Source organism: Paenibacillus terrisolis (assembly GCF_056171975.1).
Genome location: NZ_JBKFGG010000012.1, coordinates 230,687 through 276,084, shown reverse-complemented (window position 1 = coordinate 276,084; position 45,398 = coordinate 230,687). Strand labels below are relative to the sequence as shown.

General features: G+C 51.8%; 41 protein-coding genes (1 of these 41 cut by a window edge). 11 read left to right on the top strand and 30 right to left on the bottom strand.

The window, feature by feature from the left end; all coding sequences use genetic code 11:
* Positions 1-693: 693 nt before the first annotated feature.
* From glnA to ACI48K_RS13355, 19 genes are all read right to left on the bottom strand, one after another.
* Complete coding sequence (glnA, locus tag ACI48K_RS13445; protein ID WP_475028098.1) at positions 694-2,022, bottom strand: type I glutamate--ammonia ligase; 1,329 nt, start codon at positions 2,020-2,022, stop codon at positions 694-696.
* Between the two features lie 19 nt (positions 2,023-2,041).
* The gene (locus ACI48K_RS13440) at positions 2,042-2,455 is read right to left on the bottom strand and encodes a MerR family transcriptional regulator (protein WP_475028097.1); all 414 of its coding nucleotides are present in this window, start codon (positions 2,453-2,455) and stop codon (positions 2,042-2,044) included.
* Positions 2,456-2,537: 82 nt separating this feature from the next.
* Positions 2,538-3,791 (bottom strand): methionine gamma-lyase family protein, encoded by a 1,254-nt coding sequence (locus ACI48K_RS13435; protein WP_475028096.1) that lies wholly within the window; start codon positions 3,789-3,791, stop codon positions 2,538-2,540.
* A gap of 314 nt (positions 3,792-4,105) precedes the next feature.
* The gene (locus tag ACI48K_RS13430) at positions 4,106-5,089 is read right to left on the bottom strand and encodes an AAA family ATPase (RefSeq protein WP_475028095.1); all 984 of its coding nucleotides are present in this window, start codon (positions 5,087-5,089) and stop codon (positions 4,106-4,108) included.
* 173 nt (positions 5,090-5,262) lie between these two features.
* On the bottom strand, positions 5,263-5,931 hold the full coding sequence (locus ACI48K_RS13425; RefSeq protein ID WP_475028094.1) for a YdcF family protein: 669 nt from the start codon (positions 5,929-5,931) through the stop codon (positions 5,263-5,265).
* Positions 5,932-5,956: 25 nt separating this feature from the next.
* Positions 5,957-6,496 carry a ribonuclease FAU-1 family protein gene (locus ACI48K_RS13420; RefSeq protein ID WP_475028093.1) on the bottom strand — a complete coding sequence of 180 codons (540 nt, stop codon included), beginning with the start codon at positions 6,494-6,496 and terminating at the stop codon, positions 5,957-5,959.
* A gap of 155 nt (positions 6,497-6,651) precedes the next feature.
* Complete coding sequence (locus tag ACI48K_RS13415) at positions 6,652-9,276, bottom strand: transglycosylase domain-containing protein (RefSeq protein WP_475028092.1); 2,625 nt, start codon at positions 9,274-9,276, stop codon at positions 6,652-6,654.
* A gap of 225 nt (positions 9,277-9,501) precedes the next feature.
* Positions 9,502-9,741 carry an RNA chaperone Hfq gene (gene hfq / locus ACI48K_RS13410; protein WP_475028091.1) on the bottom strand — a complete coding sequence of 80 codons (240 nt, stop codon included), beginning with the start codon at positions 9,739-9,741 and terminating at the stop codon, positions 9,502-9,504.
* A 25-nt stretch (positions 9,742-9,766) separates the two neighbouring features.
* Entirely contained in the window at positions 9,767-10,741 is a 975-nt protein-coding gene (gene miaA, locus ACI48K_RS13405) for a tRNA (adenosine(37)-N6)-dimethylallyltransferase MiaA (protein WP_475028090.1), read from the bottom strand.
* Positions 10,728-11,510, bottom strand: a complete 783-nt coding sequence (locus ACI48K_RS13400; RefSeq protein WP_475028089.1) for a class I SAM-dependent methyltransferase — start codon at positions 11,508-11,510, stop codon at positions 10,728-10,730. Before ACI48K_RS13400 ends, miaA begins: the two co-directional genes overlap by 14 nt.
* Positions 11,511-11,528: 18 nt before the next feature.
* Entirely contained in the window at positions 11,529-13,589 is a 2,061-nt protein-coding gene (gene mutL / locus ACI48K_RS13395) for a DNA mismatch repair endonuclease MutL (protein WP_475028088.1), read from the bottom strand.
* Between the two features lie 54 nt (positions 13,590-13,643).
* A complete protein-coding gene (gene mutS / locus ACI48K_RS13390) occupies positions 13,644-16,412 on the bottom strand; it encodes a DNA mismatch repair protein MutS (RefSeq protein WP_475028087.1) in 2,769 nt (922 codons plus the stop codon).
* 71 nt (positions 16,413-16,483) lie between these two features.
* On the bottom strand, positions 16,484-17,953 hold the full coding sequence (locus tag ACI48K_RS13385) for a putative amidoligase domain-containing protein (RefSeq protein WP_475028086.1): 1,470 nt from the start codon (positions 17,951-17,953) through the stop codon (positions 16,484-16,486).
* A gap of 271 nt (positions 17,954-18,224) precedes the next feature.
* Positions 18,225-18,770, bottom strand: a complete 546-nt coding sequence (gene cotE, locus ACI48K_RS13380; protein WP_475028085.1) for an outer spore coat protein CotE — start codon at positions 18,768-18,770, stop codon at positions 18,225-18,227.
* A 69-nt stretch (positions 18,771-18,839) separates the two neighbouring features.
* Positions 18,840-19,832, bottom strand: a complete 993-nt coding sequence (locus ACI48K_RS13375; protein ID WP_475028084.1) for an aromatic acid exporter family protein — start codon at positions 19,830-19,832, stop codon at positions 18,840-18,842.
* Between the two features lie 90 nt (positions 19,833-19,922).
* The gene (locus tag ACI48K_RS13370; RefSeq protein ID WP_475028113.1) at positions 19,923-20,669 is read right to left on the bottom strand and encodes an ABC transporter permease; all 747 of its coding nucleotides are present in this window, start codon (positions 20,667-20,669) and stop codon (positions 19,923-19,925) included.
* An 86-nt stretch (positions 20,670-20,755) separates the two neighbouring features.
* Positions 20,756-21,544: an ABC transporter ATP-binding protein gene (locus tag ACI48K_RS13365; protein ID WP_475028083.1), complete on the bottom strand. Its 789-nt coding sequence runs from the start codon at positions 21,542-21,544 to the stop codon at positions 20,756-20,758.
* Between the two features lie 61 nt (positions 21,545-21,605).
* The gene (locus ACI48K_RS13360) at positions 21,606-22,613 is read right to left on the bottom strand and encodes an ABC transporter substrate-binding protein (protein ID WP_475028082.1); all 1,008 of its coding nucleotides are present in this window, start codon (positions 22,611-22,613) and stop codon (positions 21,606-21,608) included.
* Positions 22,614-23,330: 717 nt separating this feature from the next.
* Positions 23,331-24,848 carry a carboxypeptidase M32 gene (locus ACI48K_RS13355; protein WP_475028081.1) on the bottom strand — a complete coding sequence of 506 codons (1,518 nt, stop codon included), beginning with the start codon at positions 24,846-24,848 and terminating at the stop codon, positions 23,331-23,333.
* Between the two features lie 149 nt (positions 24,849-24,997).
* Here ACI48K_RS13355 and ACI48K_RS13350 point away from each other — a divergent pair, with 149 nt between their 5' ends.
* Genes ACI48K_RS13350 through ACI48K_RS13340 form a run of 3 tightly spaced genes read left to right on the top strand, consistent with a single transcriptional unit; the run spans position 24,998 to position 27,162 of the window.
* Positions 24,998-25,564, top strand: a complete 567-nt coding sequence (locus tag ACI48K_RS13350) for a beta-class carbonic anhydrase (protein ID WP_475028080.1) — start codon at positions 24,998-25,000, stop codon at positions 25,562-25,564.
* A 25-nt stretch (positions 25,565-25,589) separates the two neighbouring features.
* On the top strand, positions 25,590-26,765 hold the full coding sequence (locus tag ACI48K_RS13345) for a MalY/PatB family protein (RefSeq protein ID WP_475028079.1): 1,176 nt from the start codon (positions 25,590-25,592) through the stop codon (positions 26,763-26,765).
* Positions 26,766-26,802: 37 nt separating this feature from the next.
* A complete protein-coding gene (locus tag ACI48K_RS13340; RefSeq protein ID WP_475028078.1) occupies positions 26,803-27,162 on the top strand; it encodes a cupin domain-containing protein in 360 nt (119 codons plus the stop codon).
* Positions 27,163-27,194: 32 nt separating this feature from the next.
* Here ACI48K_RS13340 and ACI48K_RS13335 read toward each other — a convergent pair whose 3' ends face one another.
* The 4 genes from ACI48K_RS13335 to ACI48K_RS13320 form a co-directional block, all read right to left on the bottom strand.
* Positions 27,195-27,857 carry a TetR/AcrR family transcriptional regulator gene (locus ACI48K_RS13335; protein ID WP_475028077.1) on the bottom strand — a complete coding sequence of 221 codons (663 nt, stop codon included), beginning with the start codon at positions 27,855-27,857 and terminating at the stop codon, positions 27,195-27,197.
* A 98-nt stretch (positions 27,858-27,955) separates the two neighbouring features.
* Positions 27,956-28,777 carry an oxidoreductase gene (locus ACI48K_RS13330; protein ID WP_475028076.1) on the bottom strand — a complete coding sequence of 274 codons (822 nt, stop codon included), beginning with the start codon at positions 28,775-28,777 and terminating at the stop codon, positions 27,956-27,958.
* A gap of 177 nt (positions 28,778-28,954) precedes the next feature.
* Complete coding sequence (locus tag ACI48K_RS13325; protein WP_475028075.1) at positions 28,955-29,797, bottom strand: SDR family oxidoreductase; 843 nt, start codon at positions 29,795-29,797, stop codon at positions 28,955-28,957.
* 182 nt (positions 29,798-29,979) lie between these two features.
* Positions 29,980-31,128 (bottom strand): PTS transporter subunit EIIC, encoded by a 1,149-nt coding sequence (locus tag ACI48K_RS13320; protein ID WP_475028074.1) that lies wholly within the window; start codon positions 31,126-31,128, stop codon positions 29,980-29,982.
* A 322-nt stretch (positions 31,129-31,450) separates the two neighbouring features.
* Here ACI48K_RS13320 and ACI48K_RS13315 point away from each other — a divergent pair, with 322 nt between their 5' ends.
* Entirely contained in the window at positions 31,451-31,627 is a 177-nt protein-coding gene (locus tag ACI48K_RS13315; RefSeq protein WP_475028073.1) for a hypothetical protein, read from the top strand.
* A gap of 87 nt (positions 31,628-31,714) precedes the next feature.
* Here the strand turns inward: ACI48K_RS13315 and ACI48K_RS13310 are convergent, their stop codons facing one another.
* Together ACI48K_RS13310 and ACI48K_RS13305 are read right to left on the bottom strand one after the other, a co-directional pair.
* Positions 31,715-33,565 (bottom strand): hypothetical protein, encoded by a 1,851-nt coding sequence (locus tag ACI48K_RS13310; protein ID WP_475028072.1) that lies wholly within the window; start codon positions 33,563-33,565, stop codon positions 31,715-31,717.
* A gap of 12 nt (positions 33,566-33,577) precedes the next feature.
* Positions 33,578-35,155, bottom strand: a complete 1,578-nt coding sequence (locus tag ACI48K_RS13305) for a DUF342 domain-containing protein (protein ID WP_475028071.1) — start codon at positions 35,153-35,155, stop codon at positions 33,578-33,580.
* 372 nt (positions 35,156-35,527) lie between these two features.
* Here ACI48K_RS13305 and ACI48K_RS13300 point away from each other — a divergent pair, with 372 nt between their 5' ends.
* Positions 35,528-36,154, top strand: coding sequence for a TetR/AcrR family transcriptional regulator (locus ACI48K_RS13300; protein ID WP_475028070.1), 627 nt, complete (start codon positions 35,528-35,530; stop codon positions 36,152-36,154).
* 103 nt (positions 36,155-36,257) lie between these two features.
* Complete coding sequence (locus tag ACI48K_RS13295; RefSeq protein ID WP_475028069.1) at positions 36,258-37,154, top strand: NAD-dependent epimerase/dehydratase family protein; 897 nt, start codon at positions 36,258-36,260, stop codon at positions 37,152-37,154.
* Between the two features lie 87 nt (positions 37,155-37,241).
* Here ACI48K_RS13295 and ACI48K_RS13290 read toward each other — a convergent pair whose 3' ends face one another.
* Positions 37,242-38,633, bottom strand: coding sequence for an L-cystine transporter (locus tag ACI48K_RS13290; RefSeq protein WP_475028068.1), 1,392 nt, complete (start codon positions 38,631-38,633; stop codon positions 37,242-37,244).
* 264 nt (positions 38,634-38,897) lie between these two features.
* Between ACI48K_RS13290 and ACI48K_RS13285 the strand changes: the two genes are divergently transcribed.
* Complete coding sequence (locus tag ACI48K_RS13285) at positions 38,898-39,665, top strand: class I SAM-dependent methyltransferase (RefSeq protein WP_475028067.1); 768 nt, start codon at positions 38,898-38,900, stop codon at positions 39,663-39,665.
* Positions 39,666-39,742: 77 nt separating this feature from the next.
* Here ACI48K_RS13285 and ACI48K_RS13280 read toward each other — a convergent pair whose 3' ends face one another.
* On the bottom strand, positions 39,743-40,126 hold the full coding sequence (locus ACI48K_RS13280) for a MerR family transcriptional regulator (RefSeq protein WP_475028066.1): 384 nt from the start codon (positions 40,124-40,126) through the stop codon (positions 39,743-39,745).
* A 73-nt stretch (positions 40,127-40,199) separates the two neighbouring features.
* Here ACI48K_RS13280 and ACI48K_RS13275 point away from each other — a divergent pair, with 73 nt between their 5' ends.
* Positions 40,200-40,499, top strand: coding sequence for a hypothetical protein (locus tag ACI48K_RS13275; protein ID WP_475028065.1), 300 nt, complete (start codon positions 40,200-40,202; stop codon positions 40,497-40,499).
* A gap of 64 nt (positions 40,500-40,563) precedes the next feature.
* On the opposite strand, the gene ACI48K_RS13270 is transcribed toward ACI48K_RS13275, so the two are convergent.
* Entirely contained in the window at positions 40,564-40,740 is a 177-nt protein-coding gene (locus ACI48K_RS13270) for a hypothetical protein (RefSeq protein WP_475028064.1), read from the bottom strand.
* Positions 40,741-41,031: 291 nt separating this feature from the next.
* Here ACI48K_RS13270 and ACI48K_RS13265 point away from each other — a divergent pair, with 291 nt between their 5' ends.
* Positions 41,032-42,702 carry a hypothetical protein gene (locus ACI48K_RS13265; RefSeq protein WP_475028063.1) on the top strand — a complete coding sequence of 557 codons (1,671 nt, stop codon included), beginning with the start codon at positions 41,032-41,034 and terminating at the stop codon, positions 42,700-42,702.
* A gap of 62 nt (positions 42,703-42,764) precedes the next feature.
* Entirely contained in the window at positions 42,765-43,592 is an 828-nt protein-coding gene (locus tag ACI48K_RS13260; RefSeq protein WP_475028062.1) for a lipase family protein, read from the top strand.
* 126 nt (positions 43,593-43,718) lie between these two features.
* Here the strand turns inward: ACI48K_RS13260 and ACI48K_RS13255 are convergent, their stop codons facing one another.
* Positions 43,719-44,180 (bottom strand): nuclear transport factor 2 family protein, encoded by a 462-nt coding sequence (locus ACI48K_RS13255; RefSeq protein ID WP_475028061.1) that lies wholly within the window; start codon positions 44,178-44,180, stop codon positions 43,719-43,721.
* A 62-nt stretch (positions 44,181-44,242) separates the two neighbouring features.
* Here ACI48K_RS13255 and ACI48K_RS13250 point away from each other — a divergent pair, with 62 nt between their 5' ends.
* Positions 44,243-44,767, top strand: a complete 525-nt coding sequence (locus ACI48K_RS13250; RefSeq protein ID WP_475028060.1) for a hypothetical protein — start codon at positions 44,243-44,245, stop codon at positions 44,765-44,767.
* Positions 44,768-45,236: 469 nt separating this feature from the next.
* Here ACI48K_RS13250 and ACI48K_RS13245 read toward each other — a convergent pair whose 3' ends face one another.
* On the bottom strand, positions 45,237-45,398 hold the end of the coding sequence (locus tag ACI48K_RS13245) for an ABC transporter permease (protein WP_475028059.1). It continues 654 nt past the right edge of the window; 162 of the gene's 816 nt are visible here — the last part of the coding sequence; the start codon falls outside the window, past its right edge; its stop codon occupies positions 45,237-45,239.

Below are 45,398 nucleotides of genomic sequence, written 5' to 3'. Positions count from 1 at the left end.
CAGACGTCCAGCGTCACTCCCGGGCCTTTTAGCTTCCGAATCAGTCGACCTACGGCATCCGCCGTGTGGGCAATGGCTCCATAGTATCGCGCCGGCTCCCGGCCCTCGTCTGCGATCGTCACTGCAATTTTTTCTTTGGATACATCCAATCCTACATATTTTATGGTATTCTTCATAGTAACAGCTCCTTTCGCATGTAGCTCTGAAATGGTGGTCTATCACTTCCATTTTTAACCTACGGTGTGCGAACAGGGGCTGCCTTTCGTTCATCTTAACTAATTTCGGCAAATGAGGAAGTTTACGTCCTAAATCGATGATTTAGCTGGAGGATTTCCAGTTCGTGTTCGTCCAGATTCAATAAGGGGCTAAATAACAGGAGAATTTCCAGTTAGTGTGGTTCCGTTCGTTGAAAAGTAGCATGAAGAGTCTATTGGAGTTGACAAGGTACTCGCCTCCCCGCGGTGTTTCGCTGCATGACGGCGGTCGGTCGACCACGCCCCTTTTCTTCCTTTCATTATACGCATTTGCTTGAATACTCCCATATAGAACGTCTGCATCAGTTTTTTTGCAATAAGCCTCGATTGCTCCCCGCATAGCGGGCGGTTTCCTGTTTCCCGCGCTTCGCGTGATCAACTGGCTGAAGCCATTAAATAAATAAACCCTTGAAGCCTCACGGCCTCAAGGGTCTGTCTATTAATACAACGACATGTACTGATCGCGTTCCCATTGATGCACTTGGGTGCGGAAGATGTCCCATTCGATTTCCTTCAGTTCGAAGAAATGAGTCAAGGCATGTTCGCCGAGCGCATCAATGATGATATCGCTGCGCAGCAGTTCGCCAAGCGCTTCTTTCAGATCGGAAGGCAAGCTAGGAATTCCCTCTTCAACGCGCTCTTCTTCGGACATCACGTAAATGTTGCGGTCAACCGGCTCAACGAGCGGCAGCTCTTTCTTAATGCCGTCGAGGCCGGCTTTCAGCATGACGGCCAGCGCCAGATACGGATTCGCCGCAGGATCTGGATTGCGCACTTCGATACGAGTGCTCAGGCCGCGGGAAGCCGGGATACGAATCATCGGGCTGCGGTTGCTGGAGGACCAGGCTACATAGCAAGGCGCTTCATAACCGGGAACCAAACGTTTGTAAGAGTTGACCGTAGGGTTCGTAATGGCGGCAAACGCGCGGGCATGCTTCAGGATCCCGGCCATATAATAGCGGGCTTCTTGACTGAGGCCCAGCAAGTCGTTTTCATCATAAAACGCGTTCGTTTCGCCTTTAAACAGCGATTGATGGCAGTGCATGCCGGAGCCGTTTACGCCGAACAGCGGTTTCGGCATGAACGTCGCATGCAGGCCGTGTTGACGGGCAACCGTTTTTACAACCAGTTTAAAGGTTTGAATTTGATCGGCGGCTTTGATCGCATTGGCGTATTTAAAATCGATCTCATGCTGTCCCGGCGCCACTTCGTGGTGGGATGCTTCGATTTCAAAGCCCATTTCTTCCAGCGTCAATACGATTTCGCGGCGGCAATTCTCGCCAAGATCCGTCGGTGCCAGGTCAAAATATCCGCCCTGGTCGTTAAGCTCGGTGGTTGGGTTGCCTTTGTCATCGGTTTTGAACAGGAAAAATTCCGGTTCCGGGCCCACATTCATCGAAGTGTAGCCCAGCTCTTCGGCTTCTTTCAGAACACGTTTCAGAATACCGCGAGGGTCTCCGGCAAACGGAGTTCCGTCCGGCATATATACGTCGCAGATCAAACGGGCAACGCGGTCCTCGGCTACCCAAGGGAAGATGACCCAAGTATCCAAGTCCGGGAACAAATACATATCGGATTCCTCAATGCGTACATATCCTTCAATGGAAGAGCCATCGAACATCATTTTGTTGTCGAGCGCTTTTTCCAGTTGGCTTACCGGAATCTCCACATTTTTGATCGTACCGAGCAGATCGGTAAACTGCAAACGGATAAAGCGAACGTTTTCTTCTTTTGCGATGCGTAGAATATCTTCTTTGGTATTAGGCACAATGGATCCTCCCAATCAATTATTTTATTTTGAAAAAGCGGGATAATTCACCCTGTATTAGAGACACTTGGCCCGGTTTGGATCCGGAAACGAGCTGCTGCTTCAAAATCCGATAGAGCTGGGAATCCGACATTTCCTTCCGTTTCTCTTCCGTATCCTTCGTAATCACCGTAGCATCCTGAGACTCTCTGGACATCGGATTCATGACCTGCTTGATGCCCGCAATGTTGACACCTTTATCGATCAGACCTTTGATTTCGAGCAAACGTTCTACGTCGTTAAACGAAAACAGGCGCTGATTGCCCGATGTACGGGCAGGCACGATCAATTGATGTTGTTCGTAGTAACGAATCTGCCGGGCAGTCAAATCAGTAAGCTTCATCACAATGCCAATCGGGAATAAGGCCATATTTCTGCGAATTTCATCGCTCATCGCTATCAACCTTCCAGTTAGAGTATCATGACCTTATTTTATGTCAACTATCCTAACACGTCAATAGATATGTCAGAAAAACTCACAATAAGTTACGATCTTTCATCGTTTGCAGCGCTGTCAAAAGACCGAATTTAACATGGGAATAAGTCAATCCTCCCTGCATGTAAGCGATGTATGGCTCGCGAATCGGCGCATCCGCCGACAACTCCAGGCTGCCTCCTTGAATGAAGGTTCCCGCCGCCATAATGACGGGATGCTCATATCCCGGCATATCCCATGGCTCCGGCACGACATGGCCGTCCACCGCTGCTGCGCGCTGAATTCCCTGCACGAAGGCGATCAACTGCTCGGGCCCGCTGAAGCGAATCGCCTGGATCAGGTCGGTCCGTTTCGCCTGCCAGCTTGGCCGGCTTTGAAATCCAGCACGCTCGAACAAGGCCGCTGCCAGAATGCTGCCTCTGACAGCTTGTCCAACAATGGTTGGCGCGAGAAACAGACCTTGATAGATGCCGCGCGTCGTTCCCAGCATCGCTCCTACCTCGCCGCCGATTCCCGGCGCGGTCAAGCGATAGGCGGCAAGTTCAACGAGTTCCTTTCGGCCGCATATGTACCCGCCCGTTTCCGCAAGGCCGCCGCCCGGATTTTTGATCAGGGAACCCGCCATCAAGTCGGCGCCTACTTCCGTCGGTTCTTGCTTCTCGGTAAATTCTCCGTAGCAGTTGTCGATAAACACGATGGCATCCGGCTTCAGCGCTTTCACTTTCCGCACCATTTCGCCGATTTGCTCTACAGTAAAAGAATCTCGCCAGTCATATCCGCGTGACCGCTGAATGCCGATCACTTTGGTTCGGGCATTGATTTTGGCAGCAACCACCTCCCAGTCGACCGATCCGTCTTCGAGCAGCGCGGCTTCATCGTAACCGATGCCAAAATCCCGCAGGGATCCGCTGCCGTCTCCGGAATTACCTATCACCTTATGTAGTGTATCATATGGACGGCCCGTAATATAGAGGAGCTCGTCCCCGGGGCGAAGCACGCCAAACAGCGCCGTCGCAATCGTATGCGTCCCTGAAGCGAAATGCGGACGAACCAGCGCGGCTTCAGCCCCGAACACATCGGCATAAACAAGATCAAGCACTTCGCGCCCCCGATCGTTATATGCGTATCCCGTCGATCCGGCAAAATGAAAGTCGCTGACCTGATGGCGCTGAAACGCCTCGATGACCTTCCATTGATTACGATCGACAATCCGATCAATTTCCTTAAACTTACCCTCAACCTGACATTCGGCCTCCTCCAGCCAAGTCATGATTTCTTCCGAAAAGTTCGCCATAGTTTCCATACCTCTCCCTTTTACTGTTACGTTTGCGACAGGTTGCTGTTCCGTTCATTCTTCTTCACCGTAAAAGGGGAATACTGAATGTTCAACTGAGCTGTGCCGATGATAATTGACTTGGCTCAAAGCAACGGATCCCCGGGCGGCGAAGCCTTAACTTCGTCAACCGGGGTCCGAGATGACTTAGTCACGCGCAAACTATACAAGTTGAACCAATGAGAAAGCAACTTGCAGAACATTTCACACGGCTGCCGTTATGCGTATTTAATCTTGGTTCAACTTAAATAAAATCATTTTTACAGACATAAACCTTAGGATTTAACATCCAGCTTCAAATCCTCGGTCCGGATCGTCATCAGTTCGAGCTTTCCCGGCGAGCCGCCGCCACCGTACTGGCTAAGCAATCTCACCGCTTGATGGCGAATGGAGCGTTCAATGACATTGCGAACGTACCTGGCGTTGCTGAACACCTGCTCGCTTTCGCATTTCTCCCGCAGCAAATCCTGCTTAAATTTTAGGATCGCCTGCGGCATCAGAATATAATCGCGTTCCTTCACCATGCCTTCGGCGATTTGAATCAATTGATCGATAGTATAATCCGGAAAGTCCATCTTGATCGGAAATCTGGAAGGCAAACCAGGATTGGTCGACAAAAAATAGTCCATTTCATCCGAATACCCCGCCAGGATGAGGATGAACTGATTTTTTTGATCTTCCATCGCTTTGACCAGCGTGTCGATCGCTTCCTTGCCGAAGTCCTTCTCCCCGCCCCTGGCCAAGCTGTACGCTTCGTCAATGAACAAAATGCCGCCCAGAGCCTTTTTTACCAAATCCCTGGTTTTCTGCGCCGTATGCCCGATGTATTCTCCCACCAGATCCGCGCGTTCCACCTCGATCAAATGGCCTTTGCTCAGCACGCCCATTTTTTGAAACAGTTTGGCGACGATTCGCGCGACTGTCGTTTTCCCCGTACCCGGATTGCCCTTGAATACCATATGGTACACCTGGGCTCCCGAAAGCAGCCCCGCTTCGGAACGCATGGAGGCGATCTGAAGCAGCGCGTATATTTCATACACTAAATCTTTGATATGGCCGAGTCCGACCAGATGATCCAATTCCTTTTGAATTTCCGCAAACAGTCCCTGCTGCGGCAAATTTTTGGCGGAAGACAACGCCTCGGCGTCGGGAGTGCTTTGGGAAACAACCGGAGCCTCGGGACTGCGCAAAATGACGTTGATCTGCCGGGATGGTCTCTCTTCGGGAGAGCCGCTTTTGGCCATGACACGCCCTGACATCGGGTGATCACCTCTCTACGGGAGCTGAATTAACTTGAGAACCGTTCAACAAAGCTACCATTGCAAAATGCACAAACTTGGTAGAAGCATCAGCTGCGATGCCGTAACTGCCGCAAGGGTTGAACGCACACTTTAAAATGTATTCTCTCTCCCAGCCCGTTATTAGAAGTTTTCTATTCCCAGCCTAAAGCCAAAGCGATTTCGTCCATTTTCCATTTCGTATAAGCCAGAATTTCTCTCCCCGTATTCGGCACCGGCTTCAACACATGAGTTTCCGTAAGTGAAAGCTTCGGATTCTCGTAATGCAAATTCCTGGCGATTTCCAGAGCGCGATTGCCGTGAAACGTATGGGTAATAATCAGGGAAGTGGTCAGGTCTTGTTCCTCCATCATGTCCCGGCTGAATTTTAAGTTTTCATAGGTGCTGGTAGCTTTGTTCTCGAGCAGCATTTTGTCCCGCGAAATGCCGTGCGCCTCAAGATAATTGGCCATCCCTTCCACTTCCGTAAATTTGGAGTTTCGCGTGTCCAATCCTCCGGTCAGCAAAAACAAGCGGAACTTTCCGGCCTCGTAATCTTTCAGAGCCAGCTGCAGGCGTTCCTCCAGCCCCGGGCTGGGCGCTTCCCCCCACATGGCCGCCCCCAGCACAATTCCGACATCCGCCGGTTCGGCCAGATCTCCGGTTGCCGCCGGATTTCGGTCAATGCTTCCGATCCGGGCGAGCACGTACAGCGACCATAAAATCCCAAGGACGATCAAAATAAGCACCCCAACGAGTACCCGCGGCAGCTTTTTTCTTCGTTTCGGCCCGGCAAGACTAAACGTTTTTTGGGAACGAATCATTTCTCCATCCTCCAGGGCGGCAAGGTTAGGGCTTCATGAACCCGTCACGGAAATGCTCCATGGACATCGCGAAATAAGGGAAATCATGTTCATTAATGGCATGAAGCACTTCCCGCGCCGTTTCCGTAGCCATATCGTAATCCTTGGCCGTAATAATTCCTTTACCGAGAGCTTCGTCGAGTTCGTCTTCATCCAGCAAAAAGACCTCTCCGTTCTTTAAAACGACGATGTCGAGATACAAATCGTCAAACCAGGGGACTCCCTGATCGGTGACGCCTTGCGTTTTGCATACATCGATGTACCATTCCACAATATCTCCCTGTTCGTTGAACATCGCCGTCACGACGAAATGCGCCCCTTTGGGGTAATATTGCAGCCAAGTGTACCCTTTGTCGGCAATCCGGAACGTATGCCCGCCATACGTCTTCCAGAGCGGATCACGCAGAGCTTGAATGTTGTAAAACGTAACGTAACCCGTAAAAGTATCGCTTTCCACAAATTTGGACTTGAACTGACGCTGGGTCACGCGGCGCCAATTCGCCCGATCTCCGAATTTTCGCTTCATGGTATATAAACCCTTTCAACACAATGTAATATCAGCTTACCATATTTGAAAGAGAGTCACAAAAGTCAAATTCGGGAGACTTTCTCCGGGCAAAAGAAAACACCGGTCCCTCCACTGAGAAATCGGTGCTTCACAAAGCTTATTGAGGCCAAAGATTACCCTGTAACATTGGCCGGATTTTCGGTTGTGCCTCCCGGATCGGCGGTCCCTCCGGCAGGATTATCCGTGCCCCCGGCCGGTGGAGTTTGTGTTCCGGTATCCCCCGGAGGGTTACCACCGGTTCCGCCATTACCGCCGGGATTTCCGTTTCCATTGCCGTTTCCGTTTCCAATCCCATTGCCGTTACCGTTACCGTTTCCGTTGCCGCCTCCACCATTCCCCGGTCCATTATCTCCAGGGGTACTGCCGACTGGCGGAGTTCCTTCATTGCCCGTTCCTCCGTTACCCTGATCACCGCCCGGGTTGTTCGGATCAACCTGGCCGTTATCGTTCGGATCCGGCTGATTTTGATCCGGCGGCGGTTCCACGGCTTCGATAAGCACTTGGGCCGTATTGGACTGATCGCTCTCAACGTCGTTCACAGGATCGTAAAGTGTAACGTAGTACGCATATCCGGTTCCCGGACTTACGCTGATATCCTCAGCCTCCGTCGTCACGGAATCCATATAATGCGTAAATTTGCTTTCGGTGGCCTCTCTCCGGTAAATCCGGTATACGGAATCTTGGCCGCCCGCTCCCTGCCAGCTAAGCGATACCGTACCGGTATCGGCCTTGTAGGTCGCGCTTAAACCGGTCGGCGCATCCACCTTCACTTCGTCCTCTGGAGGAGGCGGCGGCTGCACATTGCCAGGAACCGTGAAGTCCTTCACGGGAACGCCCTTGAGCGCATCTTTCATGACCGCCGCGAACAATGCGGCGGCGTTGCCGCTGCTGCCGTTCAGCAGATGATCCTTATCCGGGTTATCGTATCCCATCCAGACCGCGGCCGTCCATTCCGGCGTGTAGCCGACGAACCAGGCGTCACGGTTTTTGCTGCTTTTCAGCCCCTTGATGCCGTGCTGCGTCGTACCCGTTTTACCCGCTAACGGACGATCGATTTTGGCGCGTTTTCCCGTCCCGTCGTTGACGACGTTTTGCAGCATTGTTGTCATTGAATAGGCGGTTTGTTCGCTGATTACTCTTTTCGGTTTCGGCGGATTGTATTTATATTTCTCTACGCCGTCATGGTCCACGATGGATTTGATGGAATACGGCGGATTGTAATTGCCACCGTTCGCAAAGACGCTATATGCGCCCGCCATTTCCAGCGTGTCCGTCCCGTGCGTCAGGCCGCCCAAGGCAATCGCGAGATTGCGGTCTTCCGGATCCAGCTGGACGCCCATTTCTTTGGCATATTTCAAGCCGGTGCCGACTCCAACCTGATTCAGCAGCCAAACCGCCGGGATGTTTTCCGACTTCGTCAGTGCTTCCGTCATATTGATCGTTTTCGAATACCCGTGCAGGTTCGTTGGACAGTAATCGCCGAAGCACTGCTTCTCGTTGCTGATCTGCGAATCCGGCGTAAACTGCCCCGACTCCAGCGCTGGCGCATAGGAGACGATCGGCTTGAAAGATGAACCAGGCTGTCTGCGGCTGGTCACGCGGCTGAAGCCTTTACGTTCATAGTCGCGTCCGCCGAGCAGGGCGATAAGGCTGCCGTTTTGCTGATTCATGATGACCATTGAAGCCTGTTCTTCCTGGTCGTCTTTGCTTTTTTCAAAATAGTCGTCATTGGCAAATGCCTTTTCCAAAGCCTTTTGCGCCTGGGAATCCATCGTCGTGTAAATCTTGTATCCGCCCCGGTTCAATTGGTCCTCGGTCAGGCCAAACTTCTCTTCGGCTTCTTTGACGACATAATCTTTGAATGCAAGATAAGTGTCATTTGAGCTTGGAGGCGTATAGTCGTAATTGACCGCCTTCGCCTCGTCCCGTTCCGCTGCGGTGATATACCCCTCGCCGTACATCAGGTCGAGTACGACGCCGCGGCGGTCTTTGGACGCTTCCGGATCGGAGATCGGATTATACTTGGACGGTCCTTTGGGGATTGCCGCCAATGTGGCGATTTGCCACAGCTTCAGCTTGTTCAGATCGCTAACGCCGAAATAGCGCTGGGAAGCGGCTTTGACGCCGTAGGATTTCTGTCCGAAGAAAATCCGGTTAAGATATAAAGTGATGATTTCGTCCTTGGTATTGTGCCGCTCCAGCGCCATGGCGATCGACACTTCGGTCGCTTTGCGGAAGAACGTTTTGTCGAAATCAAGGAACATGTTCTTGGCGAGCTGCTGCGTGATCGTACTGCCGCCCTCCACGAGAGAGCGGGCCATGATATCCTTAACGGCGGCGCGTCCGATCGACCACAAATCGACCCCGTTATGCTCTTCGAAACGCCGGTCTTCGGTCGCGATGAACGCTTTTTTCACGAGATCCGGAATCTGGTCGGATTCCACCGGCTCGCTGCGGTTGACGGACAATTCCCCCATCAGCTTTCCGGTGCGGTCGTAAACTTTGGATGTTTCATAAACGAACAGCTTATCCTTGTTCTCCATCAAAATCTTTTCGCCGCTCACCGTGATGTACATGTACCCGGCGATCGCACAAAAAACGGCAAAGGCCACGGTAAAGAATGAGGTCCACATTACTTTTCTCGCCGTCAGCTTTTTCTTTTTGTGGGCTTTCGGGCTCGCTTCTTTTTTGTCCGTTTTCCGGTTTCTTTGCAGTCTGGAAGGACTCTTGTTAGACATAGTTTCTCTGACTCCCTTCATAACCAGCCTTAAGGATGTTCGATAAAGTCATCTCCGCAGTATCGCATAAGACGGATCATAAGAGCTTGAATTTGGTATCCCGCTTTCTCGAACATGGATCTGATCTATAGGGCTCGGAAAGAAAAGAACAACCTCTTCGCAGGGTTGCTCTGTTCGGGTCCTATACCTTTAACGTATTGAAATTGAAAAAGTTTCAACTCTCGCTTAAGCTTCGTTTTGGGATTCCTGCATCAGAGATACATTCCGCTGCGGCTGATACGTAGAAATGGCGTGCTTGTACACCATTTGCTGCCGTCCGTCGCTGTCGATGACGATGGTAAAGTTGTCAAATGCCTTGATGGTTCCTCTGATCTGAAAACCATTCGTTAAAAAGACGGTCACAGGGATGCTCTCTTTGCGTAATTGGTTCAAAAATGTATCTTGGATATTAATGGTTTTGTTCATTAGTCGTACCCCCAATAGGAATCAATTAGTGTTTTGAATTATATTCAAGATCAGTGGGAAACTTTCCTGCTATTATAGCATGGGCCGCCGCCAAATTCCCGGAAAAATTTTCGCCGCTCCCCACATCGATCCAAGATATATCCTTCATGTGTCTGAACCAGGAAAGCTGTCTTTTGGCAAACCGGCGGGTGTCCCGTTTCAGCTTGTCGACGGCTTCCGCTAGCGGTATGCCATCCTCAAGATGCTCGGCGATTTCCTTGTATCCCAACCCCTGCAGCGAAATCATGCTTCGGTTGTAACCCCTTTCCAGAAGCCGTTTGACTTCATCGACCAGGCCAAGCCGCAGCATTTCGTCAATGCGCTGTTCAATACGGTTATATAGCATTTGACGGTCCATTGTCAAACCAATCAGGCACAAATCGTAGGGGGACTCGCGTTTTTGCCGCTCCAATTGCACGGATAACGTCTCTCCAGTCACGTGGTGAATCTCCAGTGCGCGCACGACCCTGCGCACGTCATTCGGATGCAACCGGGACGCCGATTTCGGGTCCACTGCCGCAAGCCGGGCATGCAGCGCCTCGGGTCCGTGTTCCTCCGCAAACGCCTGCTGCAAAGCGCGATACTCTTCATCGGCCCCCGCTTCCGTGAATTGGAATTCGTAGCAGACGGATTCGATGTAGAGGCCGGTTCCGCCGACGATAAAAGGCAGATGGCCCCGGCCCTGTATCCCGGGAATCAGCTTTTGGCACCATTCCTGAAACAAGGCGACGGAAAATGGCTCGTCCGGATTCAAAACGTCGATCAGATGATGCGGAACACCATCCGTTTCTTCCTGCTGGATTTTAGCCGTTCCGATATCCATTCCCCGGTACACCTGCATGGAGTCTCCGGAAATAATTTCGCAGGAGAATCGTTTGGCGATCTCGATGCTCAGCTTCGTTTTCCCGACCGCCGTCGGCCCCACAAGCACCAGCAGTTTCGGTTTCTTATTTGTCGTCAAGCGAAATCACTCCGTAGGCAATTTTGGTATGAGCGCGGCCGGCCGCCGAAAAACCGAGTCTTTCGAATTCTCCGCTTCCCTTCTTCTCTTTGAGCACGACGGTTTTGCGGGCTACCCGGCAGGCCTCCTTCACGGCCTCTTCATCCAGGCTGCTGTTGTTGGCAAACGCTCTAAGCGGGGAAATCGAGGAGGATTCCATAATCGGATCGCGAAACATCGGGTCAAAATAGACCACATCCGCGCTCTTGTCCGCCATCGATCGCAGCGCCTCAAGATGGTTCGCGTGCCTGGTTTGAATACGTCTTAAGGCCTCGTCAAAAGGGCTTAGTCTAGACACATAGTTCGCCAGCCCCTCATGGAGCAGCGCCCACAGCGGAAGCGAATCTTCAAGGGCAAGCACTGAGCCTTCCGGCCCGGTCCCAAGCGCGAACACCATAGAATCGGAGCCCAGTCCTGCCGTACAATCAATGATGGTATCGCCCGGTCTAACTTGGGCGGCTTCCAGCATCGTGTCGCTCTCGCCCTTCAGCAGCCGTTTAGCCCGGACAAAAGCCATGCTCGGATGAAAGGTCAGCTCTTCTCTGCCTTCGCGGAACAACCTGGCGCCGCGCTCCAAAATAACGAGAACGTCCCCATCGCCATAGCGTTCGGCCAGCCGCGGCAGGGACGTTCGGCTTCGCGGCGCGTACCTTGCTCCCGACATGTCCGACAGCTTGCGGGCACGCTCCACGGCTCCGGGAGCCGAATGATCTCCCGTCGTAATAATCATAGAATCAGTTCCTTTCGTTTACATGACCCGTTTAAACAATTTTTCCAAATCATAAGCCGAGAACGAGACGAGAATCGGTCTTCCGTGCGGGCAGGTATAAGGCTGCTTGCAGGCCGCAAGGCGTTTGATCAGCGTGTTCGCCTCCTCTGGGGTGAGCTTCTGATTCGCTTTGATCGAAGCTTTGCAGGAGACCATCGTCGACGAAGCCTCGCGCAGCTTAGCCAGGTCAATCGCTCGTTCGCTGAGCACCCATTCCGCCATCTCTTCGATAATCGACGCTTCCTCTCCCTGCGGGAACCAGTAAGGATGGGAAACCACGCGGAACGTCCCTCCGCCGAAATGCTCCAGAATAACTCCGACGCTTTCGAACCAGTGCAGACGCTCCTGCAGCTTGACGCTGTCCGATGGCGTAAATTCCAGTGTAATCGGCAGCAGCAGTTCTTGGGATACTTCCGCCGGCTGTCCGAATTTTTCATAATAATATTCGTAATTCACTCGCTCGTGGGCGGCATGTTGATCGATTAAATACAAGCCTTCTTCATTTTGCGCAATCAGGTACGTGCCGTGATGCTGCCCGATCATCTGCAGTTCGGGAAAAGCGGGCAGCTCGGGCGCTGCCGATTCGGGCGAGCCGTACAGCGCTTCCTGCACGCGCTCGCTCGAAGGCATGGCCGGGCTCGCGGGAGCGGCGTTCGCACGGCGGTCCTGCCAGCCTGCGGCCGGCTGTGCCGCGCTGCGCGGCGCCGAAGCGCCGGCGGAGCCGCCGCCCGCGGCGGGCACGGGCTCGCTGCCGCGGCTGCCGTAGGCGCCGCCCGCAGGGCCCTGCTCGCGCAGCGTAAACGCGCTCGCCGCGGCGGCTTCATTGCCGGCCGTGCGGATCGCGCCGCCAAAGGCCGAGGCGGCAGCGCCTCCCCCTGCGCGCTCGCCGCCGTACGGATACGCGCCGCCGCTTCCGCCGCTAGCGCCGTCCGGCCGGCCTATGCCAGCCCCTTCCTGCGCGGGAGCAGGCGACGCAAAATGGAATTGCTCCTGAATCACCGAAGTGCTGGTTCCTCTTGTGACGTTTTGCTTAACGACCTGCGGAATCAGCACTTGACCCGACAGCAATGAACGAATGCTTGTCTCTACAAAGCCGTTTAGCTCCGTTTCCTTGCTGAACCGGACCTCGAGCTTCGCGGGATGCACGTTCACATCCACCAGCGATGGATGCATCTCGATCATAAGCACGGCCAGCGGATACCGGTTAATCGGAAGCAGCGTGTGGTAAGCCCGCAAAATCGCCTGATGCAGCCCTTGGTTGCGGATGTATCGCCCGTTTACGATCGTCGACATTCCGCTGCGGTTCGAACGGGCCAGATCGGGACGGCCGATATATCCCGTCAGCCGGTAATCCAAGTCCTCCGCTTCGATCGCAACCATTCCTTTGCTGGCATTTACGCCATAAATCGCCGCAATAACCTGGAGCAAATCGCCTCCGCCCGGGCTTTGCAGCAGTGTGTTGCCGTTATGCCGGAACGTGAACGCGATGTTCGGGTGCGCGAGCGCCTGACGGTACATAACATCGGAGATGTGGCCCAGCTCCGTCTGGATCGTTTTCATATATTTCAGCCTTGCCGGAGTATTGTAAAATAATTCCTTCACTTGAATATCCGTGCCTTGGGGAGCAGCCGTCTCTTCGTTCAGTTTCAAGTTTCCGCCCTCGATGACAATCTCGTGGCCGAGCCCCGTGTCGCTGCTGGAAGAGACAAGCCGGACTTTAGCTACGGCTGCGATACTCGGCAGTGCTTCCCCGCGAAACCCGAGGCTGCGGATTTGAAACAAATCCCGGCCGGAGGAAATCTTGCTGGTTGCATGGCGGTAAAAGGCCGTTTCGCAGTCCTCGGGGTCGATCCCCGAACCGTTGTCCGTTACCCGGATCAACTGAAGCCCGCCTTCTTCCACGGATACTTCGATTTTGCTCGATCCCGCGTCGATCGCGTTTTCGACCAACTCCTTAACCACGGACGACGGACGTTCCACAACCTCGCCCGCGGCAATTTGGTTAGCGATATGCTCGTCCAATATAGCGATTTTCCCCACCGAAAGTCCCTCCAGTCTTTAGGCTCATCGTTTAAGCAACTATTCAAGCTATATTCACAGTTCCTTGGCCTTCAGCTTCAATTCGTTGATCATCTGCATGGCCTGAAGCGGCGTCATATTCATTAAATCCGCATTCTTAACCATGTTAATAATATGTCGGATACCCGGATCTTCGGTATGGGCTTTGGATTTCTTCTGCGGCGGTTCTTCACCGAAAATCGAAAGCTGAACCACCTCTTCCTTGAGGATAGTATCGGGCTCGTCCTGCATGACCGTTCCGGCTGCCGCAATTTCCCGTTCAGACAGCGCTGCCGCTGCGGTAACCTCACCCATTCCGACAGGACTTGCCACTGCGGCCGCAGCTTCGCCTTCGTATCGGCTGACGCCAGAAGCATTGGAAGACACAGAAGTACTTGTGCCCCCTGCTTTAGCCGAAGACTCCAGGGTTCCTTGCAGTAAGCCGTATGCCCGGTCGATGATATCCTCCGGCAATCCGGCGAGGCGAGCACAATAAATACCGTAGCTCGTATCGGCCGCTCCCGGAATCAGCTTGCGCAGGAAATGAACCTTGTCCCCGCTTTCCTGCACGGCCATGCAGTAGTTCCGAAGACCCTTCAGACTTTCCTCCAGATGGGCTAATTCGTGGAAATGAGTCGAAACGAGCGCCTTGCACCCGATCCGGTCATGAACATATTCGATGACCGCCTGGGCAATGGCCATCCCTTCGCCGGTCGATGTCCCGCGGCCCAATTCGTCGATGATGATCAAGCTGCGCGGAGTGGCTTTCTCCGTCATGATTTGGATGTCGGCCATTTCCACCATAAAAGTGCTTTGTCCGCCGATTAAATCGTCCGCCGCTCCGATCCGGGTAAAGATACGGTCCACCAGCGGAATTTCCGCTTTTGAAGCCGGAACGAAGCTGCCGATTTGCGCGAGAATCGAGATTAGTGCAACTTGACGCATGTACGTACTTTTTCCGGCCATGTTGGGTCCGGTGATCAGCAGAATGCTCGCTTCCTCCTTACGGAGATGGGTGCCGTTGGAAATAAAGGCTGCATCGCTCATTACCGATTCGACGACCGGGTGCCGCCCTTGCTCAACGACAAAGTCGTAGCCATCCGTCAGGACGGGTTTCACGAATCCGCTCTCCGAGGCGACCGTGGCCAGGGAGCGCAGCACATCGATCTCCGCGATTTGCTCGGCAAGCTGCTGCAGGCGTGGAGTTTCCGCAGAAATGCGCTCTCTGATTTCGTTGAACAAGGCATACTCCAGATCCACCATTTTTTCTTCGGCTTCAAGGATAAGCGTTTCCTTCTCTTTCAGCTCCGGAGTCACGTAACGCTCGGCATTGGCCAGGGTCTGCTTGCGTTCATACCGGCCTTCCGGTAAAGCCGACAGGTTCGACTTGGTCACTTCAATGTAATAGCCAAATACTTTGTTGTAGCCGATCTTCAGGGATTTGATCCCGGTAGCCTGCCGTTCGGCGGCTTCCAGCTCGGCGATCCAGCGCTTGCCGTTTACGCCGGCTTCGCGCAATTCGTCGAGTCTCGCGTGGTATCCGGTTTTGATAATGCCGCCGTCGCGTACGGAGACCGGTGGTTCGTCGGCAATCGCCAGTTCGATCATGTCGGCCAGATCGGCACATTCGTCCATTCGGGCGGCAATCCTCTGCAGCGTCGCCGAACCTGAAGCTGCGCAAAACGAGCGGATCTCCGGCACTTGACGGAGAGAGATCTTCAGGGCGATCATATCGCGACCGTTGGCGTTGCCGAAGGCCACCCGCCCGACCAGACGCTCCAGATCATAAATTTCCTGCAGCAATCCACGCAAATCTTCGCGCAAAATAAAGGCGCCGTGCAGATGCTCCACCGCTTCCAGACGTTCTTCGATGCGGCTTCGCTGCAGGAGCGGCTTGTCAATCCAACGCCGCAGCAATCTCGAACCCATTGAGGTTTCGGTCCGGTCAAGCAGCCACAGCAGGGAACCTTTCTTCTGACGCTCCCGCACCGTCTCTACCAGTTCCAGATTCCGTCTCGTAAACGGGTCGAGAATCATGAAGTGCTCCGGCTCATAGGCGGAAATCTTGGTCAACTGCCCCAGGGAACGCTTTTGAGTTTCAAACAAGTAGCCCACAAGAAGCGAAATCGACTCCCGCCGTTCCGGTTCCAGACGAATCCACTCCGCCTCGCCGAATTGGGTCCGGCCGATGTCTTCTTTTCCTCGAGTCCAAGGGGTATAAACCATCGGCTTGCCCAAAGACGCGGCTTGTCCGCCGATCCAATCCAGCAGTTCGGCGTCTCCGATGATTTCGGCCGGATCGTACAGGCCGATTTCGTCGCGGAGCCATTCCTTATTGGCCGGAGCCGAAGTGACGTACAGCTCCCCGGTCGACAGGTCGCAGGCCACCAGGGACATAATCCCCTGCCGCTCCGTTACGCACAATATGTAATTATTGGCCCTGTCGCCAATCGTTTTGCCTTCCATGATCGTCCCCGGCGTCACCACGCGGATAATTTCGCGCCGGACGATGCCTTTGGCCTCCGCGGGATCCTCGACCTGCTCGCAAATCGCCACTTTGTAGCCCTTTTCGATCAATCGGTTAATATAATTGTCCGCCGAATGGTAGGGGACGCCGCACATCGGAATTTTTTCCGGGGCTCCGCCGTCCCTTCCCGTCAGCGTCAGTTCCAGTTCTTTCGCCGCCAAAATGGCGTCGTCAAAAAACATTTCGTAAAAATCTCCCAGCCGGAAAAACAGAAAAGCGTCCTGAACCTGCGCCTTGACGCTTAAATATTGCTCAATCATCGGCGTGTATGTTGCCATGATTCCCCTCCAAGCAAACCTTGACTTTAAGTCGTTCATAGACTTCTATTATACCAGAAACGGAAGAAGGGTTACGAGGGGTTTTGTATTTTCCACCGTTTCCGGATGTCGGTCGACTCATCCCAAGTACGGCCGGAACGTATCGCGGCGAGGAACGGCGCCAGGTAATCCCGGTACCGCTCAAAAGAATCCGCGGCCTCTATATCCGCAAGAAGCTGCGGCAAAACAATCCGCAGCCGCTTATGGCGTCCGGCGTAAAAGGCGGAATATATTTCATCTTTATCGAGCGGCCGGGCTGTGAGCTGGGCGGGATTTTCCGCGATGAGACGGGCTAATGCGACCACACCTTTGGTGACGAGGGGCGAAATCAGGAAGCTTGGCAGCGTACGGTATTCAAAGCCGCCGTGGGGCTGCAGCCGGAAATCGCCGAGAAATCCGTAAAGCGGACGGCGGCGGAAGCTGCGCCGCTCCTCCAGAACGGCGACGGGCAGCGCCAGATAGTTGTCCAGCGTCCGCAGCAGTTCCCCGGTCAGCGGCACCCCGCTGAAATGCAAGTGACCGCCAAGCGGAAATCCGCGCTGCGGCATCGCCCCGGCCTGCCAGAGCAGCTCCCCGTCATCGATCGAGACGCGGGCCGTTTCAAACGCGCGCAACAGGTGGAGAACCACCTCGCGCGGTTCGCTTCCCGGCGCCGGCCGCAATTCGGCGAGCGGGTACATTCTGCGGCCGCGGTAGCGCAGCACGTCGCAGCCCGCCTCGCCGTGATGCCGCAAAAATCGCGAAGCCGGAATCACTTTCCCCGTATTTTGGTTAAACAGCAAAAACTCCGGATCCATCCCGATCAGCATCGCCGTTTCCCCGTCGCCGCCCAAAGCATCCAATTCCAGCATGTTTTCGCGAATCGCCCGGGCATACCGGACCGCCGTCTTCTCGTCCGTTACCTCCGGCTTGCGGGAAATGTTCTCCACCGTAAAGTGTCCTTCTTCCCCGGCGGCGATGACCACCTCGCCCATGTCGAGCCCAACGGCATAAAGCGCTCGAACCGCCGTTTTCTCCAAGCGCTTCCACAGAGGCGACTCCCGGTCCGGTTGTTCTCCCCGAAGCGGCAGAGACTTTCCCTGCGGAGCAAGCGGCACCGCCTCCAAGGCGCGCAAATGAAACACGCTCACGGCGTAACGGCGCATATATACAGTCGGCTTTCCGGTTGGCGGCGCGGCAAGTCTGGACGGGATTCCCGCCGTTTCCAGCCTTTTTTCCAGTTCTGCCGCCGTCCGCTCTCGCCGTTTCCCGGCGCCTCCGTTCAGAACGATCTCTTCCGCTTTCCCGTTCCAGTAAGCCTCCGGGGAACCATAATAAATCCAGTTTAAAACAGGAGAGCTCGTCTTCCCGAATGCCAATGGAGCCGATCCCCGCGTCTCTTGCCCCATCGGCCGCAGCACTTGATACGGACCGCCGAGCCGCTCCAGCGCACGCAGCAGCCGGGTTCTCCCGGGCCCCGGTTCCACGCCGATTTTCATGACAATATTCATTTTGTCGGTCATCCGCTTTGTTCCCTCCTCCACCCGTACCCAAAAAAATAAACAAAAAGAGGGCAGCTGCCCTCGACGACGCCGCCCTTGCTGCATATGTTAGACTGTAATCCGATAACGGAGTGTTAAACAAAACTTCCGAAGATCATCTGATGCCCATAGGCCCGCTATCCTTTGAACGAAAGAAAGCCACTTGGCAAGGTGTGAAATGTTCGGAAGAACATTTCACACGTATGCCTTATATGCAAATCATTTGTTCAAATATTTAGCGGAACATACACTTTTAGAGTTCGTCGTCGAGGAGATCAGGATCCAAATCTTCATAGTCTCCCAGATCCGAAGCGAAATCGTAGTCCTTGTCTTCCAAATTGCCGCCCGGCACGACAAGAATGTTCAATTTCGTTTCAGCAACCAGTTCAACAGCAAATTCCCGTTCCACCCGGATGGAGACGCGGCCGTCTCCCGACACGCTGGCTTCTACGGTGCTCGGTTCCTGCGTTGCGTCCGCGGATACCTCCACCGTGGAAGAGCGATGTCTGGAATCCAGATAGCTCAGCGGCACGTTCTCTACATAAGACACGGTTTCCTTAGCGACTTCAGTCTGCGAATTCTTGTCATAGGAGTACCAGATGTTGAGATCGTAAGTACCAATAACTTCAATTCCGTCTCCGGCTGCAACCGCTTCGTACTGGTGGTTAATGATCCAGGCCCCCAGAATGCTCGAAGGTTTGTGAGGTGGAGTCACGGTATGTGTTACGGTAGAGAACTTACGACCTTTGCCGCAGATCGCTTTCGTGATGATCTCTCTACTTTGATATTTAGACGACATGTTTGAACCTCCTCCATACATCATTCATTACATGTGTATGCAGGACATTCGTCTAGGGTGACAACTATTTTATGGGTGTTCTATTTCGCCATCCGCGCCCTTCGTTCGCTCTTTACGCGAAGCGGCCGCCTTATTTTTGCGCGAAACCTCCAAATACAAGGCGAGCTCGCGGCACAGCTGCAAAATCGCCGAGCGCATTTCGAATTCCTCTCGGGTGTTCGGGAGCTCCATCATTTTAAATTGCTGCTCAAGTTCGCCCAGCATTTGTTCGGTTACGCCGGTATATTCCTCGCTGTTTACGTCAACGCTGAGCCGGTCAAACAAAACGGCCGTGATTTCTCCCTGCGGCATTCGCTCGTAAACCTGCGAAATCAGCTCAAGCATTCCTTCAATCCGGTCAAGCTGCTGCTTGCGCATATAGAAATAAACGGTCCAAGCCTCATTTGGATTAATCACCTGATTTTCAAGCGCTCTTTTGGCGGAGGACATGCCTTCCTCGATCAAACGGGCCGCATCGGTCAGCTCCTTGCCGTCCCATAGATGGTGCGGATCCCGCAGCGTAAGGGCAATCTGCCGGAAAATCACCGAGAACAGCCCGTCCACCCTCCGCCGGGCTTCGATGAGCTTGTCTTCGGTTTTCGGCATGTAAACCAGGTTCACCAGCATAGCCGCTCCCAGGCCGATGACCAGAAGCTCGACCTGAGTGACGAACACGTTCCAGGAAATTTCCTCGCCGCCGAACACCCGGAACACCACGACCGAGCTGGTGACGATCCCTTCCTTGAAATGAGCCTTCGAGATCAGCGGAAAAGCGATCAAAATGTAGATGGCGAGCACCCCGATATGGAAGCCCAGTATGTAAAAAATAAGAAAGGCCAGCAGCAGGCCCAAAATGGAGGCAAAAAAACGCGACGAAACGGTGGCGATGCTGCGCTTGCGTGTGACATCGACTCCCAAAATCGCCAGCAACCCGGCGGACAGCGCCCCGTTCACACCGGCAAAATCGGCAACCAAAATCGCAAGCAGCGTGGCGATGGCCGTTTTAATGACACGAAATCCCATAAAAGCCCCCTCATATCCGACAATTTTCGCTGCCCTCATCGTACTTGATTTCCGGGCGGGGTACAATCCCGGGGCAACAAAAAGGGAGCGTTACCGCTCCCGAATCAGCTTCTTTTCGATAAAAACAACCAGCTGGTACATGGCCGTGGCGACGATGGCGATGATGACGAGACTCGACAGCACCAGCGTAAAATTAAACACTTGAAAGCCATATACGATCAAGTACCCGAGGCCGATTTTTGCGACAAGAAATTCTCCGACGATGACGCCGACCCAAGCCATTCCTACATTTACCTTCAGCGTTGAGACGATGGTCGGAAAAGAGGCGGGAAGGATCGCCTTGAGAAAAATATCCCTCCTGCCGCCGCCAAACGTGCGGATCACCTTGATGTAATTGCCGTCCACTTCATTGAAACTGTTGTAAACGACCAGCGTGGTGACGATGACCGTAATCGAAAGCGTGGTGACGACGATCGCCGTAAATCCGGCTCCGAACATGACGATAAATATTGGACCGAGCGCCACCTTGGGCATGCTGTTGAACACGACCATATAGGGATCAAGCACTCTGGAGAGGAACGGAGACCACCAGATCAAGATAGCCAGCAAGGTTCCCGCAAACGTGCCAAGGAGAAATCCGACCGCCGTTTCCCCAACCGTCATCGCAAGATGGGGCCAGAGCTCGCCGCTTAGCGCGTCCTTGACGATTTGCCGGCCAACTTTGGAAGGATAGCTGAAAATGAGCACGTCGATCCATTTCAAGCGCCCGGCCAGCTCCCATAGACCGATCAGGAAAATCAGGATGAACAGCTGCACCCCCAGCACCCAGCTGCCCATTCTCTTCTTGCGTTTCCGGTGCTGCTCCCACTTCTCATGAAGCCATTGTTCCCGGACCGCATCCGTTTTTGCCAAGCCGTTTGGGTTCATGGCTGCGATCCCTCCCATCCTTCCGACGTTTCCAGGTCCCGCCAAATTTCCTGAAACAAACTGTTGAAGCCCGTTTCCTCCCGTGCGTGAAACGGCTGCGCCGCCCGGATATTCCCGGGAACTTCGTACATGCTTTTGATCCGGCCCGGCCGCGGAGCCAGCACGATCACCCGGTCGCTCATCGCGATCGCCTCCGACAGGTCGTGCGTAACCAGTACACCCGTTTTTTGGCGCTGCTTCAACGTGGCGATGATCAGATCCTCAAGCTGCAGCTTGGTCTGATAATCCAAGGCCGAAAACGGCTCATCCAGCAGCAGCAGCTCCGGGTCCGTCGCCAAAGTCCGGGCCAGCGCCACCCGCTGGCGCATGCCGCCGGAAAGCTGGTGCGGATACAGGTGCGCGGTACCGCCAAGCCCCATTTCCTCGAGCAACGCGAGAGCCGTTCTCCGGGTATCCTCGTTCAAACGTCCGGTCAACTCAAGGCCAAGTACCGCATTCCCGAGGATGGTTCTCCACGGAAACAGGTAATCTTGCTGCAGCATATAACCCACCGCCGGCGTGGGTCCGCTTACCGGCTTGCCGTGAATCAGCAGCTCGCCCCGGGATGGGGAGAGCAAGCCGGCCATTACGGACAGAAGCGTGGTTTTGCCGCATCCGCTTGGCCCAACCAGGCTGATGAACTCCCCCGGCTCAACGGTCAGGTTCATTCCCTCCAAGGCCAGGACCGCCTCGCGATCCGTTACATAGACAAGATCCAGATTCCTTAATTCCACGACAGATGACACAAGCTCTCACGCTCCTTTTCCGCACGGAAAAACTGACGTCCCCTGCTTTCGGTTTCTTGCCTTATTTGACCGATTGGACCGCTTTTTCGGCAAACTCGTTGTTCACCAGTTTATCCGGAGCCACGCGTTCGTTCAGTTCACCGGCCTGCTCCATCACATCCAGCAGATTGTTCCAGGCATCGTCCTCCAATGCCGGAGTATCGGCATAAGTCCCTTGCTCCAGATAACGTTTGACGGAGCTCGTCAGAATATCCAAATCCGTATCCTTGAAATAAGGAGCGATCGTTTGGGCCGTTTCCTCCGGCGAATGCTCCTTCACCCAGATCTGTGCCTTGTGGATCGCATTCGTAAATTTCTGCACCGTTTCGTCATGGTCCTTAAGATAGCTTTGTTTGGTCATAAACACCGTATACGGCAGTTTTCCGCTTTCCGCGCCGAAGGAAGCAACGACATGCCCTCTTCCTTCTTTCTCAAAAATGGAGGCCGTCGGTTCAAAAAGCTGCACGAATTGCCCGGTTCCGGAAGAAAAAGCCGCCGCGATGTTGGCGAATTCGATGTTTTGGATCAACTCCATATCCTTATGCGGATCGATTCCGTGCTTGCGCAAGGCAAACTCGCCGGCCATCTGCGGCATCCCGCCTTTGCGCTGTCCGAGGAAGACACTGCCTTTGAGCTGATTCCAATCGAATTCCCCAAGATCCTCCCTAGCCACCAGGAACGTCCCGTCCGTTTGTGTCAGCTGCGCAAAGTTAATGACCGGATCGTCCGAGCCTTGTTGATACACAAAGATCGACGTTTCCGCACCGACCAGCGCGACATCAATGGCCCCCGACAACAAGGCGGTCATCGTTTTATCGCCGCCGGGAATCGTCTGCAGTTCGACGTCAAGCCCTTCTTCTTTAAAAAATCCTTTCTCCAAAGCCACATATTGCGGGGCATAGAAAACGGAACGGGTCACTTCCCCGAGCTTCACCTTTTGCGTGCCGCCGCCGCTCCCGCCGCAACTACTGAGGGCAGTCGCGAGGAAGACGAGCAGCGCAAGCCATAACATAGCATGCCGCTTGTTCATGCCGCTCACCTCTCTTCTGAAATTTCATATTAAAAGTGTATGCATTGGCCCAATAAAAGGTTAAGCAGCGCCGGGGCAAGCGAACCTGAGGAAAAATCATTAGTTAGTAGCCGAAATCAACCTTGTTTGCGCTCGATTACCCGGAAAACTCCCATCTGGAGCTAGAAGCTAACTTATTTCCGATCTAGAAACGGGAAAAGCTACCGCTAATTTAAGTAAAATGAGGATTTACGACGATTTAACTGGAAATACTCCCTCTAATTTCGGCAAACGAGGTAGTCTACAGCCTAAATCGATGATTTAGCTGGAGGATTTCCAGTTCGTGTTCGTCCAGATTCAATAAGGGCCTAATTAACAGGAGAAATTCCAGTTAGTGTGGTTCCATCGTTGAAATGGCATGAAGAGTCTATTTGGAGTTGACAAGGTACTTGCCACTAAACCCGTTTTTCCTTTCGTTATACATAGCAGCAGCTTGAACACTCCTATTACAACGTCTGCATCTGGTGATTTTTTGCTATAAACTTTGATTGCCCCTCCCCCGCACAGCGGATGATTTTCTTTTTCCCACGCTTTGCGCACTCAACCGGCTGAAGCCATTAACAAAAACAACCCCCAAGCCCACGCTAATCAAACGTGGCTTTGGAGGTTGTTTGTTTGTCCATGAAAAGTTGTCCATGAAAAGTTCGATGCCGCAATCCTTAGCGCATGTTTACGAGCTTACAGCCCGTAGATTTTCTTGAACTTGTCTTCGAGGTAGTCGGCCAGGTAATCCGGACTGAGTTCTTCGCCGGTTACCTTTTGAATGATTTCGGCCGGTTTCAGGGCTTTTCCGTACTTGTAAATTTTTTCCGTCAGCCATTCCCGGATCGGCGCGAAATTGCCTTCCCGGATGAAGCCTTCAAACTGAGGCAGCTCTTTGCGGAGCGTATGCGTGATTTGCGCGGCATACATGTTCCCAAGCGCGTAAGACGGGAAGTAGCCGAACAAGCCGCCCGACCAGTGAACGTCCTGCAGCACGCCAAGACTGTCGTTCGGCGGTGTCAGGCCAAGATAGGTTTGGTACTTCTCGTTCCATACCTTCGGCAGCTCGCTGACCGGCAAGCCTTCATTAAAGATCATCTTTTCGATTTCATAACGAATAATGATGTGCAGGTTGTAGGTCAATTCGTCGGCTTCGATTCGGATCAGCGAATTTTCCACCCGGTTGATTCCCCGGAAGAACTGATCCGCCGTAACGTCCTTCAGCTGTGCCGGGAAATGCTGCTGCAGCTTCTCGAAATACCGTTCCCAAAATCCGTCGCTGCGGCCGACGAAGTTTTCCCAGAAGCGGGATTGGGATTCGTGAATCCCCATCGAGGTTCCTTCCGACAATGGGGAACCGGCCAGGTCGGAGCTGATGTTCTGCTCGTAAAGGGCATGTCCGCCTTCATGCAGGGAGCTGAAAATTGCGCTGGTGACATCGTCTTGCTTGTAATGGGTCGTGATGCGAACATCGCCTTGGTTCAGCGTAATTTCAAACGGATGCTCGGTTTCGTCCACGCGGCCGCCTTCAAAATCGTATCCGATTTGCTCCAGCAGGAACAAGCCGAATTTCTCCTGCTGTTCTTTTTCGTAAAGCTCATCAAGGAACGAAGCCTCCGGCTTGTTCGCCGCAGAGGTCACTGCATTTACCACGGGAACGAGGCGGTCCCGCAGCTGGCCGAATACTTGATCAAGCTTCTCTACCGTCAGGTCCGGTTCGTACATATGTAGAAGCGTATCGTAACGGGTTGCCTTTGGTCCCCAATAATCGATGAACTCTTGGGTTTTCTCGACGATTTGGCTTAAGTAAGGCGCAAAACCTTCGAAATCGCCTTTTTCCTTGAATTCCACCCACAGCGTTTCCGTATGCGCCGTGAGTTCGGCGTATTCACGGAACTTCTGAGGTGGGATTTTCACGCTGCGGTCATACTCTTCCTGAGTCACTTCTACGATTCTGCGTTTGGTCTCGTCAAGCTCCGCCAGCGCGGTCGGCCGGTTCAGATAGGCGAGATATTCCCCCATTTCGGCCGAGGTCTGCAATTTGAACGCTTCTGTCGATAAAAGTCCGATGGTCGCCGAGCGGGTCTCGGCTCCTTTGCGCGGCGCGCCCGTGCGCAAATCCCAATGCATCAGGGCAACGGCTTCCTGGTAGCTTTTAATTTTGCTTAAAAGCTCGCGGAACGATTCCCATTTTAAAGCGGTTTCTTCTTTCATGCCAAGTCCCACCTCAATTATTAGAATTTGGTTGCTACTCTTGATGATACTTTTAACAATACGTATAATCAAATTTCAAGGCAAGGTTTTTTGAGTTAGCTAAAATGAAATTCAATTTTCCATCACTTAAATGAGGAGGCTTAATCACGATGACGCAGCTTCAAACCATCCTGGATTTTAACAAAAGTTTCGTAGAGAATAAGGAATATGAAAAATATATCACCGATAAATTCCCCGAGAAAAAGATGGCGATCGTCACCTGCATGGATACGAGGCTCGTAGAGCTGCTGCCTAAGGCGATGAATCTGCGCAACGGCGATGTGAAGTTGATCAAAAACGCCGGCGCCGTGATTTCCCAGCCTTTCGGAAGCGTTATGCGTAGTCTGCTTGTAGCGATCTACGAGCTGCACGCGCAGGAAGTATACATCATCGGGCACACCGGCTGCGGGATGGCCGCGCTGAATTCGGACCGTATGATCGGATCGATGAAAGAACGCGGCATCGCGGAGGATGTGCTTAACACGCTGGAGCACTCCGGCATCAAGCTCAAAAAATGGCTGCGCGGATTCGATGACGAGAAGCAAGGCGTCATTCATACCGTAGGAATTGTTAAGAATCATCCCCTTCTTCCGGCGAATATTCCGGTGCACGGGATGCTCATCGACTCCATGACGGGCGAGCTGGAAGTCATCATTAACGGATACGAGCAATCTTAACCAAGAGAGGATGTAAGTTTAGGCGATGAGTTTTCATTTGGACGAGCAAACGCAGCGGAGAGGTACATTATCCGAAAAATGGGATTCAGGCCAACGGCTGTTCGGCGACCCCGAAGTATTGCCGCTGTGGGTAGCGGATATGGATTTCCGCTGTCCCCCGGCCGTTGTTGAGGCAGTTACGGAGCGGGCCAAGCTGGGGGTCTATGGGTATACCCTTAAGACTTCCGAATATTTGGAGGCGATAACGGGCTGGTTTGCCAAACGGCACGACTGGCCGGTTGATCCGGCCTGGATCACGAACGCTCCCGGCGTGGTGACTGCATTAAGTGTCGCGGTTCAAGTATTAACCGAACCGGGGGACGAGGTTATTTTGCAATCCCCGGTGTACAATCCGTTTTATGACGTCATCAAACAAAATGGCCGCAAGCTGGCCGAGTCTCCTTTACTGCTGAAAAACGGCCGCTACGAAATGGACTATGAGCATCTTGAAACGCTGATGAAAAACGGCGCAAAGCTGCTGCTGCTCTGCAGTCCTCATAATCCCGGCGGACGGGTATGGACCCGTGAGGAGCTGGTTCGCCTCGGAGAACTGTGCGTTGCCCACAACGTCAAGGTGATCTCGGACGAAATCCACTGCGACCTCGTGCTGGGCGGAAACCGGCATGTTCCGTTTGCTTCGCTTTCCCAGTCTCATGCGGATATAACCGTCACCTGCCTGTCCCCTTCCAAAACGTTCAATCTCGCCGGGATTCCATGCGCGTATACCGTGATTCCCAATCCCAAGCTGCGGCGAAAGGTTGCCGCGAAGATCGAAGCGCTTGAGATCGGTTCGGTCAACTTCTTCAGTCCGGCGGCCACGATGGCGGCCTATAACGAAAGCGAAGACTGGCTCGACGCGGTTCGCGAGTATGTTCTGGGGAATATGGACTACAGCATCGCCTATCTCGCCGAACATCTGCCGCAAATTCACCCGATTCGTTCGGAAGGCACGTATTTGCTTTGGATGGACTGCCGTTCGCTTGGACTCGGGTCCAAAGAACTGAAAGAGCTGATGTATAAAGAAGCGAAAATCGCATTTAATGAGGGTTCCATCTATGGGGACAACGGCGAGGGGTTCTTGCGCATCAACCTCGGCTGCACGCGCAAGCTGCTGGCCGAAGCGCTGGAACGTTTTGCCGCGGCGGTGAAAGCTAGAGGCTAAAATAACATGCAGCAAATTGGGAACGGAGGGATACACGGTGGAGAAAATCAATATCCATGACAAGCTTAACCTGTTCGATGAGTACTGGAGTCCCCGGATTATCGGTGAAGTGAACGATTCCCACGTCAAAATCGCCAAGTTTAAAGGAGAATTTCTCTGGCACTCGCATGAAAATGAAGACGAAATGTTTTATGTGCTTAAGGGAAAGCTCCTGATCAAATTCAGGGACAAAGACGTGCTGCTCCAGGAAGGCGAGTGCATCGTCATCCCCAAAGGAATCGAACACATGCCCGTCGCCGAAGAAGAGGTTCACGTCATGCTGATCGAGCCGAAAACAACCTTGAATACGGGCAACGTCGTCAACGAAAGAACGGTCGAGAATTTGGAACGGCTATAGCTTCAAAAATAGGCGGAGACCGAAATTCCTTTTCATTTCGGCCTCCGCTCTTCATATAAACCGTCAAGATAATAACCCATGGCGGTCAACGCGTTATCCCGAAAATCGACGTTGAACCCTTCCAGCTTGTGTTCTTCGATCACCTTCAGCATCACCTCGGGCATACCGGCCATATTGGCATATCCGACAATAATGGCGTTCTGGGCAAGCAGCAGGTTGAAGCAAGCATCTTCGTTCAAAAATTCCACCCGCTCCATAAGCATCCGGACAATGGGTGCCAGCGATGCGTAAATCATTGTGGTGTCTTTCCGGGCCGTCTCTTCGTCGATATTTTTTTCCAAAATGGCGTTCTTAATGGCGCTTAGCCTAATGAAGATGGAATTCGGATCAAGAAGGCTGTCCATCTCGCTTAGGAAAAACGCTTTGAACTTCTCATACCCCATATTTTCCTTTGCCAGCAAAAGATCCGTAAAGTCGCGAAAGCGCCGCTCGTATTCCAAAAACAGCATTTCCATGAACAATATTTCTTTCGTGCTGTAATAATAAAACAACGTACCGTTGGACACGTTCGCCGCTTTAGCCACGTCGTTCATTTTAATCTCCTCGAAAGTACTGCGGATAAAAATATCCCTCGCCGTATCCAAAATCAGCTTGGCTTTCTCCGCTTTTGCACTTTCCGTCATAGCTCTTTTCATCCTGATCGCCACCTCATTCCTTGAGTATTCCGCGTTCTTATCGATTCGCAGTCAATCGTAAGGAATGCGTGGAGAATTGTCAAGGCAAGCCGGCCATCTTACTTAAACATGCTCATAACCATCCGGTCGAAGATGCGGTCGCTGACCCATTTTTGGATCAAAATCATAGGTTTGGCCAATTTGCCGACCGCATACCGGGTCTTGGGTTTCCCCGCTCTGATCGCTTTGGACACCGCGTCAGCTACAACGGCCGGAGAGGAACCGCCTCCGGTGCGATAGGAATTCGCGCTGAGTTTGTCGACTCCATGCGCCAAATCCCGATAAGGACCGTTTCCCGAATTTTTCAACAAAGATTGATTCATCACGTCTCCGAACGCAGTTAGAATAATTCCCGGCTCAATGAGTACGACGTCGATGCCAAACGGCTTCACTTCGACCCTCAGACAGTCCGACCAGCCTTCCAGCGCATGTTTCGTGGCATGGTACCAAGCGCCAAGCGGAGAGTAAATTTTCCCTCCCACCGAGGAGGTATTGATGATTATCCCGCTTTTCTGCGCCCGCATATACGGCAAGACAAGCTGCGTAATTCGAGCGAGGCCAAACAGATTCACCTCAAACTGATATCTCGCATCCTCAATACCAACCTCCTCCACGCTTCCGTACAGACCAAACCCGGCGTTGTTGAACAACACGTCAATTCTGCCCTGCTCTTTCACGATTTTGTCCACGCAAGCCATAATGTCTTCTTCTTTTGAAATATCCATTTGCACCGGAATCGCACCGGCCTGTTTAAGATCCTGCATTGGCTGGGTCCGTCTGGCCGCGGCATAAACCACATGTCCTTCGGACAGCAGCTTTCTGACGGTTTCCTTGCCAATGCCGGATGACGCGCCGGTGATCAAAACGACTTTTTTCCCCATTTCGCTCTCCTCCACTTCGGATAATAAACGGCGTTTTTTACGAACTGCCGTTGTCGACTTCGAGTCAATTATAATTGACTATGAATCGATTATAATTGACTCTAAGTCGATTGTAAAGTAAAAAGAACGGCCGAGCGCACAAACGATCGGCCGTTCTCTTATTTTTTACGCCTGCCTTTAACCATTGACCGGAGCATCGGTCGAAAAAGCAAGCTCCTTCTGCGCTTCCAACGTGGCGAGCCGCTCCGAGAGCGATTTGTGGATCGCCGCGAAAGCGTCGCTGCCTAACGTAATCCGTTTCGGCGCGGGGCTCTGATCGACGCTGTCGACAATGATTTCGGCCATTTTGACCGGATCGCCAATCGCAATGCTTGTGGCCTCTTCGACGATCCGGTGAACATTTCTTGCCGGAGAAACGTCGTACGCTGCGATTTTCGGCGATAACCGGGAGCCCCCGTAACGGAATTCCGTCCGCGCTCCGCCCGGCTCTATAATCGTGCATTCGATATTAAACGGGGCGACTTCTTGGGCAACCGCTTCGATAAAGCCTTCAATGCCCCACTTGGTTGCATGATACAGCGATCCGCCAGGGAAAGCGGCCTGTCCGCCAACCGTCGACAACTGTATGATGCGCCCTCCGCCTTGAGCCCGCAAATGAGGAAGGGCTGCCCGTATCACCTGAATGGAGCCGATCAAGTTTGTGCCTATTTGATGGAGGATTTGCTCGTCCGTCAGCTCTTCGGCCGCCCCAAAAAGACCGTATCCGGCGTTGTTTACGACAACGTCAATGGAACTAAGATCGGAGAAAGCCTGATTAACGACCTGATGAATTTCCGCCGTGTCGGTCATCTCCAAATGAGCGAGCCAGAGGCGATCGCCATGCTTCGCTTTGAGATCGTTCATGGCGTCCAATTTCCGGACGGTGCCGGCGACCCGGTCTCCGCGCTCAAGAAGCAGCTCCGTCATATGACGGCCAAAACCGCTGTTTACACCGGTGATAAACCAAGTTCTTTGTTTCATTTTTGCACTCCTCCGTTTCATTCATATAAAATCGGCCATTATTTAACTAACCGATTAGTTATATGATACATCTAAACTAACCGTTTGGTCAATAGCCTGGGCGGCCTTGTAGCTCGACCCACTAAAAAAAGAACAAAAACCTAGGAGTATAGGCTCTTGTTCTTGCTTTATCCTACTCAGCCTTATTTGCTAGAGCTGACGGCTCTGGATGTCTCGTTTACCGACTGTTCGGCAGGAGCCAATGCCAGCTTTAGTAGCAGGGTTGCAACAAAGGATATGACCAATCCCGCCCCGCAGGCGATAAGGAAGCCGCTAAATCCGTCCCCCAAATAAGCCGGCAAGGTTGCCAATCCGGGAAAGGCGAAAGAAATCGCAGCCGAGTGAAAGAAACCGGCGAGTCCACCGCCAACGGCTCCGGCACAGCATACGACAACCATCGGCTTGCGCAGGGGAAGATTCACACCAAACATCGCGGGTTCGGTGACACCGAATAATGCTGAAATCGATGCGGATAATGCCAGAGTTTTAAAATTTTTATCCTTGGCTTTAAAGAAAACCGCCAATGCCGCTCCTGCCTGGGCGAAAGCAGCCGGACCCATCAAAGCTAAAATCGTATCCGAACCGTTGATTGTAATATTATTTATGGCAAGAGGCACCAAACTCCAATGCAGTCCGAATATAACCATCACCTGGATAGCTCCCCCCAGAGCCATTCCCGCCCCGACTGGACTGAGATTGTACACAAAGCCATATCCTTTAGCGAGCGCATCCCCCACGATCATGCCCATTGGACCAAAGACCAGCAGCGTAACGGCAGAGACGATAATTATAGAAAATAAAGGGGTGAAGAAGCCTCGGATGACTTCGGGTAACACTTTATAACAGAATCTTTCGATATATAGCAGCAAGCCTGTCGCCAGAATAATGGGAATTGCGCTGGCTGGATAATTTACAGGCGTAATGCTCAGGCCAAAAAAGTTTATGCTTTGATCGTTTCCAAAGAGAGTGCTAAGACTCGGGTGCAGCAGCACTCCAGCAATGACTACGGCGCAATACGGGTTTGTCCCGAATTTTTTTGCCGATGTAAATGCCAGAAGAACGGGAAGAAAATAAAACAGGCTGTCAGCCATCGCATTCAGCACCTGATAGGTGCCTTCCGTCTTGTTTAGCAGATCTAATGCCACCGCTGCAGCCATCAAACCCTTCATAATTCCCGCCGCGCTCAAAATATTCACCAGTGGAAGAAAGATACCGGAAATCCCGTCTATGATGATATTAACCATACTCTTCCGGGGCTGCACAGCAGAATTAACTAGATTTTCACTCTTCATATGACCTCCTACATTCAAAGGCAAATTCGCCGGCAAAGGCATCCGCCCCGACCAAACAATCAAAGACTACTATAACATAGATATTGTCAATACAGACCCCCCTAAAACTCAGAATATTGAAATAGCTCCAATGTACCGTAAAACTAAATATAAGGAAGACGGGCTTGCATAAAAATAAGGACAAAGCCATAATAGCCTTGTCCTATGAGGGAGCGTATCTAATCCGGTTAATCATGATTCAAATTACAGCTTCAACCACAAAGCGGGACGGACACCACCTGTACATCAGGCGATTATCGGCCTTGTATCCGCAGGTGTTGACGTGTCGCTGGTGGTTGGCAGCCTCGGCCATTTTTTCAATAAGGATATTTCTTTTATCCCTCTTGTGGAGCCCAAATTCACCTTGGATTTCTCCATCTGCTGGCTGCGCAGCAACGAAACGTCCCAAGTTCAGGAGTTTGTGGACATTGTAAAGGAAACGGGCGTTGGCAATAGCTGATCCCGGCAAAAAAATCTCAAGAAAGCGGCTTTCCGCTCTCTTGAGATTTTAAAATTGCCGCGTTTGAATTCGGCGCAACCGAAGGGGCTATCTTGCCATCAGCTCAGGCTCGGATTGACTCTCCCGTACGATGCCGTCGAATGCCTGCAGAAAACCCTCGGTCGAATAATGATGGTTAATTGGGCGCAAATAAGGAAGAGTTAAGACAGAATAGCTTAAAACAAGCAAATAACCGTCAATATAAAACGTCTCCACCGCTTCCAGCTCGGCCGGCAGCATCAGGGGTTCAAAGGGATGTTTTTCGATTCTGCAGCAGTATGCATGGAACTCGATCCGGTCGTAATCGTATTCGGCAATTTTAGCCGAAAGCGCAGCATAAAACCGTTGCAGAGGATCCGCTTTATAAAACTTCTTAAGCTCGGCGGCCTCATGGATATGGTAGGCTACCGGCGAGATGCTCGACGCAATCGACTCGATGAGAAGGATTTGCTCTTCTTTCAGTTGATGCTCCGTCTCCAATACGACCAGAATCCCGTGGAGATCGTCGAAAGCATTTTGCTTGCGTCCGCTGAAGGACATCGGACTGAGCACAAAGCCATTGCTGTCTCCCCAAGCTTCCGGAAGCGATCCTCCGCACAGTTCTGCCAGATCTTTCGAGGAAAAACCGTATCGTGTCTCCCCTTCGCTGCAAGCATTCACCAGCTCTTCGGGAATATCCAGCGGATTTTGAATGCCCCCCATCCCTATGCTGTCCACGATTTCCATGGCATCCCCTTTGCGGAAACAAATAAAAGCCTTGCGGATTCCGAAGGCAAATTTCATCGTTTTCAGCGTGAGATAACTCAAATCTTCCAAGGTGGCGCAATGCTTAATATTTTTAGTCAGTTTATTCAGGTTAACAAGCAGATCGAGCTTGCTCTGAGCCTTTTGTTTCTCGCGCTGCAATTCTTCAAACAGCATGCCGTTGTTAATGGCAATATAGGTCGAGGTGGCCAGCGACTCAATCAGTTCGAATAATGATTCATCGAAATACCGGTCATGAAACGAGGCGCCAAGCGTAACCAGACCAACGATTTGACGATGGCCCACGATTAGGACGATATACTCCGCTTCCAGCCGTTCAAACTGCGTCGGATTGGCGAAATACTTGGCAATCAGCGCGGCATCCCGCCGGGCATGGAGAACGGCCGGTCCGTCATAGCCGGTCTCCTTTAGTTCAAGCTCGGTATAAAACGCGGCGTACGACTGAACATTACGATATCCGACAATTTTTATTTTATCTAAGCTTGAATCGTATAGGCCAAACGAAGTGACCTGGCTCGTGGAAATTTCGCTGAAAACATCCGTGGCAAGCGTATGCAGCTTGCTGAGGCTAAGTTCGGACAACAGGGCTTTGGAACTCTGATTGATGGTAAACAAATTGAAGATTTTTTGATCCAAAAGAGCGTTGCTCCGCTGCAAATCCATAAACCGCTTGCTGTTCTCGAGCGAGTTGTTGATCAGCCGCATCAGCGCGCTGGCGATGATTTTATCGTCGTTGCTAATTTCGCCGATAATTTTGCCGCTGGATATAATGAACCCGCACAAGTCCGAATCAACCATTAACGGAATCAGCATGCCTACATTAAAATCGTCTATCAGCCGTTGTTCCAAATAAACGTTAAAGTTGGCCCAGAGGCAATTGCCGTGATGCGTTACCAGGTGATCAAGCCTCTCTGAATGCTCAATCACATACTCGCTGCGGCTGTATAAACGTTGTTGGCTCAGAACAAACCGATTGCCCTGGCGGACAAACAAAGCGGACTCTCCGAGGGTCAAAATTTCGTTGGTGAATTCAAAAGAGAACTCCATTAGCTGCTCCTGACTGAAACGCTGCGTAAAAAAATCGATCGCTAAAATCAGACTCTCCAAGCGGTAAGATATCGGATCCTCGTTCATGTTCGCACTCCTCTACTCAATATGTAGTTCATGATTGTTCACATAGAAGTACCCGGCTGTCGAATGCTCAATCCATTTCTCAACTTCCTTAAGCTGCAGGAATGTTTTGGGAAAGGCTTTGCTGAGTATGCCAACTTCGCCTTCGCCGCGAATTTTCAGAATACTCATCAACATGCGGCGCTCCTGCTCCAGTTCGCGCAGACGAGCTTCCAGCTCATGGCGTTTCTCAAACTGAAGCGTATAATTTAACATCTCATCTTCATTCAAGCTGTCCAGATAGGTAGAATACAAATCCAGTTCGTTGTCGACTTTGCTGATTGCGTCGGTTGCCGCCTTATACCTTACCAGCAGCTCCTCCAAATCCCGTTTGACCTGATTGCGGTTGAACCCCCAGACTTGAATATGGGTCGGCCGCTCCATTTCATTGCCGGTCGTTGAGGAGGCCACTTTCAGTTCCGCTTTGATCGTTCCGCCGATAATTCTGCCGTCCCTTTTATCGAGCAAAACCTTGCGCGCGGTCAAGTCGCTTCCGATCGAATATTGCTGTATGTATATATTTTCGCCCGCTTCAACGATGCAGTCATTCGCGCTTTTGGCATATACATCCTTGCCCGCTTTAATCTCCGTCCGTCCATTGCCGAATATCCCGCCCTTGATGTAGATATTTCCTTGCTCCGAGATAATTTTCTCTACGGCTCCAATGCCCGTAGCCCCCCAAATGGAAATATCCTCGGTAGCGGTTACGGAATAGCGGTCATGAACCGTGCCGGAAATTTTGACACTGCCCGTGTATTTTATATTCCCGGTCTCGGGTCCGACATCGCCCGTAATGCTCAAGCAGTTAAGGACTCCAATCCGGTCGTTCTTCCAATCCACCATGCCTTGGATCAACGCCCGCAGCACGGTGTGTCCGTTTTCTTCTACAGCGGCGACGGTCAAAGGATCATATTGGGGCAGCTTGTCCCTGCCCCTTTGACCCGGCAAGCGCGTTCCCCGCACATTGAAGCCCGGAGCACCTTCCGTAGGCGGAGTATACTCGCCCAGCCAATCTCCTTGCTTGATCTCATCGATATAATTCATATCAAAAAAATCCACGCTATCGTCCTCATTTAGGTGAGGGCGAACGGCCGCCATATCATAATAACGGACTTCCGCATCCGCTCCCTGTTCCGGATTTCGGCCTCTGGCAACCGTAAAAGGCTGGTTCAATTCCCAGGGCTCCTGCAGCGCCTCTTCCAAGTACCCTTCCTTCACTCCTTGGCGCCGCATGGCTTCAATCAATTCGGAATGAAGCGCGCCGCCGCTTTCTTCAAGCTCTATCGGCGTCAGGTAAAGCCTGGCTTCGGCACTCATTTCGTCTTTGGAGAGGAGGATTTCGATGCGGGGTCTTAAATAACCGAATTCTCTTGCCTCGGAATGGGGCGATTCCAGGGATTGTCTCAAAGCGGCAAAGTTTTTGAGGCCGACCCTGGGGCATTCATTCAAGATGCTTTGAAAATCCTTAATGGGAAAACCGCTTGCGAATGTCTGAATAAACACTTGCGTCCCGCTGGAATAAAGCTTGAAATATTCGTTCCGGTAAATCTCCATTATGACTCCCTTCGAAAAGCGCTTCCCTGCGCTTCTCCTTCTGCAATTGATTTAACTGGAAACTATTTACTTTCAAAAATAAATATAGCGGTGTCACCTTTATTGTAAACTTAATCCGGCTCTTCATGGTTAATGCTAGTTTCCAAGTCCGTATGAATTATGTAAAATGCAGGACTAAAGTCTATCATCAAGGAGATTCAGATATGTATGGCGGGTCTGAGCGCATGTGCCGATACACAGGGTCCGGTCTCCATCTTTCAGCATCGCGAGGCGATACATATCCTGCTTGACAATCCGGTGCGGAAGTCATAAAATGATTTCGGAAACAACGTTTCCAATTAGAATCATAGATTCAAGAAAGGAGGCTTACCCATGACAGAAGCTTCGTCCTCGTTTAAGACCCATCGACAGGCCCGTCAGCTTGAACAAGAGCAGCTCCGCAGAAATATCGTCAACGCCACTTGCCTGCTGCTGTCCGAGAAAGGCACCGATGCGATCACGATTCGCAATGTGGCCGCCAAACTCGAATGCTCTACGAAAATTGTTTACAACCTTTTCGGCAGCAAAGAAAAGCTGGTTAATGAAGTGTTCGTCGAAGGTTGTTCTATATTGGAGAAAGCTATTTCCGCCGTTCCGCTCGCCGATGATCCTTACGAATATCTGAAAGCTATCGGCGAAGCTTACTGGAGCTTTGCGCATCAATACTCCCCTTACTATAATTTTATGTTTAACGGGGAGCTTAAAGATTTCAAACCCGACGAGCATTCGATTCAAGAAACGGCCTCGGCGTTATCGCGAATTACAAAAGCGCTTCAAGCTTATCATTCCGATGGCAAGCTGAACCTTGCGGATCCGGTGATGACCACCCGGATGTTCTGGTCTTCGCTTCATGGCGTGATCCAGCTCGCCTCCTCCGGACATTTCAAGGAAGATCGTGAAATTAAAGATCTCTATGAATTTACGTTGGATCAGCTCATTCTTTTGATTACGCGCAACTAACGGATTTTTTGAAGCCCGTCTTTCCAAAAGACGGAGTTCTTCATTTTAATCGGAAACAACGTTTCCAAAAAGAATCTATGTATCTAAAAGGAGAGAAAAGTAAATGAACATTTTTGTAACAGGCGCATCCGGTTATATCGGCGGTTCGGTAGCCACAAAGTTGCTGGAAGAGGGCTATCGGGTCACCGGACTCGTCCGTGACGAAGAACAAGCGAAGCTGGCCAAGAAACAGGGAATGGAACCTGTTATCGGTTCTTTCGAAGATACCGGACTCATCAAAGAAAACGTTGCGAAAGCGGACGGCGTCATTCATGCCGCAAGCGCCGATAACCGGGAAATTGTAGACGTTTTTGTCTCCGCCCTGGAAAGAAGCGGCAAGCCCTTTATTCATACCAGCGGCTCAAGCATTGTCGTCGACGACGCCCGCGGCAACCTGCTGAACCCCGTTGTTTATACGGATGATACTTACTTTGAGCCGCAGCCTTATCGGGTCGGACGGGTTGAGATGAACCGCTATGTAAGGGAAGCCGGCATATCCAAAGGAATCCGCAGCATCGTTATTTGTCCGGGCATGATCTATGGAAATGGTCTGGGGATGCAGCCTTACAGCGATCAGATCCCGAAGCTCACGAATCTGTCTCGCCAGGCGGGTGCCGGACTTCATGTCGGTCAAGGGATAAACCGATATTCGAATGTTTACATCAAAGACCTCGTTGAGCTTTATGCGTTAGCTTTGAAAAGCGCCCCTGCGGCTTCCTTCTTCTTTGCCGAAAACGGAGAAGCGTCTTTCAAAGATATCGCCGTATCTATCAGCCGTTCATTGGGATTTGAAGGACGTACGCAAAGTCTGAATGCGGATGATGTTATCCGGCAGTTCGGCGATGAGGCCTTGTATGGTATAGCTTCCAACAGCCGCGTTTCCGCCGTCAATGCGCGCAGAACATTAAATTGGAAGCCAGCGGGTCCTTCTCTGGCGGACGCGGTTGAAAATAACCTGTAAACCGATTTCCCGCATAAAAGCGCCATAACCTCCAATACCGCCGTTAGGGGGAAAGAAGGTTATGGCGCTCAATTATTTCAGCTCAATTTAAGCCTGTACGGCAATGTCCAGATCCACGTTGTTATTGAAAGTTTCCTTGTTGTTCTCGCCCAGCACTTTGCCGGTAATGACCCCGGCCGTGATCGAATCGTTGACGTTGAGTGCGGTTCGTCCCATATCGATCAGCGGTTCGACGGAAATCAACAGCCCGGCAAGCGCAACCGGCAGGTTCATCGTGGATAGCACGATCAACGAAGCGAAGGTCGCCCCGCCGCCAACCCCGGCGACGCCAAACGAGCTGATCGTCACGACAAGAATCAGCGTCAGAATAAAGCTCCAGCTGAGGGGATCGATGCCCACCGTCGGAGCAATCATCACGGCCAGCATGGCCGGATAGATGCCCGCGCAGCCGTTTTGTCCGATCGTCGCTCCGAAGGACGCCGACAAGTTGGCGATGCCTTCGGGAACGCCAAGCTTCCTCGTTTGCGTTTCCACGTTCAGCGGAATCGTTGCCGCGCTGGAGCGTGAAGTGAAGGCAAACGCGAGCGTCGGCAGCACTTTTCTCACATACTGCACCGGATTATATCCGAAGATGGCGAGCAGAATCAGGTGGATAATAAACATGACCAAAAGGGCCACATAAGAGGCTCCTACAAAACGGATCAGTTTCAGGATTTCCTCGGCGCTGGTGGTCGCGGCTACGTTCGTAATTAAAGCGAGGATACCGTACGGCGTTAATCGCAATACCAGCGTAACGATGCGCATAACGACCGCATATACGGAATCCACGATTTTGCGGAACGTATCCGCCTGTTCCGGCTTTTTCTTATCCAGTCCAAGCACGGCAACTCCGATAAATGCGGAGAAAATCACGACAGCAAGCGTCGAGGTGCTGCGCGCGCCCGTCATATCCGCAAACGGATTGGTTGGAATGAAGTCCAAAACCTGCTGCGGAATCGTTTTGCCTTCCACATCGGTCAGACGATCCTCCAACGCGGTCCCTCTCGCCTGTTCCCGGTCGCCGGCTTCAATTTCAATCGCTTTCAAATCGAAGCTCAAGCTTGTCGCGATACTGACCGTAGCGGCGATCGCCGTCGTAATAAGCAGAACGGCGATAATGAGGCCGCTCATTTTCCCCAAGTTTTGTTTGCCTTTCAGGTTCATAATCGCCGAGATGATCGACACCATAATGAGAGGAATCACGATCATCTGAAGCAGGCCGACATAGCCGTGCCCAACGAGGTTAAACCAGTCGCTTGATTTGGAAATCACGTCCTTGCTTGTTCCCGCCCACTGCAGAATAACCCCGAATACAAGCCCTAATCCCAAACCGGTAAATACCCGCTTGGTGAAGGAAACATGCTTGTGCTGCATCCAGATAAGCAAACCGATCAGCAGCAGCATGACTACCACGTTGACAATAACCCATAAAGTCTCCATAAAATGATAAGTCCCTCCCTAATCTTTTGACGGATGAATCATCACCGCATTAAAATATATGACTCATGGCGTAATATTATCATAAATACCATTAATTTTATAGGATTAATTCGGATAAATTTAAAATTTTTTTACTCGCAATAAGGGCCCGCCTCTATCCGCCGAATCTTGTATCATTCGATTTGAGTTTTGTATAGATTTGAATTTTCAAGAATGGTATAGTGGCTGTGTCTGGCTTTTATTCCTCGATAGGAGGTTTTGCAGGTGGATTTGCGGCTGACATTTAACGAAGATGAAGCCAATTATGATAAGTGGCGCCCAACCTATGTTCCCGAGCTGTTCAAAGAGATTATTCAATATTCGTCCTTGAACGAGCACAAACGCGCCCTCGAAATTGGGGTCGGAACGGGACAAGCGACACTGCCGTTTCTGCAGACGAACTGCCGGGTTACGGCCGTTGAGCTGGGGGACAGATTAGCTGAATATTCAAAACGAAAATTCGCGTCTTTCGGCAATTTTGAGGTTATTCATGGGGATTTTGAGATGTTCGAAGCCGAGCATGCGGCATATGACCTCATTTATTCCGCAACCGCCTTTCACTGGATTCCCGAGGAGGTTGGATTTACGAAAGTCTTTGATCTTCTAAAAGACGACGGAGTTTTGGCCTTGTTTTGGAACCATGCTTCCCGTCCCCATGATCCGCTCCATTCGGAAATTCAGGAGGCCTACAAAAAGTATCGTCTCTCTTCCTATCGGCCGCCGGATGAATTTGAAGCAAGCCAATGCGAGACAATGATGCAAACGATCCGGCAATATGGATTTACCGATTGCCGCTCTAAGTTGTTCTTCCAAACTCGAAGTTTTACAGCCGAAGATTATATCTCGCTATTGAATACCTACTCCGACCACAGAGCCATGTCCGCAGAAGCCAGAACAGGACTGGAAAATGAAATAGCGGCAGCGATCCGGCATTTTGGGGGAACCATTAAAGTTAATGACACGATGGATTTGTATCTGGCGCGCAAGCCCTAAAAGACCCATTCATGATGAATGAGCCTGCCCTGAGCGGTTTTGACTTTTCAGTAAATCGTATAGAAGTGCCGTGCTGTTTATGTATTGCGCAGGTTTGTTCCATTGGGGAGCAAAGCTTCGACTTCCTTCAAATTCTCAAGCACCGCCTCTTTCTGTTTGCGTAGTGCCTCCAGGTTTTCCTCAATCGACTGACAACGGTTCGACAACAGTTCGCGCACGTAAAGCAGCAATTGCTCCGCGCCGCAGCCCGTTTGTTTTTTGTACTCGAAAAGTCCCTGGATTTCTTTCACCGAAAAGCCCCACTGCTTCAATTGCATGATCACTTCGAAATCCCGGATTTCCCGCTCCGAGAAAATATAACGGTTGCTCCTCAGCTCTGGACAAAGCAGCGACTGATCCATATAATACCTTACCGTATCCATCGTGCTGCCTACTTCCCGGACAAACTCTCCGATCTGCACCGGCCGTCCCCCCTTGTCATGGGGTTAACCCCATGTGTTGTACTTATTATATCTCATTACAAGGGGGTTCAAAATGTTCTATGTATTGATCTTGATCTATTTGTTAACCGTTTGCTACGCCGTTCTGATGGGGGCCGCAGCCGTCATGCAGCGCGCCAAGCTGGGAATTCCGCTCATGGCGGCGAATCTCTTATTTTCCGTGCTGTTGCTCTTCAGTCCGGTTCATATCGCGTTTGCGGGCATCGGGCTTTTGGGACTGCTCGTATGCGCCGTAAGGAATGGCTTCGCCCTGCACGGGCGCGTGCATTTGCTTCATCTTTCGATTCGATTGGCCGTGTCCGTGGGCTTGATTGCGGGGATGGTTTTTCTATAGCAAAAAGTAAAAACCCGTCAATCCCCTCGATGATTCGGGGAGCTTGACGGGTTTTCTTGCCGCTTTATCCGATGTAGCCTTTTTCCTTCATGGCCTCGTAAGCGGCCTTCTCGTTTTCGTCTTTAACTTGATACTCCAGCGTACCGTCTACGATTTTGGCGCAGCGTCCGCCGAACGGCTTAAGGGACTCCTTGATGTCCTTGATGTCGGCAGTTCCCTTGAATGGATAATTGACTTTCATTCGCAATCCACCTCCTAAGGTAGAATTAGCAAAATTCACGGCTTGGTCGATATGATAAATATCACACATATCGCATGTAGCATTCCATTTTTTAAGCTAATTTACACTTCTCCCCCCTAAAGCAACCGTTTAGGCTTTTTTATGGACTGCCGTTATAAATCTACTTAACAATACTGGCCTATAATGAAACCTGAACGAGGAAGAACCATTTGAATTGGCTGGATTGGATAGTCGTATATAAGCTAAACACAGCCGCCGAAAGGAAAGTGGACACAAGTGAAGCAAAGCCTAATGGAACAATTACCGTACGAAAAACGCTATTTAGTCAGCCATTCCATGGCCGATATGGATCTCAAGTATGACGACGAGGCCAAAATGGTACGCAGCAGTCCCGATCAGCACAGCACCCGCGGGAGCGCCCATTATGCCTTGGGTCTCCTGGTTAGGAACGAGCCGGAGGATTGGGAAAGAGCCTGCCAGATCATTCATAAAGTCATCGACATGCAGTTTGACGCTCCCGATGAAATCTATCACGGGACGTACCGTACTTCCCCGCAAGCCGCGCTGCCTCCTGCAGGGAATTATGCCTGGAAGGCGTTTGCGCCGGGATTCGCCTTCTTCTTGGACAGCACCTTCGAGAAAATCGCCGCAAAGCTCGCGGAGCTTCGGACGGCGGAAGCTCACTCGCAGCAGCTTCTTGCAGACCCGGACAAGAAGGCAATCAAGCGTGAATTTCGCACAGCCGTAGATCAGGTGCTTCCGCCCGTTTGGAGGAGCTATGACCCGAACTGGCGTGAATTTATCGCATGCACATTAGCCGTAATTTTGGATCATTTTGAAATGAAGCTGCCTGCTTCGCTTGTGGCCCGCATGGACGAGTCTATCCGAAAGGCCGCCCAGGCATCCATCGACCGCCGCTTGTCGGATGCAATTCCAATGAATTCGAATATCGAACTCATGCATATTTTCATCGCCCATTATTTCGGACACCGTTACGGAAACAAAGACTGGACGGCGCATGCCGACAACCTGGCCCGAAGCTTACATGCCGCCTATCTGGAATTCGGATCGCTTGCGGAGTTCAATACGACCACCTATTACGGCGTTGATCTCACTACGCTGGGGATGTGGAGAATATACGGCAAATCGGATACGTTTAAGCAAATCGGACAGGAACTAGAGCATGGACTTTGGGAGAACATTGCGCTGTTCTATAATCCCAATCTTGAAAATCTTTCAGGTCCCTTTTCGCGCGCTTACGAAATGGAAATGCTGGACCACAGTTCGATCGGCGTTTTTCTGTTTCTCGCGCTGGGCAAGGACTACGAGCATTTGGCCGCAATTAACTGCGAATCCGGTCATGATCCGATGATCGCGCTCGTCGGGGTTGACGTGCCGCAGCACCTGCTGCCTTCGTTGATCTCCCATCAAAGCGACCGTCTGGCGGTGAAAAAGTTTCGTGAGCTGTGCGAGCGGGATAAGCCCGGAGCCAACTCCAACCTATGCACGGCGGTGGCGTGGATCGAGAGCCATCTCATGATCGGAGCCATGTCGGGGAGCAAAAACACGAATGGTCAAATGCATCCGGCCACCGTCCATTGGCAGGACGAGGATGGGAATAAATATTACTTGCGATTGATAAGACGTGAAACCGGCGAGAGCTGGAACACTCATTTGAGAGGAATTACATTTGACGCGAAGGCGGATAAAGACCGGCTCACTGTGGATATCCAGCTTGATACGGATTTAGAGATTGACGTCTATTTTGAAATCAGCGGCAGTCATCCGGTGAGTGCGGAAGGCATCGCAACCGATTTGTGGATGCTGCCCGGGTTGACCCTCGGCGTCGAGGCCGAAGCGCCTGCACCGATGGTTGTTCAATGCGGCGACAAGGTGGAAGTGATATATCGTTATCAACCTGGAGTTACGAAGAACCGGATGAACTTTATTTTGCACCGTTAAAATACACAAGCACCCATTCCGCCCTTTCATCATAAATAATTAGGAAGAAAGGCGGGATGCGGATGCGCAGCAGTATGGATTTTGAGGAATGGGCCATTTTTCTGGCGGCCGTGTGCGGACAGAGCTATGCCCAGTATATAAATGAGGACGGTTCTTTCGTCATCCCGCAACCGTTTACGGATATTTATACGATCCGCGGGAAATCTTTCGGCGGTATTTGGGAACCCTTCGGGTTTATTTGGGAGTCTCCCGAGGAGATCATTATTGCCTTCCGGGGTACCATGTCCGCGCCCAATTGGGTTTCCGACGTCATCGCCTCGCAAAAGCGGTTTAAATATATCAAACCTAATGTCATGACGCATCGCGGCTTCACGAACATTTACGAATCGGCTCGCGGAGGAATCGTGTCCACACTCGCCGGACTGTCTTCCGACAAAGCGTTATATATTACCGGGCACAGCCTTGGGGCCGCGCTGGCCACGCTTTGTGCGCTGGACGTGTCCGCCAATACGACCTTTGGCTCGCCCACCCTGTTCACTTACGGATCTCCTCGCGTCGGCGATCCTGATTTCTCCAAGGTCTTTGCCAAATTCGTGCCGAACAGCCATCGGATTGCCAATCCCTTTGATATCGTCACGCATGCCCCGCCTTCCATTTACAAGCTTCCTAAGCGGGACAAAAAGTACTACTACAGCCATGTAAAGACCTGTTCTACGCTCCTTTTTCAAAACGGAGGCCTCAGTTCCAATCACGTGATCAGCAGCTATTTCGACGAGCTTTGCTTGCTGAAGCCGGATTTTGCCCAAACCATGTGCGCGGCGAATCCCGGTTTCTGTCCGGTGCACGAAGAGAGCTCGGAAGAGCTGGATAGGATAATCCCGGCTCCTTGATTTTGTAACATGCGAAAACATGCGAAAACATGCGAAAATACGCAAAAAGCCAAAGGCGCGGGGAAAGTTCCGCTTCTTTGGCTTTTGGCGTTTCGCGTCCCGGCTCGCGGCTCCGGGAATCGGCAGCTAAAGGCCCAGCTCGGAAAGTCCGGGGTAATTGTCCGGACGTCGCCCAAGCGGCCAGCGGTATTTTCGCTCGGATTCCTTGATGGGCATGTCGTTGATCGATGCGTAACGACGCCTGTTCAGACCTTCCGGGCTAAACTCCCAATTTTCGTTCCCGTACGACCGAAACCACTGACCGCTATCGTCATGCCACTCGTAAGCAAAACGCACGGCGATCCGGTTGCCGTTATAAGTCCACAGTTCCTTGATCAGCCGGTAATCAAGCTCCTTGTTCCATTTTCGCGTCAAAAACTCGATGATCTCCACCCTGCCGATCGGAAATTCGGCCCGATTTCGCCAGTAGCTGTCCTCGGTATAATCCATCGCAACCAGATGCGGATTCCGGGTGTTCCAGTCATCTTCCGCTTTGCGAACTTTAGCGGTCGCCGTTTCCAAGGTAAAGGGCGGCAAAGCGATTTTCATCCGCCTCCTCCTTCCTGCTCTTAGGCCTCATGCAATCATTATATTTTCCGGGAGGTAGGCACATGCTAAATCTTACCTTGGCCCCTAGAAAGGAGCTTCCAAACCGGATCATGGACTTGCAAAATATCGGACAATCCTTTGGGAATGAACGGCTTAACTCCACGGAAGTCGAAGGTTTATCAGGCGGCGATGTTAATGAAGAAAACTGCGGTACTCTGTTTCATGTCAAAGGACAAGTCATCTACTTTGAGACCTGGGCGATTCTCGAATGTCCCCAGGATATTCTGGACTATTACTGGCATTGGGTTCTCATCGCCCACCACATCAAACTAAATAAACCTAAATTCGGCAGCCACATCTCCATCATTCGCGGTGAAGAGATGGACGCCGAATGCAAAAAGAAACTATGGAACCGGCACAGCGAACAAACGATTACGTTTTCGTACTCTCCCGAGGTCGAAAGCAACGGCGAATACTATTGGCTCCCGGTTTATTCCAGCTTTTTGGAACGGATGCGAACCGAATTGGGGCTGGCCGGGAATCCGCCTTTCGGGTTTCATTTGACGTTGGGGCGAGTTTTGCATTAAAGCCTATGTGCTTTCTTGTGCTGTCCATTGCCAGAGAAAATCTCTGCTGTGAACCTTGATTCACCGTCACCGCCCGCCATACATACAACAAGCTGGAAAATAGGTCCGCTTTAGATCCGTCGCTTTATATCCGTATTAGGTACACTTTAGGTCTGCCATCGGTCCGCCGACTCTAACTAGCTGGAAATACTCCCGTTAATTTGGGGTGATTTCCAGTTTTGCGAGGTTTATCGGGAAAAGCTCCCGTTAATTTCACACTTTTAGGCTCTGAGCGGGAAAAAAGCAAGAATTAGTTGGAGGTTTTCCAGCTAAATCTTGCTCTGGTTCAGAAACTTCTATATTAACGGGAGGTATTCCAGTTATATCCAAGTTCTCTCGGAGAGGATAGCAGCCACCTCCCGGATCTGCCGTTATCCCGCTCCATCACTCCCTGACTCCGGTTACTTCAGCCCGGAAACACTTGGAACTTTTACGTCCGGCGCATGTAAGCGCGCACCGTGATCGGTGCGAAGACCGCCACGATGACCGCCGCTCCAATCAGCGAAATGACCATATCTTGGCCAAAGGTACCGGTGTTGACCAGATCACGAACGGCGGTGACCAAGTGGGAAACTGGGTTGATTTTCACGAA

What these genes read in the sequence shown, in the direction of transcription:
- ACI48K_RS13440 (WP_475028097.1), bottom strand. Translation starts at nt 2,455, where the DNA reads ATGAGCGATGAAATTCGCAGAAATATGGCCTTATTCCCGATTGGCATT.
- ACI48K_RS13435 (WP_475028096.1), bottom strand. Translation starts at nt 3,791, where the DNA reads ATGGCGAACTTTTCGGAAGAAATCATGACTTGGCTGGAGGAGGCCGAA.
- ACI48K_RS13430 (WP_475028095.1), bottom strand. Translation starts at nt 5,089, where the DNA reads ATGTCAGGGCGTGTCATGGCCAAAAGCGGCTCTCCCGAAGAGAGACCA.
- ACI48K_RS13425 (WP_475028094.1), bottom strand. Translation starts at nt 5,931, where the DNA reads ATGATTCGTTCCCAAAAAACGTTTAGTCTTGCCGGGCCGAAACGAAGA.
- ACI48K_RS13420 (WP_475028093.1), bottom strand. Translation starts at nt 6,496, where the DNA reads ATGAAGCGAAAATTCGGAGATCGGGCGAATTGGCGCCGCGTGACCCAG.
- ACI48K_RS13415 (WP_475028092.1), bottom strand. Translation starts at nt 9,276, where the DNA reads ATGTCTAACAAGAGTCCTTCCAGACTGCAAAGAAACCGGAAAACGGAC.
- hfq (WP_475028091.1), bottom strand. Translation starts at nt 9,741, where the DNA reads ATGAACAAAACCATTAATATCCAAGATACATTTTTGAACCAATTACGC.
- ACI48K_RS13400 (WP_475028089.1), bottom strand. Translation starts at nt 11,510, where the DNA reads ATGATTATTACGACGGGAGATCATTCGGCTCCCGGAGCCGTGGAGCGT.
- mutS (WP_475028087.1), bottom strand. Translation starts at nt 16,412, where the DNA reads ATGGCAACATACACGCCGATGATTGAGCAATATTTAAGCGTCAAGGCG.
- ACI48K_RS13385 (WP_475028086.1), bottom strand. Translation starts at nt 17,953, where the DNA reads ATGACCGACAAAATGAATATTGTCATGAAAATCGGCGTGGAACCGGGG.
- cotE (WP_475028085.1), bottom strand. Translation starts at nt 18,770, where the DNA reads ATGTCGTCTAAATATCAAAGTAGAGAGATCATCACGAAAGCGATCTGC.
- ACI48K_RS13375 (WP_475028084.1), bottom strand. Translation starts at nt 19,832, where the DNA reads ATGGGATTTCGTGTCATTAAAACGGCCATCGCCACGCTGCTTGCGATT.
- ACI48K_RS13370 (WP_475028113.1), bottom strand. Translation starts at nt 20,669, where the DNA reads ATGGGCAGCTGGGTGCTGGGGGTGCAGCTGTTCATCCTGATTTTCCTG.
- ACI48K_RS13360 (WP_475028082.1), bottom strand. Translation starts at nt 22,613, where the DNA reads ATGAACAAGCGGCATGCTATGTTATGGCTTGCGCTGCTCGTCTTCCTC.
- ACI48K_RS13355 (WP_475028081.1), bottom strand. Translation starts at nt 24,848, where the DNA reads ATGAAAGAAGAAACCGCTTTAAAATGGGAATCGTTCCGCGAGCTTTTA.
- ACI48K_RS13350 (WP_475028080.1), top strand. Translation starts at nt 24,998, where the DNA reads ATGACGCAGCTTCAAACCATCCTGGATTTTAACAAAAGTTTCGTAGAG.
- ACI48K_RS13345 (WP_475028079.1), top strand. Translation starts at nt 25,590, where the DNA reads ATGAGTTTTCATTTGGACGAGCAAACGCAGCGGAGAGGTACATTATCC.
- ACI48K_RS13335 (WP_475028077.1), bottom strand. Translation starts at nt 27,857, where the DNA reads ATGAAAAGAGCTATGACGGAAAGTGCAAAAGCGGAGAAAGCCAAGCTG.
- ACI48K_RS13330 (WP_475028076.1), bottom strand. Translation starts at nt 28,777, where the DNA reads ATGGGGAAAAAAGTCGTTTTGATCACCGGCGCGTCATCCGGCATTGGC.
- ACI48K_RS13325 (WP_475028075.1), bottom strand. Translation starts at nt 29,797, where the DNA reads ATGAAACAAAGAACTTGGTTTATCACCGGTGTAAACAGCGGTTTTGGC.
- ACI48K_RS13320 (WP_475028074.1), bottom strand. Translation starts at nt 31,128, where the DNA reads ATGAAGAGTGAAAATCTAGTTAATTCTGCTGTGCAGCCCCGGAAGAGT.
- ACI48K_RS13310 (WP_475028072.1), bottom strand. Translation starts at nt 33,565, where the DNA reads ATGAACGAGGATCCGATATCTTACCGCTTGGAGAGTCTGATTTTAGCG.
- ACI48K_RS13305 (WP_475028071.1), bottom strand. Translation starts at nt 35,155, where the DNA reads ATGGAGATTTACCGGAACGAATATTTCAAGCTTTATTCCAGCGGGACG.
- ACI48K_RS13300 (WP_475028070.1), top strand. Translation starts at nt 35,528, where the DNA reads ATGACAGAAGCTTCGTCCTCGTTTAAGACCCATCGACAGGCCCGTCAG.
- ACI48K_RS13295 (WP_475028069.1), top strand. Translation starts at nt 36,258, where the DNA reads ATGAACATTTTTGTAACAGGCGCATCCGGTTATATCGGCGGTTCGGTA.
- ACI48K_RS13290 (WP_475028068.1), bottom strand. Translation starts at nt 38,633, where the DNA reads ATGGAGACTTTATGGGTTATTGTCAACGTGGTAGTCATGCTGCTGCTG.
- ACI48K_RS13275 (WP_475028065.1), top strand. Translation starts at nt 40,200, where the DNA reads ATGTTCTATGTATTGATCTTGATCTATTTGTTAACCGTTTGCTACGCC.
- ACI48K_RS13270 (WP_475028064.1), bottom strand. Translation starts at nt 40,740, where the DNA reads ATGAAAGTCAATTATCCATTCAAGGGAACTGCCGACATCAAGGACATC.
- ACI48K_RS13265 (WP_475028063.1), top strand. Translation starts at nt 41,032, where the DNA reads ATGGAACAATTACCGTACGAAAAACGCTATTTAGTCAGCCATTCCATG.
- ACI48K_RS13260 (WP_475028062.1), top strand. Translation starts at nt 42,765, where the DNA reads ATGCGCAGCAGTATGGATTTTGAGGAATGGGCCATTTTTCTGGCGGCC.
- ACI48K_RS13255 (WP_475028061.1), bottom strand. Translation starts at nt 44,180, where the DNA reads ATGAAAATCGCTTTGCCGCCCTTTACCTTGGAAACGGCGACCGCTAAA.
- ACI48K_RS13250 (WP_475028060.1), top strand. Translation starts at nt 44,243, where the DNA reads ATGCTAAATCTTACCTTGGCCCCTAGAAAGGAGCTTCCAAACCGGATC.